This is a genomic window from Chloroflexota bacterium (assembly GCA_016235055.1).
Lineage (GTDB): Bacteria > Chloroflexota > Anaerolineae > JACRMK01 > JACRMK01 > JACRMK01.
This window is the reverse complement of sequence record JACRMK010000082.1, coordinates 1-46686: the sequence shown is the minus strand read 5'-3', so window position 1 is coordinate 46686 and position 46686 is coordinate 1. Positions and strand designations below refer to the sequence as shown.

Here is a 46686-nt window from a genome sequence, read left to right as displayed (position 1 = left end):
TAGCTTTGCCCCTTCTCCCCCGCGCGCGCGGGGGAGAAGGGGCAGGGGATGAGGGGGCATATTGGCAGCCGACTCCAAAATGAGAATTGCTGCAGCGGGGCGGTTCGCTTGCCGGGTGCTCACTCCGTTGCGTAGCGCGTGTTGGCGCAGGCGGCGCCGCACCGCCGTATCACCGCCAGCGCGGCGTCAATGCGCGGCTCGGTGGAGACCACCGTCCGGCCATCCTTCAGCCAGAGCGTTACCTCCAGCGCATGGGTCTGCATGATTTCGCTGGCCTGCCCGGCGAGGATCAGCGCCTCGGCGTCGCTCCATGCGACACGCGGGTGCGGCGTCGCCACCTGCGGCAGCGTCGAGACCGTGTTGTCCTGCGTCAACGTAAACGACGCCTCGACTGAGTTGGCGACGACCGTGTAGGTGCCCCTCGGCAGGCCCTGCATGCTCAACTCGACCACGTCCTCGAACGGCACGAGCGCCATGGTGCACATCGCATCGGCCGGGCGCTTTGTGTTGACCGTAATGATGAAGCGGTTGCCGTCGCGGCCTTGCACAATCCCGGCGATGCTCGTGCAGCCGTCCGGGAAGGCGCCGCGCACGACCGCTTGCACGCGCGTCGGAACGCCCTCAAGGATGCGGACCTGCACGCTCTCGATGCGTGCCAGCGTCATCAGCGGCGGCCGCAGCGTGGCCGCTCCCGGCGCGCCGCCGCTGGCGGGTGTGGCGGTCGGCGGGGTCGGGCGCGGCGTTGCCGATGCGATCGGCGTGGCGGTCGGTCGCCCGGCCTGCGCGGTCGGCCAGCCGGTCGGCGGCGGTGGGAAGTCATTGGGCGTAGGCACCGGGGCGCCGCACGCGGCGAGCGCGGCGACCAGCGCGAAGCTCGCTACCAGCGTAATTCGAATGTCCATGTGGGTCTCTTGCCTGACGGAAGAAAGTGTGCCGGGCCGATCGGCCCCGTCGGATACCGTCGGCTACTCGCTAGACGCTCGAATGACCGGGAAGGTTCCAGATTGCTCGGCTGTCGAGCAGATTCCGTCTGGTGCTCGCCTCGCACAATCCCCGGTCTGACTCGCTGGGAAAAAGTGGACGCTTCGAGCCGTGCGGTTCGAAGCGTCCAGGACTAACAAGGCGCTCTTCAGAATATCGTGATGCTGCTCTTACGGCAGCGATACTTTGGACAGACAGTGTACGGGACACGATAGCTACCCGACTTTCCATGTCGGCCATTATACCATTGGCACGACCGGCCGGGCCTGCCAAGCGCACGCCACGCCCTAGCGCCACGTTTGCGGCAGTCGGGGCATAGATGAACTGCCGCACGCCAAACGCGCGCCAGAGCGCACGCGGTGAAGCGTGGCGGGGCGTTGCGCGGGGGCGGCCGAAATATTAGCTTTTGTTAGCAGGCGCGAGGTAGCCACATGGCAAAGCGCATGACGTATGAGGACTTTACCGCCTGGCTGCGCCAGATGACGCCGGCACAGCGGCAGGCAACGGTACGGCTCGCCGAGACGCTCATACGCGAGTATCGGGCAACGCCGATAGCCGAGCGCCGGGACTTGCTCGCACGGTTCCGGGAACGGTTAAAGGTGCTGTGACACGTTGAAAGCAAACTCGCCCGCCTGGGGCCATCCTACGCACGATAGGGCAAAAAACATACCCAATTCCCCAATGAAAACAGGGGGTGAAAAATGGCGCATCACGTCCGGCAAATTGTCGGGGCAATTCCGCAGGCGGGCGGGCCTGCTGGTGGTATCGAATGTGCGCAATTGCGCACACGTGGCAATTCCGCAGGCGGGCGGGCCTGCTGGCAAAGGCTAGCATTTCTGACGCGAACCGCGCCAAAAAGCGCCTTGCTCGAAACGGGCAGGCCGCCGTTATTTGGGCTGAAAGTGGGGGTTATGTCCTATTTGGCGTGTTTTATTGCGCGACGGTTTGCGGGCCATATGCGGGAATGCCTGTGCCTATTGGCGTTTCTCATGCCCGAAAACTGTAAACCTAGCCGAGGCACGCACTATAGCTGTTATGTCAAACTGCATTATACAGAATTTGACATGTAAAGTAAACCGGGAGTATACTGTAGCCATGACGAAACGAAAGACACCCGCCAAGCCGACTACCCACACTATCGCCGCGCGCCTGCCGGCCGAACTCGCCGAGGCGCTAGACGCGCAGGCGGCGGCCGCCGGGCTGACTGTGACACAAGTTATCATCGGCCTGGTACGCGGCTATGTGGACGGGCGCTTTATCGTCGCCCTGCATGTCGGCGCGAGCGAACCGCCCGCAACGCGATAACGAAATAGAAACGCCGCACGGTGGGCTAACACCTGCGGCTATGGCCTAATGCGTGTACGCGCATCGGCAGGGAAATCATAGCACCTGCGCCCTTGCGTGTCCAATCACGCGAGGGCGTTTGTTTTGCGGGGGCAATATGGCAATCGTGCGCACGTTCAGGATAGAATCGACTCCAAAGGATTTTCAGGACTGGATTTTGAACACAAGCAGCCTATCCTGGCCGGGGAGGACAAGCTTCAAAACAGAAAGCGGCGAGATTAAGCTAGGTGGAATGCGCGCAGAGAGTGACAGGCATTGGTCAGTAATCGGGGGACATGTGACAGGCGGACAGGTCGAGATGTACGGTCCGTACATCGTGGTTGACGTGATTCCGATGAATAGCCGGGTAATCGAAGTGACTGCGCACCTAATGTACGACAGGCCAGACAGCCTGGTTCAATTCTTCAATCGGTGGCTATCTGAGATTTCGCGCGAATACGCCGATGCATCGAAGATAACCGGGCAGCAGCCGAGCGATGCAACCGGCGGGCCGCCCGCCACGCCAAGCGACGCCAAGCGCGGGCCGGGGCGCACGAAACTTGACCATACTGAGCTAATCTACCGGCTCGCGAAAGCACAAGAAGGTGAGGAACTAAGGGCGCGCGATGGGCGATACTGGAAAGAGATTGCTGAACAAATAGCCTGGAAACACGGTAAGGATAAAGCAGGTGTGAAGCTGCTAGAAGATGCACGACTTAGGCTTAAGCGCCATAAGGCCGACAAAGGGATAATGCGCGAGGTGAAAGCGCACAGGGAGAAGGAAAAGAAGAAAATACCCTAGCGGCTTTTTCCTTCCTTGCGGGCGTGCAATAATGGCTCATGTCAGTTAGATGACATGAGCCATTCGCATTTTACAGGGGGACACATGACGCGATTTCTAGTAACGTTTTCACGCGCGGAAGCCGAGGCATTAGCGCGCGTGTCATATTCGGAAATGCGCGACCCGCGCGAGCAAATCCGCTTTGTGATTCGCGGCGATTTGATGCGGCGCGGCTTACTGCCAGCCGAGGCCACGACGCCCGGCACGCAGGCCGCCGAGGGGGTGCGCGATGACGCCACAGCCTGATACCGGGGCGTGATGCCCCTAGGGGTTTGACCACTATCACGAACAGGGGGAATCATGGACGCCGAGTCGCTTGAATTCTTGATTGACTACCTGGCAACGGTGCTGCCAATCACAGATGACAACCCGATGGGGTGCGACTGTGAGGGCCGCTGCGACGCAGTGCGCCATACGCGCCGGTGGCTTGAAAAACACGATTTCGATGTGGATGTTTCAGTGCGGTGGCTTGAGCGGCACAATTGCATTTGCGACTGCATGATACGCCTAATGATGATTATTGATGTATATGCCGACTGACGCCGAGCGCGAGCAAGCGCGGCTACTAGCGCGCGCCTATTGGCTGATTCTCAATTGGCGGCCATCGGGGGCCGACGCTGCGCCGACTGCCAGCGCCGAACCGGCCGCCACAAGCACGCTGAGGCGCAGAGCGCCACGCGCCAAGCGGGGGCCGATATGCTGACAAAAGACAACCGCCCGGCGGGCAACCGGGCGGCCAATCCTGTGCGCGGGCGCGCATCACGTTCTAAGGCCGATGATAGCACCAACCGGCGCGCGGTGGTAATCCGAGTCGGGCGGGTGATAGTCGGGCATGTACGCGGCGATACCTTCTACAAAACGCTACGCGCCGGGCACTTCCTCACAAAGCCGCCGGCCATCGCATTCGACTTGAGCACGTTGCACGATGCCGAGCGCGCGGGCGCGCGGTGGGTGCATGTCACGGCCGCAGAGACCGGGCGCACTTACCGGGCGAGCATGGCTACGATTTGGACGCGCGGCTTTCGGGTAGCTCGCGGATTCGGTGAGCAATGGGCTTTGTCGCTCGCCGAGTGGGCGCACGACGGCGAGACAGTCGGCGCACAGTTGCCACTTTTCGATTGACCATGCGCCGCAACGTTGCCAGCGCCCGCGCGGTATATGTGGCGCTTGACTATGACCCTATTCCACTTGTGCCCGACGGCAAAGCGCCGCACGCATCGGATTGGCCGACAGTGCCGCCGGCAAAGCAATGGCGCGATGCGCCTGCCGACGCCAATATCGCGCTACGGTGCGGCGGCGGCTTGCGGCTGGCTGTATTGGACGCCGACGATGACGCCATGCCGGGCACCGCCGAGCGCATCGCACGCTACCTGGCGGGCATGGGCATAGACGCGGGGGACTGCCCGACGATTGCGACGCCGAGCGGCGGGCGACATTTCTACGTTCGCTTTACGCGCCCGCTATCCGGCAACGCGCGCAACCTGTCGCCCGACATGGGCAAAGGCGAACTGCGTTTCGGGTGCGGCGCGTATGTGGCCGCCCCGCCGTCCACCATCGGGCAGGCACGTTACCAATTGACCGCCGGCGATTGGCGGCAGTTGCCGCCGATTGACCCGCGCGACCTGTTGCCCATCGTGCCCACGCTCGAAACGTCGGCGCAAGTTTCCGCAGACACGCCCGCCCGCGCGCGCTTCTCCCGCCGAGCATGGGCGTTATTGAGCGGCGAGGGCATTGACCGTTACCCGTCACGCAGCGAAGCCGAGCAAGCCGTCATCACGTCGCTTATCAATTCGGGCTTTGACTTCCCCGGCATTCTGTCGCTGTTCATTCGCTACCCGGCCGGGGGCAAGTTTGCAGAACTCTACGCCGCGTCGCCCAAACGCGCCGAGGCTTACCTACGCCACTCATTCGGGGCGGCGGCACGCTACGCGAGCGCCCACACGTCCCCCGCGCGCCAGATGGCCGCGCAAGCTATCGCATGGGCAAGCGCGCGCGCATGGCCCGGACGCACCGGCGCAACCGATAGAGCTGTCTTTCTCGCCCATGCCAATATCGCACACACAGCCGGGGCCACGCTCTATGCCGCACCCTGCCGCACGCTGGCAGAACTCGCGCAAGTGGACAAGTTGACGGCTTCACGCGCCACGCATCGGCTAGTAACGGCTGGTATGCTGGCTGTCGAAAAACCCGCTACCGCCACGCTGTCAACCGTCTTTCGGCTTTCGCCCGCCCTTACAACTGCGTACACTTCCATACCCCTTCCTGTGAGGAAGTGTACGCATGTCGCATTTCGGGGCGACAAGACGGCCGGGCAAGTGTGGGGGGAACTGCAAAGCGGCGCGCTAAGCGTGGCCGAACTCGCCGAGCGTACCGGACGCGGCACAGCGACGATAGCGCGGGCGCTGGCACGCATGGCGCGCATTGTGGACGCCCGAACAGGTGAGGTATGGGCAATCGTCACGCGCGAGGGCGAGACGTGGCGCGCGTGTGAGGGTGCGGATTTGGAGGCCGTCGCGCGCGCGAATGGCGCGGCAGACGCCGCCGAGCGGCAACGTCAACGGCACGCCGAGGAACGGCGCGAGCGCAAAGAGATATTTGGGAGCCGCGCCGCGCCGCGCGAAGAGAAGCGAAACGCGAATTGAGGGGCTTGCTCAAGGTAAGCATACGGTATACCAATGGCATACCATTGGTTAACCCATGAGGGGCCTGTGAAAATCACGCTGACATGCCCTGTATGCGGCTACCAGTGGACGGTAACGGAATGGACGCCGCGAGCGGTGCGGTGTCCCAAGTGCGCCCGTTTAGACGGCGCAATATCGGAGGCAAGGCAAGATGACAGACTATCGAAACGCAGACGGCACATTCACGGCGGGCAATCCGGGCGGACCGGGCCGGCCGCCGAGAGCGACAGAGCGCGCGTACCTGGCGAGCATGGCCGACAGCATCACGCTTGACGATTGGCGGCAGATTGTGGCGCGCGCGGTGGCCGACGCCAAAGCGGGCGACAAGTCGGCGCGCGACTGGCTATCGCGCTACCTGTTGGGTGAGACGCCCATCACACTTACCGAACTCGCCACGCGCGAGGCAGCGGGCGTCACGCCCGAAGAGGAAATCGGGGCGCTTGCCAAAGATGACGCGACGCCCGGCTTTATGAAAATCGGCTCGCATACCCTGATTGAGTTGGCGCTTGACTACCGCAAGGAACAGGCCGCGCAGGACGCGGCGGCACTCGCCGCACAGGACGCCGAGCGCAAGCGGGAAGCACGCCGGGCGGCGCGGCTGGCAGCAACGGCCGGCGGCGAGTAGGGGCAAGCCGGGCGCACCTTCACAACCGCATAGCCACGGGGTATAATCGCGGTACACTGGAATTGGGGGCGATTATGGCGCAGGACTGGATTACCACACGCGCGGCCGCCGAGTTGAGCGGGTATCACCTTGACCACTTGCGGCGCATCATTCGCGCCGGCGAGGTTCAGGCGCAGAAGTTTGGGGAGACATGGCAGGTTAGCCGCAAGTCGCTACTAGCCTACCTGAAAGAGCAACGCGCCAAAGGCGAGCGGCGCGGGCGAAAGCGCAAGGTTTGACAAGCTATGGTATAATTGCCTTGAAGTAAGACAATTGAATCCGTAAGACGTGCCGCGCAAGTGTTGGACGCACTCCCACGGCACTAACCCAACCGCTACCAGAGATAGCGACAGGGCTGACTGCATTTTACTCGAATGCGGGCAACCTGCCTACCTATGGCGGGTTGCCCGCTTTTTGTTTGGGCGGCGAGGTTCGCATGAAACACACGGCAACACTAACCGCATGGCTGATACTCGCGCTGGCGCTTGTGGCCTGTGACGGCACAGACACGCCAGACCTGAGCGCCACGGCCGACGCGGCCGGCGCGCAGATGCAAGCGGCCCGGCGCGCACAGACAGCCACGGCGAGCGCACAGGCGGCGCGGGCAACCGCCGAGGCTCGCCAGACACGCCAAGCGCAGGACGCCGCGCAGGCGACGGCCGCCGCCGAGGCCAAAGCGACCGCACAGGCGCAAGCCGCTTACGCATTCCGCATGACCGCTACCGCCGACGCGCTGGCACTCGCCGAGCGGCAGTCACAGGCAACCGCAACCGCCGAGGCGCAGGCCATCACGCGCGCGCGGGCTATCGCCGAGGCGACGGCGAGCGCGGCCAATCTTGAGCGGGCGCAGCGGCAGGCGGCGCAGGATGCCGAACTCGCACGGCGCGCGGCTGACTTCTACGCGGTGCTGTGGCCTGTGGCGCTTATTGCAATTCTCGCCGGCATCGGTTGGGGTGCATGGCTTGCCTACCGGCAGACGTTGGAGGGGCGGCGGCTGCGCTATTCGATTCTGGAAAGCCGGGCCGGGACGGTTGTCTTTGTGCGGGACGGCAACACACACGCGGCGCAGCTACTTCTACCGCCCGGACTACCGGACGCGGGCGACTTTGACGCCAGTCAAGCGGCCACGATTGACGCCGAGGCCGACATGCTCACGGTACACACGGCGCAGGGCGTTACCGTGATGCCAAAGACAAACCCGCAGGACGGCGAGCGCGAGGCGGCCCGCCGGTTGACCATGCGACTACTACGCGCGGCAATCTCCAAAGCGGGGGCGTCGGCCAACCGCATACCGCCGGCGCGCGAGTTGGGATTGCCGCCGAGTCTGTGGGTGCGGGCGGTGGCGATGCTCAAGCCGCATGTCACGACGAAACAGGGCCGGGCGGGCGGCACATTCCTTGAGGCGCAGTACCCGACGCTGGCAAGTCTCTATGATGCTGTCGGCTCGCGGCGGCTGACTACCGCCCTTCCGCACGCAGGGGACACGGCAGGCAGCTAAACGTTACAGCGAATGAATCGAAGCGAACACGGCGAAACGAAAATCGAAACGGCGCGCGAGCGCCACACACACAAGGAGGCTACACACATGGCAACCATTCACGAACTGGCACGGCAGATAGCGGCCCGGACGGGCGACATGCGGGCCGCCGACGTGTTGCATTCGAGCGCACCGCAATTGCGTTATGACTTTATCGCCGGGCAAGTCTGCGCCGATTCCGCACTCGCATCGCAATTCACGGCCGCCGAACTGGCGGCCATCGTCGCGGCGATTGCCGATTCGGGCAAGCGCGCCAAAGCTGCGCGGGACGTGAGCGGGGCATGAGCGGGCTTGCCGTTTGGTTCGCGGGCGACATAGCTAACACGCTGCGCGCGATTGACGCGGCGCACACGGCCACGGCCTGCCGCATGGCGACTAACGCGCAGGACGCCGCATACCGCGAGGGCTACGCCGATGCCCTGCGGGCCGTGGCGCTGGCGTTCGGCATTGTCGGGGCGGGTAGTGAACCGCCCCGGCTCACGATTGACGCGGCATATCGGGGGCGACAATGAGCAAGCGGGCGATTCTCTATACGCGCGTGTCAACCGATGAACAGGCCGAAAAGGGCTACAGCCTGCCTACGCAGTTGGCGGCCTGCCAGAAGTATGCTGAGGCGCAAGGCTTTACGGTAGCAGCCACATTCGCGGATGACTATACCGGCAGCGTGCCGATAGAGTACCGGCCGGCGGGCAAGCAGGCTTACGAGATGCTCAAGAGCGGCGAGGCCAACGCCCTGATTTGCTATGCGGTTGACAGGCTAGTGCGGCCGCCCGAAGAGGGCGACGAATGGGACACGCCCATTCTGATACGCGGCCTTGCCAAGTTGGGCAAAGAATTGCACGTCTGTAACCGGGGCCGGTTGGGTACGAACTTTGGCGAGCTATTGCTTGCCTTGCTTGAGGCAAAGAGCGCCGGTGATGAACGGCGCAAGATTGTTGAGCGCACAGTGCGCGGCAAAGTTGCGAAAGCGCAGGCGGGCAAGTGGGTTGGGGGTGGGCGCGTGACTTATGGGTACTCCAAAGAGGGCGCGAAAAAGACGGCGCGACTTGTGATTGACCCGGACAAAGCCGAGGTCGTGCGGCGCATTTTCGATATGTACCTGGGGCGCAACGGGCATAAGAAAATGCCGCTGCGCCAGATAAGCGCGTCGCTTATGGCGAGCGGCGTGCAATCTCCGCTTAAGTCTAAGGGGTGGTATCCAAGCACGCTCAAGAAACTGCTTGTAAGCAAACTGTATATTGGCGTCGTGTCTTACATGGGCCACGAAACGCACTTCCCCGAACTGGCAATCATTGATGGCGCGACATTTGAGGCCGCGCAACGCCAACGCGAGCGCAACCGCCAGACTTATCACGGCCCGCGCAAACGCGACTATCTACTAACCGGGCATTTACGGTGCCGCTGTGGCCGACGCATGGCAGGGGCCAATGTCAACAAGTATGGCTACTACGTCTGCAATCGCCACACCGAAGGCGAGCACATGAAAAACGCGCTGTGCCATGAGCGTATGATTCGCTCGCCAGACGCCGACGCGGCGGTATGGGAGTGGGTGACTACCATTCTAGCCAACGCGCAACGGCTCGAAAGCGGGCTAAAGGAATTGGCAGCAACGCGCGCAGCCGAAACCGAAACGCAACGCGCCCGGCTCGCCGAGGCCGACGAATTGCTCGCGCATGTTGAGGGCAAGATACGCCGGCTCGCCGCGTCCATTGCTGAGACTGACAACGCGACGGCGCTTGAAGCATTGCGCGCCGAACTGGCAACGCAGGGCAAGCGCAAAGAGGAATTGAGCGCCAAGCGCGAGGCAATCGCCGCCGAGGTATCGCAGGGAGAGCTAACAAAGGCAGACCGCGAGCGTATCAAAGGCTTTGCGGCCCTGATACGCTCGCGGCTTAAGGATGCGCCGACTTTCGACGAAAAGCGCGAAATGCTAGAGCTACTTGACTTGCACGCAGAACCGCACGAAAGCACTCAAGGCCGCTGCCTGGCTGTCACCTGCGCGATTACACCGGGCGAGTCGGCTATACTCATGGCATACTCACCTTGGATACGTACGCGTCGCTGTTGCCGAACTGCGCCGGGCACACAAGGCCGGGCGCCGGCTTGATGGCTGGTGCGTTCGCGTAAGGATTCTGCCCCAGCCGGGTTGCCAGCCGGTCAGCCATATCGCCGCGAACGACGGAAGTGCCCGCGATCGCGGCCTGATACGCATCGACTGCCGGGCAGCCGACGCCGTTGCGGGTGTCCGTATAGATGAAGAACGCGGCGTTACTCGTAGACACCAGCGTATTGTAGTCGCCATAGAACTGCCGCGCCAGGTTGTTCTGGGCGCTCGCCGCCGGATCGGACGAGGCGTTGCTCACCTTGAGCGGCGCCGACCACGCGTTGCCGCCGTTGGCGCTGAACGTCACATACGAGTCGATCTGGGCGTTGCCGGTGCCGAACGTGCTCGCGTTCGTTGCCAGCAGCGCCTGGTAGCCGACGTCGACGCGGCCGTTGGGCGCAACGTCGAGGCCCTGGAAGAAGGCGTAGCCTTCGGCGGCCGTGCTGACCGTCGCCGGCGCGCTCCACGTCTGTCCGCGGTCGGCCGACTTGGCCACCACCACGCGGCCACCCGCCGTCGTGCGGTTGACCCACGCCGCGTACACCGTGGTGGTGCCCGCGCGCGGATCAGCCGCCAGGCTCAGGAACGAGTCGGTGCGGAAGTTCGCGCCCGGAATCGGATCAGTGATGTCGCTCACCGGCGCGATGGTTGCGGGCCGCGACCACGAGTTGCCGCCGTCGCGCGAGGTTGCGAGCACTTGCGCGGGGCCCTGCTCCCATGCGACGTACACGGCGCCGTCCGGACCGCTGCGCACCGCCGAACCCTGCCGACCGTTGCCCGTGCCGTTGTTGCCGGCCGGCGATAGTTGCTTTGGCGAAGACCACGACGCGCCGCCGTCAGCCGAGACGGCCACCGCGATCGGCTCATTGCCGTAGCCCGTGAACGTCGCGGAGCGGAACTGCGTCCACGTCACGTACGCGCGGCCGAAGTACGGGCTAGACGGCAGGCGATCGACCCAGATCGCTTCCTTGTCGTTGAAGTCGTTCGGGTTGTTTTTTGTGACGACGATGACCGGCGCGCTCCACGTGCTCCCGTTATCGTCCGACCATGAGACGGCGATCAGTTCCGGCGCTTTTTGCGGCGGGTACGGGCTGCGGCCGGACTTGTACGAGGCGAGCGTGGCGTAATAGGCGCGCGCGCCGTTGGCGTAGCTGAAACCGCCCTGGCCATCCGGCTGCGGGCCGAACACGATCACCGGGTCGCCGTCGGAAACGAGCGCGGACGCCTGCCATGCCGGCTGGTCGTCCAGCAGTCCGAGGTTGGCCCAGGTCTGGCCGCCGTCGGTCGAGCGGTAGATGCCCGACGTGCCCACGTCCGGGAAGAATGAACAATCACTCGGCGCGGCGTTCGGACCGCGCACGGAGCCGGGGCCGCAGGGCGGCTGGCGCTGCTCGTCGTTCGAACCGGCCAGCACAATGCGCTCATCGGCCGGGTTGACGGCGACGGTCGGTTCGTTCTGTTTGTTGGTGGGGAACCTGGCGGTCAGGTTGGAGTTTGCGACGCCCTGCACCTGCGGGTTGTTGGCCTGCCGATCGATGAACGACGCGGCGCTGGCGGCCGTGGCTGCGGCCAATGCCAGCACCAGTAGCCCCGTGAGGACTGCCCTTCGGTAATTGCGCATCTTTCCTCTCCTCTCCCTGTGTGCAAAACGGCCGCGCGTCTTCGCACCGCACCGGGCGCGCGGCCGGCGCCTGCGTGCGGAACGGTCTCGTATTCATTCTAACGTTGGCTGCGATGCCAAAGATACTACCACGTCATGGCGCGTTATCCAACCGGTACCGTCTCGCCGTCCGCGCTGCCGGCGGCCAGCGGCAGCCACACCGTGAACGTGGCGCCTTCACCCGGCGCGCTGCGCACGTCGATGTGCCCGCCGTGTTTCTGCGCGATATCGTCGCAGATGGCCAGGCCGAGTCCCATGCCCGACTCCTTGGTCGTAAAAAACGGCTCGAAGATGTGCGGCAGGTCGTTAGCCTTTATGCCGTGGCCGCTATCGGCGAACATGACCCCGGCCAACTGCCCGTCCGCCGAAACGCGGCTGTCGATCGTGAGCGCGCCGCCCTGCGGCTGCATCGCATCGGTCGCATTGAGGCAGATATTGATGAAAACCTGGCGCAGCTGGTCGGCGATGCCGACCACGTGCAGCGCTGTGCCGGCGTCTGCCGAGTGCCACGTCACGTGCTGGTCGCGCAGGTGCGCGCGCAGCAGTTGCTCCACCTCGTCCAGCAACGCCGCCACATCGATCGGCAGCCTGATGGCGGCCGCCGGCCGGTAGAGCGTGCGCAGGCGACTGACCAGCTCCACCAGGCGGCGCGACTCGTTCTGCGCGATGTCGACATACTCGCGGCCGGGGCCGCCCGGCGGAATATCCATGGCCGCCAGCGACTGCGCGGTCAGGATCGCCTGCAGCGGGTTGCTGAGCTCGTGGGCCACGGAAGCCACCATGCGCCCCATCACCGACATCTTGTCCGCCTGCACCAGTTGGGCGCGGGTGCGCTGCTCCTGTTCCAGCGCGCGCTGCAGGTCGCGGGTGGCGCGCGCGTTGGTGACGGCGCCGGCGGCCTGCGCGGCCAGCAGCATCATCAAGCGCTCATCGTCGTCGGTGTAGGTCCGGGTGCTGTCGCCGTATTCGCTGATGGCGATGAGGCCGACCAGCCGGCCGCCGTACAGCATCGGAATGCGCATAACCGCCGCGAGTTCGGCGGACGCGAAGCGCGCGTCGTAGTAGGGCGATGCGTTGTAGCGGTCGGCGCGCAGGGTATGGCGCAGTCGGGCGGCCATGCCGGTGATGCCCTCGCCCACGCGCAGGCGCGAGCCGAACGGGAAGGGCGAGCCGATGCCGGTCGTCAGTTCCAGCGTGTCCGTCGCCTCGTCATACAGGTGCACGTTGCACGTCTGCGCATGGATCAATTCCATCGCGCTGCGCGCAATGGTCAGAAGCAAGTCATTCAGGTCCGGAGCGCCCATCAACTCGCCGGCGATAGTGCTCAACGATTCAAACTGGCGGGCGCGCTGCGCCATGTCGCCGGCCATCTGCGCATTGGCGAGCGCGATCGCCGCCACGTCGCCCAGCATCTGCGCGCGCTGCGCGTGCAGCGCGCCGTATGCGCCGGGGCTGGCGCTCGACAGCGACAAGAAGCCGATCACGCCGCTGCGACCGGTCACCGGTACGGTGACATTGGAGCGGGTCCATTCCACACCGGGCGCGATCAACCAGTGCGGATCGGTCGTCGTATCGCTGACTACGTGTGGGCGGCCGGTGCGCATGGCTTCAGACATGCTGTGCCACCGATCCACCGGTACGCGCAGCGCCGCGCTGGCGGCCGGCAGTGTGTAGTTCGCCCGCACGCGATATTCCTGGACGCGCAGCCAGCCATTTTCAAGCGGAAAGAATGCGGCCAGTTCGTAGGGCACCACCCGCCCGACGCTGTCCAGCACGTGGCGGATGACTTCATCGAAGTCGAGCGTGCTGTTGATGGTCGTGGCAATTTCCAGCATCGCCTCGGCCAGCGTGCGCTGCTCGCGCTCGGACTGGTATAGCCGCGCATTGGTGATCGCCAGCGCCGCCTGCCCACCCAGGCGGGCCAGCAAGCGCTCGTCGTCGGGGCTGAATGCGTTCGGCATTTTGCTGCTGATGCTGATGGTGCCGAGCGGCCCGGCGCCGCTGCTGATCGGCGCCGCCATCAACGCGAACGGGACGCCGCCGGCGCGGTCTCTCACGAAGCGCGGGTCCGCGTTCGCGTTTCCGGCGTTGATGAGTTGGTTGGTCGCAAACGCGTGCCCGGCGATTCCCTCGCCCGGCTGCAGCACCGGCGCAGTCATCGCGCGGTTCGTGTCCGCCGACCGGGCGGCCGCCCGCAGTTGCGTGCCCTCGGCGTTGGAGAGATGGATCGTGCCGGTGCGGGCGTGCGGTATCAGTTGCCGCGCGTAATCGACGATCATCTGGAGCACGCGCTCGAGATCGAGTGTGCCGGCCAGCGCGTTGCTGATCTGCACCATGGCGTCGCGCTCGTGCAGGCGCAGTTCCAGCGCACGGTGCTGGCGGGCCGTCACGGCGGCCAGCGCCGCCCGGTCGGCGATGCCCTGCAGCAGGTCGACGTCCGCCTGGTGGAACGGCGTGACCGAATCGGCGCGTATGGCCAGCAAGCCGCCGACCGTATCGCCGCGCGCGCGCATTGACGCGCCGACGATGCTCCGGAAGTCTACCCGGTCGAGCAGGGCGTGCACCGAAGCCGGCGTCGCGCCTTTCAGCATGGCCGAACTGACCACCGGCATGAAAATCGGCTTCCCGCTTCGAAGCTGGTAACCCAGCGAGTCGTCGGCCAGCGACAGCGAAGCGCCGGTCAGGTCGATGCCGCATTTGAGTGTGGATGGCTCAACACTGTGCATCGCGACAATCTCGTCGTCCTGCGCGTGCTCGCCAAAGATGATGAGCAGGCAGGTGGCGTCGAGCATCTCCGCCGTGCGGCGCGCGACCAGCGGCAGCACCCGGTCGATGTCGAGCGTGGCGTGCGCCAGGGCATCGCCCACCTCGGCCAGCGCCATGCGCCGCGCGGCGGCTTGCCGCTCATGCTCCGCCATGTCGTCGCGCTGGCCGACATCGATCACCACGTTGAAGATGCCCTGGATGCGGCCCTGTGCGTCGCAGATGGTCGTGATGCGCCATTCGCAGCGCAGCGTGCGCCCGTCTTTGGCCGTGCAGGCCTCGACGCTGGCGACGGTCAAGCCGCCGGCCTGCACACGCGACAGCACGCGCTGCATGCGCGGGCGCGCCTCCGGGAACATGATCAGCTCGTACGGGGTGCGCCCGTGCGCTTCGGCGGCTGCGTAACCGAACAGCCGCTCGGCGGCTCGGTTCCAGTGCGTGATGCGGAAATCCGGGCTGGTGATGATCAGCCCGGCCGGCATGCGGTCGAGGAGCGCGCCGGCGTGATCGATCCAGCGCGCATCGGCATCCGTGCTCAGCCGTGCATGCGACACCAGGTACAGGTTCTGGTCGAGACGGTTCAGGCGCGCGACTTGCATGAGAAACCAGACCGTCTGGCCGCCGATCGAGTGCGCATAGGGCGTCTCGAACAGTGCCTGGCGATCGAAGCGCACGGCGCGCCAGCCGGCGAGGAATTCGCGCGCGGCCACCTCGCTCAACACGTCCGCCGACTGGCACGCGTCGACATAGTCGGCGCCCGGGCCGGCGTTGTGCGGCGGGTCGCTGAACAGCATGCCGAACGCGCGCCATGCATCGTTCGCATACAGGATGCGCCCGTCGCCGTCCAGCACGGCCATGCGCGCGGGCAGCGCATCGTACGCCGCGAATGGGCGTGCTTCCGCGTCGGGTCCAGGAACAGGCGGTGACGTCTCTGAGGCGGTTGAATCCAAGCGAGTCTCCACACAGCGCGGATATGCGTGGGGCGCAATGATGCATGTAGTGTACCATAAGGCAGAGCGGACTGCATACGCGAGGCATAGGTCCGTCGGGGCGCGTGCAACGCGCCCCGAATATCGCGTCCGCCTCCCACGGGGCACATGCAATGTGCCCCTGCACACGGCGCATTTGCGCGTCCGCCTCCCAGGGCACATGCAATGTGCCCCTGCGCACGGCACCTTTGCGCGTCCGCCTCCCAGGGCACATGCAATGTGCCCCTACGTGAGGCGTATTTGCGCGCGCCCACACACGGCGCATTTGCGCGCGAGGCGGCTGGCCGCGTATACTGTGCGCATGGCCGCGCTGCCGCCCGGCTTCTGGTGGAGCGTCTAACGCGGCACAGGCAGGCACGAGGAGCGATTCCATGAAGCAGTTTCACGGCAGGGTGGCGGTCATCACCGGCGCGGCCAGCGGCATCGGCCGGGGCCTGGCGGAGCAGTGCGCCGCCGAAGGCATGCGCATCGTGCTGGCGGACATAGAGGAAGCGGCGCTGGCGCAAGTCGCCGCCGAGTTGCGTGCGGAGGGCGCGCAGACGATCACCGTCCAGTGCGACGTGGCGAAACCGGATGATACAGAGATGCTGGCGCAGCGGGCCTACGATCTGTTTGGCGCGGTTCACCTGCTGTTCAACAACGCCGGAGTCGGCGGCGGCTCGACCATCTGGGAGAGCACGCCGGCCGACTGGGAATGGGTGATGGGCGTCAACTTGTACGGCGTGGTGAACAGCCTGCGCGCTTTCGTGCCGCGACTACTGGCGCAGCCCGACGAGTCGCACATCGTCAACACCGCCTCGATCTACGGCCTGATCAACGGCCCGGGTTCCGGCATCTACAAGGCATCCAAGTTCGCCGCCGTCGCCGTATCCGAGACGCTGTATCACGAACTGGCGCAGCGCACAACCAAGGTGCGTGTGTCGGTCTTGTGCCCCGGCTTCGTCGCCACGCGCATACAGGATGCCGACCGCAATCGCCCGCCCGCGCTGCAGAATGCCGCGCCGCGCCGCGCGCCGACGGCGCAGGAGTCGGCCTGGTCGCAAATGACGGGGCGGCGCATCGGCCTCGGCCAGACACCGCGCGCGCATGCCGAAGCGGTGTTCGAGGCGATCCGCGCCGACCGCTTCTACATCCTGCCGCATCCGGAATGGCTGCCGGCGCTGCGCGCGCGCATGGAGCGCATGCTCGACGAGGCGCTGCCGGCCAACCTGCTGGACAGCCTGCCGCCGGAATAAACACAAAAACCCTTCGGGGTTTCAAAACCCGAAGGGTCTGCGTTGATGCGAATGAAAGGTTCTGTGTCCGGCTCAGGAGTAATACTGTTTTGTGATGAGTATGTCCCCAAACGATTGTTGTATGCGTCAACACTATATGGCAATCACCTCCCCTATCCCCTTCTCCCCGCGCGCGGGGGAGAAGGAGCCAGGGGATGAGGGGGCGACAACGGCCTTGCCACCAGCCATGGGGACATGATCAAACTGAAACAGTATTAGCCGTTGCGCGTCTTCAGAAACGCGCGCAGGTAGTCCGGCACCGACGTGCCGGACTTCAGGTTCGGCGCGTCAACCGGCTCCGCGTACACCGTGCGCACCGGAATTACGCCGGCCCAGTGCGGCAGTTCCAGGTCTTCCTCATCGTCGCCCGGCGGGCCGCTGCGCATCTTCGCCGACGCCAGATCGATCGGCACGCGCACGACACTGGTCGCCTTCAACTCCTGCGTGTTCGGCTCGCGCGCATCGTACCAGCGGCCGGGGATGAGCCGCTCGGTGAACAGCTCCAGCGCGCGATTCTTCGCCTCGTCGCCCTCGACCAATTGGCCGCGCCCAAACAGCACCGCCGAGCGATAGCTGATTGAATGATGGAATACCGAACGCGCCAGCACAATCGCATCGACATGCGTGACCGCTACGCATAGCGGGTTGCCGGCCGCAGCATGTTTGATCAGTCGGCTGGTGGTCGCGCCATGCAGCAGCAGGCTATCGCCGTCGCGGGCGTGCAATGTCGGGATCACGTACGGCTGGCCGTCAACCGCAAATGCGACATGGCAGATGAGCGCCTCGTCGATGATTGGATAGATGACGTCTTTGTCGTACTGGCCGCGCTCCGGCACGCGTACCACCCGGTTGCGGTCTTCTTTGGGGAAGTTCGTCACTACGCCTCGCTCAGTGAATGGTTGCGCCCGCCGATCAGACACTCGGACCGTATGGCGCCCTTGCCGTCCTCGAACACCGCGAACCGGTGGATTTTAGATTCCTCATAGGTTGCCGACACCTCTTCCTCCGGCAGCGCGAAGCGCCGAGCCGTTTCGGATGTCCACGTGCCGAGGGCGCTTTGTGCGTCCTGTCAGGCACGCACCTGCTCCACGAAATAGCGGTGGAAGCGGTCGTCGCTCGTAAGTTCCGGGTGAAAACTGGTGGCCAGCAGATTGCGCTGCCGCGCCGCCACCATCGTGCCGTCGGGCAGGCTCGCCAGCACCTGCACGCCCGGCCCGGCCGCTTCAATCAACGGTGCGCGGATGAAGATGGCGTGGTACGGCTCGCCGTGGCCGTTGACGGCCGGCACCGGCAAATCGACCTCGAATGACTCGGTCTGCCGCCCGAACGCGTTGCGCCGGACACGCACGTCCAGCACGCCGACATGCGGCGGCTCCGGCCCGATATCGGCGGCCAGCAAGATCATGCCGGCGCAGGTACCCCAGACCGGCTTGCCCGCCTGCGCCATCGCCCGGATCGGCTCAATCAGGCCGTAGGCGCGCGCCAGCTTACCGATCGTCGTGCTCTCGCCGCCGGGGATGATCAATCCGTCCACGGCGGCCAGGTCGTCCGGCAGGCGCACCTCGACAGCCGGCACGCCCATGCGCCGCAGCATCTGCACATGCTCGCGGAAGGCGCCCTGTAGTGCCAGTACCCCGATGGTCATCGTGCGCTCCGCGGCGACTACCAGCCGCGCGTGGCCAGTTGTTCGCCCTGCGCGATACTGCGCACGGCGATGCCCGCCATCGGCTCACCAAGCCCGCGTGAGACTTCGGCGACGATGCCGGCGTTATTGTAGTGCGTGGTCGCCATGACGATCGCCTTCGCGCGCTTGGCCGGATCGCCGGACTTGAAGATGCCCGAGCCGACGAACACGCCGTCCACGCCGAGCTGCATCATCAGCGCGGCGTCGGCCGGCGTGGCGATGCCGCCCGCCGCGAAGTTGACGACCGGCAGCGTGCCCGTCTCGGCGACCTGTTTGACCAGCTCGTACGGCGCGCCCATGTCCTTGGCGGTGCGCATCAACTCTTCCGGCCGCAGCCCCTGCAGGCGGCGAATCTCGCCAATCACGGCGCGCGCGTGGCGTACCGCCTCCACGACATCGCCGGTGCCCGCTTCGCCCTTCGTGCGGATCATCGCCGCGCCCTCACCGATGCGCCGCAGCGCCTCGCCCAGGTTGCGCGCGCCGCACACGAACGGCACCTTGAAACCCGACTTGAGGACGTGATGCTCCTCATCGGCAGGCGTCAGCACCTCGGACTCGTCGATGTAGTCGACGCCGAGCGCTTCGAGCACCTGCGCCTCGACGAAGTGCCCGATGCGGCACTTCGCCATCACCGGAATGCTGACCGTCTCCATGATTTCGATGATCTTGGTCGGGTCGGACATGCGCGCGACGCCGCCGTCGCGCCGGATGTCGGACGGCACGCGCTCCAGCGCCATCACGGCGCATGCGCCGGCGTCTTCCGCGATGCGCGCCTGCGTGGCGTCGGTCACGTCCATGATGACGCCGCCCTTCAGCATCTGCGCCAGCCCGGCCTTGACCGTCCATGAGCCGGTCTGCGCCGCGCCGTGCTGCGGGCCGTGCCCGTTGCCGCCCGCTCCGTTAGCCTGTGTCATAGTTCCATGCTCTCCTTGTGTGTTGGACTGACGACCAGATGACAAGATGACCGGGTGACATGGTGACAAGATGAATGGGCGACTTGGCAAAGTGGGGGTACCAGGGCACCCTGTCACTGTTTCATCTTGTCATCCAGTCATCGCTTCGGTGCATCATGCATCGACAGTCACCATTCTAGCGAAAATTGGAGTGGACACAAGAGCCAATTCATGTTAAGTTGATAGGGCCAATATATGGGTGGGCCAGGTGCCAATTTGTGCTCGCTCGATAGGGCCAATTCACGTTTGGGAGCTGCCACATGCCGCGCCAGACCTCGTTCATTTCGCTGGCCGCGCTCGACCTCGACGCGGCGGCCGGCGCACCGCTGTACCGCCAGTTGTATGATCAGTTGCGCGGCGCCATCCTCGCCGGGCGACTGCGCGCGGGCGTCCGGCTGCCGCCCAGCCGCGCGCTGGCGGCGGAACTGGCCGTCTCGCGCAATACCGTGGTCAACGCGTTCGACCAGCTCGCCGCGGAGGGTTACATCGTGCGCCGTGTCGGCTCGGGCGCGTACGTGGCCGCCGACCTGCCGGACGAGGCGGCCAGCGCGCGCCCGAGCCGACCGCGCGCGCCGCGCCCGCGACCGCTCGACGGCTTGCTCTCGCGGCGTGGCGTGACCGTCGCCGCGACGACGGTTGAAGCCGCACCGGAGTCGGCCAAGCCGCGCCCGTTCCGCCCCGGCACGCCGGCGCTTGACCTGTTCCCGGTGCGCACCTGGGCGCGGTTGACGATGCGCCTCTGGCGGCATGCGCGCGCGGACCTGCTCGGCTACGGTGACGCGGCCGGCTACCTGCCGCTGCGCGAGGCGATCGCGGAGTACTTGGGCGCGTCGCGCGGCGTCGTATGCGCGCCGGAGCAGGTGATCATGGTCGGCGGCTCGCAGCAGGCGATTGACCTGGCCGTGCGGTTGCTGGCGGATCCCGGCGATGCGGCCTGGCTGGAAGACCCCGGCTATCTCGGCGCGCGCAACATCTTGAATGGCGCCGGCACGCGCATCTGCCCGGTGCCGGTGGATGCGGAGGGGCTTGACGTGCGCGCCGGCATCGCGCGCGCGCCCGATGCGCGCATCGTGTACGTCTCGCCGTCGCACCAGTTCCCGCTGGGCGTCACGATGAGCCTGCCGCGCCGTCTCGCGCTGCTGGAATGGGCGGCGCGCGCAGGCGCCTGGGTGCTGGAGGACGACTACGACAGCGAGTACCGCTACACCGGGCGGCCGCTGGCCGCGCTGCAGGGGCTGGATCGCGCCGGGCGTGTGATCTACATCGGGACCTTCAGTAAGATGCTTTTTCCCTCGCTGCGGCTCGGCTACCTCGTCGCGCCGCCCGACCTGGCGGCCACCTTCCGCACGGCGCGCGCGTTGGCCGACCGCCAGTCGCCGCTGGTGGACCAGGCCGTACTGACGGCGTTCATGCGCGAGGGGCACTTTGCGCGCCATATTCGCAAGATGCGCACGCTCTACGCGCAGAACCAGGCCGCGCTGGTGGACTCGGTCGCGCGCGAGCTCGAGGGGCGGCTGTCAATCACCGGCGCGGCGGCGGGCATGCATGTGCTGGCCTGGCTGCCGCCCGGCGCGGACGACCGCGCCGTGTCCAGCCGCCTGCTCGACGCCGGCATTGAAGCGCCGCCGCTGTCGCAGTATGCGCTGGGGCCGCTGACGCGCGGCGGGCTGGTGCTCGGCTACGCCGGATTGACGCCCCGGCAAATCCGCGACGGCGTGCGCCGCATGCGCGTCGTGCTGGCGGCGCATTGAGCGCCGCGGCGAGCACCGGACCGCAACAGCAATTCGCATTTTGAAGTCTGGCCCCAGGTTGCCCCCTCATCCCCTGGCCCCTTCGCCCCCGCGCGCGGGGGCGAAGGGGAAAAACTAACGGGGAGGTGCGCGGCGGCGCCGCCGCCGCGCACCTCCCCATCGAATCGCTCCCCCTCCCAACGAAGTTGGGAGGGGGTCGGGGGGAGGGAAGCACTCATTACTCGTCGAATTGGCTTGCGTGATAAGCACCTGAACACCAGCGCATGACAAGCCGACATTGGAACGTACCCGCCCAAAGCCAAATTGAGAATTGCTGGGACCGCGGCACCCTGCTTGAAATCGCGGCCGTGCAGGCTATAATCAACTTACACCGTCCAGCGATACCGTCTGGAACAAGCTATGCTGGCCCTACTACGTCGCTACTTTCTGCTGCCGTCGTTCCGCACCGACGATCCCGATAGCTGGCGCCCGTACTATCTGCGCCGTATCGCCGTCGCCGACTTGCTCGCCACCGTCGCGGTGCTCCCGCTGGTTGCGTTGACCCTGCCGCGCCCGCTGCCGATGTCCGGCGTCGTGCTGTTTTTCTCTCTCGCGTATCTATTCAGTTTCTGGGTTTCGAGCCGCCTGCCGCTGCGCATATCCGCGCGCATTCATATTGTCATCAACTTGCTGTTCATCACGCCGGCCATCGTCCTGTCGGGCGGGGTGCAAAGCCCGTTGGTGATCGGCCTGTTTGTGGTGCTGTTGACGGCCGGACTGCTGGTGAGCCGCCCGGCCATGATTCGCGTGGCCCTGTTCCTGACGGCATTACTGACGCTGACTCTGGTGGCCGATCTGGGGCGCTGGCTGCCCGCTTCCATGATCGACAATGAGGCGCCCTGGTTTGCCTGGCTCGCCGAGGCGGCGATGCTGGTTCTGGCCGGGCAGCGCCTGTTTCTGTACACGTGGTTGATAGACAACGCCCTGCACGGCGCGGCGAGCGAACTGGCCGAGCGGCGTCACGCCGACGCGTCGCTGCGCGCCAGCGAGGAGCGCCAGCGCCGCCTGTTTGATACGATGCCAGGCAGCTACATCGCGTCGACTATCGATGGCCGCATCCTGCTGTGCAACCCGGCCGCCGCGCGCATCTTTGGCTATCCGCTCGACGAGTTCATGCAGTTGAACGCGCGCGACCTGTACCCCGACCCGGCCGATCGCGCCGCGATGGTCGCGCAGGTGGTCGCGGATGGGGAGGTGCGGAACCACGAAGTGCGTATGCGCCGCAAAGACGGGTCGCTACTTGACATCGAAGCGACGCTGAGCCTGGTGCGCGATGGGCAGGGCCGCCCGGCCGGCGTCGAAGGCACGCTGTACGACGTTACGCCACTGAAGCAGGCGCAGGCAGCATCGCGCGAAAGCGAGGCGAGCTTCCAGCGGCTGTTTGAGGAGCTGCCGGCCAGCTTCATACGCGCCGGGCTCGACGGGCGCATTCTGCTGGCTAACCGCGCCGCGGCGCACCTGTTCGGCTACTCGCTCGCCGAGCTGCATGGCATGAGCGTGGTCGATCTGTATGCCGACGAAGCCGACCGCGCGGTGGTCGTGCAGACCGTGCTGTCTGGCGGCGCGGTGCAGGCACGCGAGAGTCGCATGCGCCGCAAAGACGGCGCCATCATCATTACCGCGTTGACCGTCAACCTGGTGTGCGACGCGCAGGGCGCACCGATCGCCGTTGAAGGCACGCAGTACGACATTACGCCGATGAAGCAGGTGGAGGACGCGCTGCGGCAGAACCAGCAACTGCTTGAACTGGCGCAGGAGGTCGGCAACGTCGGGCATTTTTCGCTCGATAACCGCTCTCACCAGACCACGTGGTCGCCGCAGATATACCGCATGCTGGGCGTGTCGCCCGCGGAGTTCACGCCCAAGACCGATAGCTGGATGACGTTTGTGCCGGCGGACGAGCAGGCCGTAGTGCGCGATGCGATGCGCGCGGCGCGCGAGAACGGCCAGGCGCAGGTTGCGTGCCGGCTTATTCGCCGGGATGGCGTGGAACGGCAAGTGCTGCTCGCCCTGCGCCTGGTGCGCGATGCCGCGGGCCGGCCGGCCGGCGCGCTGGGCACGCTGCTGGATATTACCGCGCTCAAAGCGGCCGAGGCGGCCGCGCAGGTGCAGGCCGAACGCATGAGCGTTTATAATGAGATCGGGCGCAGCGTGGCGACCCTGCGCGGGCTCGACGCCGTGTTCGAGTCGATCTATGCGCACGTGCATCGCCTGGTGACGCTCGACGTGTTCCTGGTCGGCCTCTATGACCCGGACACACACCTGGTGTCGTGGCCGGTCATCTATGACGGCGGGCGGCGCTATGCGGGCGCGGAGTCCGTGGCGCCGGAGGCCGCTTCGCCGATCACGCGGCGCGTGATCGAGTCGGTCACGCCGGCCCTGATCAACCGAACGTCCGCCGAGATCGCTCAGGCTGCGCTTGGCCGCGTCGACCGGGAGTCGCGCGCTGCGGCGTCGCTCATCTATGTGCCGCTCGTGGCCGAGCGCGGTTGCATCGGCTACCTCTCCGTGCAATCGTACAGTTTGAATGCCTATGATGCGGGACACGTCGAGCTGTTGGTGGGCGTGGCCAACCAGACGGCGACGGCAATCCGCAACGCGCAGTTGTTCGAGGCGGCCGCGCACGAATTGGCGGAGCGGCGGCAAGCGGAAGAGCGCCTGAGCGTACTGCTGGAACTGGCGCGCGCAGTGTCTACCCGGCTCAGCCTGGACGAGGTGCTGTCCGCCGTCCATGCGCGGGTGGTGCAGTTGATGGCGGCGGATGCGTTCTTTGCGGCGCTCCATGACGCCGCGAGCGGCCAGGTTACCTTTCCGTACCTGAGCGACGGCGGCATACGGTATACGCACGAACCGGCCCGGCTGAGCAGCCGCTCCAATCTGGCACAGGCGATTCGCACCGGCTGGCCCGTGCTGGTCAACCGCACGGTGGCCGATGTCGAACAGGGGCAGCCGCTCGGCGACCCGACGCGCCTGTCGGCGTCGCTGATCTGCGTGCCGCTGGTGGTCGAAGGGCGAACGATCGGTGCGCTCTCGGCGCAATCGTACGAATACGACCGGTACACGCCGGCGCACGTGGACCTGCTGATGGGCATCGCCTACCAGGCGGCGGTGGCGATCCGCAACGCGCAACTGTTCGAGGCGGTGGAACACGAACTGTCCGAGCGGCGGCAAGCGGAAGAGCGCCTGCGCAGCCTGGCCGAGATCGGGCGTCAAGTCTCATCCATGCGCAACCTGGACGAGATGGTGGAGATGTTATATGTGCAGGTGCAGAAGCTCCTGCCGCTCGATATCTTCCTCGTCGGGCTGGCCGATGAGACGCAGTCGGAACTGCGGGTGCCGGTCGTCTTCGACGCCGGCCGCCGCTATCCGGCCGCGCGCGTGCCGCTGGACGGCCGCAGCAACATGGCGCAGACGTACGCGACGGGCACGCCCTACGCGCTCAATCGCACGCCCGAGGATGTGGCGCGAGCGGTCATCCGCACCATGGGCGACACCTCGCGCATGACCGCCTCGGTGATGCACGCGCCGCTGGCGACCGATGTCGGCATCATCGGCCTCGTCTCGGTCCAGTCGTACGACACGCATGTCCGATACGGTGAGCCGGAATTGGATCTGCTGGGCAGCATCGCCAACCAGATCGCCTCTGCGCTGCGCAGCGCGCAGTTGTTCGACGCGGCCCAGGCGGAACTGGCCGAGCGGCGGCAGGCCGAGGCCCGCCTGCGGGCGCTGTCCGAAATCGGCCGCGAAGTATCGTCCATGCGCAGTCTCGATGGCGTACTGGAGGCGATCTACGCGCAGGTCAAACAGTTGATGCCCGTCGACATTTTCGTCGCCGCGCTCTACAATCCGGAGCGGGAAACATTCAGATTCCCGTTAGTGTACGACGACGACCAGCGCTACCAATCACGGGAGGTGTCGAAGGCGGATTTGGGCGCGGCCGCCCCCGCCGTGCTGTCGGGGCAGCCCACGCTTGTGCTGCGGACGCCCGCCGAAGTCTTGCGCGTACCGCCGCGCGTGGTCGGCAACCTCGGCCGCCAACCGGCGTCGGTGATGGATGTGCCGATCATGAGCGAGCACGGCGTTATCGGCCTGCTGGGCGCGCACTCGTATCGTTTCAATGCATTCACCAACGCGCATCTGGATTGGCTGACCGGGATCGCCAACCAGACGGCCGTGGCGATCCGCAATGCGCAGCTATTCGAGTCGGCCGAGAAAGAGTTGATCGAGCGCCGCCAGGCCGAGGAGCGTTTGAGTGTGCTGGCCGAAATCAGCCGCGAAGTTTCGTCGATTCACACGCTCGATACCGTGCTGGAGGCGATCTATACGCAGGTCAAGCGGTTGATGCCCGCCGACATCTTTGCGGTCAGCCTGTTTGACGCAACGCGCAGCGTACTGCGCTACCCATTGTTCTATGACGGCGACCGGCGCTATGAAACGCCTGATTTGCCGTTGGATCGGTTGAGTGCGGCGATGCACGCGGTGGTGGCATCGCGCCAGCCCATGCGCATACTGCGGACGCCCGACGAGGTCCGGAATGCGCCGCCGCGCATAACGGGCGATCTCAACCGGCAACCCGCCTCGCTGTTGTACGCGCCACTGCCGGGCGAGCCCGATACGATTGGCATGCTGGGTGTGCATTCATACAGCTGCAACGCGTTCACGGCAACCCACCTCGAGTTGCTGACCGGCATCGCCAACCAGACGGCCGTGGCCATTCGCAACGCGCAACTATTCGAGTCGGCCGAGAAAGAGTTGATCGAGCGCCGCCAGGCCGAGGAGCGCCTGAGTGTGGTGGCCGAGATCAGCCGCGAAGTCTCGTCGATTCACAATCTGGACACGGCGCTGGAAGCGATCTACCACCGCGTCCGCCGCGTGCTGCCGGCGGACGTGTTCCTGATCGGCTTTGACGACGCGGCAACTCATGAAATTGAATGGACGACTATCTATGATGGCGGTGTGCGTTATCCCCCGTTGCGCATGCCGAAGAGCACGATGCCGCTCGCGACGCGTGCCATGCAGTCGGGTGAACCGGTGTTTCTGCATCGCACGCCGGCCGAGATTGCGGCCGCGCACCCGCGGGTGATCGGCGACCCGCACCATAAGCCGGCATCGCTGTTATTTGCGCCGCTGATCACCGACCGCAGTACGATCGGCGTCATGTCGGTGCAGTCGTATGCGCCGGACGCCTACAGCCCGGCGCGCGCCGAATTGTTGGGCGGCATCGCCAACCAGGCGGCGGCCGCGCTGCGCAGTGCGCAACTGTTCGACTCGGCCGCGCACGAACTGGCCGAGCGGCGGCAAGCGGAAGAGCGTCTCAGCGCCCTGCTCGAGTTGTCGCGCGCGGTCTCGACCCGCCGCAGTCTCGAAGAGGTGATGGTCGCCGTGCACGCGCAGATTCAGCAACTGATGCCGGTCGATGCGCTGTTTGTCGCCCTGTATGATGCGGTGCGCGATCAAGTCACGTTCCCCTACCTGAGTGACGGCGGGCAGCGCTACCAGCGCGCGCCCGACCCGCTGGACAATAGCACATTGCTCGCGCAGACGATCCGCAGCGGCCAGCCGATGCTGCTCAAGCGCACGCCCGCCGAGGTCGCGCAGGCGGTCTCTCGGCGGATGGGCGATCGGGCGCGCGCCTCGGCATCGCTGATCTACCTGCCGCTGGTGGTCGAGGGGCACACGATCGGCGCGCTGTCCGTGCAATCGTACGAATACGACCGCTACACCGCCTCGCACGTCGACTTGCTGATGGGCATCGCCTACCAGTCGGCGGTGGCGATCCGCAACGCGGAGTTGTTTGAATCGGCGCAGCAGGAGTTGGCCGAACGGCGGCAGGCCGAGGAGCGTCTGAGCAACCTGCTCGAGCTGAGCCGCGAGGTGTCGATGCACCGCAAGCTGGACGACGTGCTGGAAGCGGCGCGCGTCCAGCTCACGCGTCTGATTCCGCACGATGTGTTCTTCGTATCGCTGTACGACCCGCAGAAGGCTGAATTCAGCTTCCCGGTGGTCATCGATCGTGGGGTACGCTACGCGACGCCATCGCGTCTGCTCGATCGCAACTCGCTGTCCGCCCGCGTCGTTGCAAGCCGGGCGCCGATATTCTTCAGTGACGGCGTGCCCACCGGTCCCGACACACCACCGGCGATGCGCCTTGGCGATCTGACACACGTGGCCCAGTCGATCATCGTCGCGCCGCTGGCGCTCGAGTCGCGGGTGTTCGGCGTGATCTCCGTGCAGTCATACGAGCCGAAGCGGTACACCGTGGCCGATGTCAGCCTGTTGGTTGGCGTGGCCTATCAGGTCGCCATCGCCATCGAAAGCGCGCGGCTGTTCGAGGCGCTGGAGGCGGAACTGGCCGAGCGCCGCCGCGCCGCCGCCGAGCGCGAAACGCTGATCAGCCAACTGGAAGACCGCAACAGCGAACTGGAGCGCTTCACGTACACCGTCTCGCACGATCTCAAAAGCCCGCTGATCACCATGCGCGGCTTCCTGGGCTACGTGGAGCAGGACGCGCGCGCCGGGCAGTGGGAGCGCTTGCAGCAGGACATGCGGCGCATCAACGATGCCACCGGCAAGATGCAGCGCCTGCTCGACGAGTTGCTGGAGATGTCGCGCGTCGGGCGCCAGATGAACGCACCGGAAGATGTGCCGTTCGAGACGGTGGCGCGCGAGGCGGTGGCGCTGGTCGGCGGCCGCCTGGCCGAGCGGAACGTCGTCGTCCAGATCGCCCCGGACCTGCCGGTCGTGCATGGCGACCGGCTGCGATTGGTCGAGGTCGTGCAGAACCTGGTGGATAACGCCGCCAAGTTCATGGGCAGCCAGGCGGCCCCGCGCATCGAGATCGGCGCCCGCATGACGGACGCGGGCCGGCCGGTCTTCACGGTGCGGGACAACGGCATCGGCATCGACCCGCGATACCAGGCGCGCGTGTTTGGTCTGTTCGACAAGCTCGATGCGCGCAGCGAAGGCACCGGCGTCGGGCTGGCGCTGGTGAAGCGCATTATCGAAGTGCACGGCGGGCGCATCTGGGTGGAGTCGGAAGGGCCCGGCCACGGCTCGACGTTCTGCTTTACATTGCCGGCGCCGCCCGCGTCAACCGAAAGGGAGGACTAACGATTGCAGCCATGAACCTGCCTGTGGACATCCTGAACATGCTCTACGCCATTGGCGCGGCGATCATCCTGGTCGCCGTGCGTCGCCGGTTACCGGCGGCCGGCTCGCGCTGGTTCTATATTGGTTTTGGCGTGTTGCTGCTGGGCTACGTGTCCTGCGTGGCCGAAGACCTGCTGTGGGCGACGGAGCACAGCGTGATCAAGTTCGCCTGCATTGCGACGGCCGGCATCTGCTTCCTGGCCGGTGTGCGCGAACTCGGCGAGGATCGCGCATGAGCATTGACCTGCTGCTGACTGGACTGTCGGCTATCGCGATCGTCTCGTTCGGGCTGGCGGCGGTGCGGGCGGCGCGCCTGCCGCGCGCGCGGCTGGGATTCGCGCCGCAGATATTTTTGATGGTGTGCCTGTGGGCATACGCGTTTGTCGCCACGGCGCACCTGCTTGAGTTGACGACCGCTTACCGGCAGTGGGACAGCTTCGACGAGTATATCGAGTTGCTATTCATCCCGCTCTTTCTGTTCTTCCTGTTTGCGCGTCACATGGAAATGCAGGTGGAGCGCTTACGCCGCGCGCAGGCGGCCCAGCGCGAGGCGGAAAGCTATTACCGCGCCATCGTGGAAAGCACGCCGGACCTGATCTGCCGCTACCGGGCCGACACGACGCTCGTGTTTGCGAACGAGGCGTTTTGTCGCTACTTTAACCGGGTGCGCGCCGACGTGCTTGACCGGTCGTTTCTCGACTTCGCGGCGCGCGACGAGCGCCCGCCGGTGGGTGAACGCACCCGCGCGCGCTTCGACACCGGCGAAGCCCGCTCGCTCGAGTATGCAACGGTCCGCGCCGACGGCGAAACACGCTGGCATGCCTGGTATACGCAGCCGCTGCCGGACGCGGCCGGGCGGGTCACCGCAGTGCAGGCGATGGGGCGCGATATCACCGACACGCGGCGCGCGGCCGCCGAGCGCGAGACGCTCATCGGCGAATTGGAAGCGCGCAACACCGAACTGGAGCGCTTTGCGTATACCGTCTCGCACGACCTCAAGACCCCGCTGATCACGATCCGCGGTTTCCTCGGCTACATCGATGAAGATGCGCGCAGCGGCGACCTGGAGCGCATGGCGAAAGACATGCAGCGCGTTGTGGATGCCACGAGCAAGATGCAGCGCATGCTCGACGAGCTGCTCATGCTCTCGCGCACGGGGCGGCAGGCGGCGGCCTCCGTCGAGCTGCCGTTCGATGTCATCGCGCAGGAAGCGGTATCGCTGGTGGCCGGGCGGCTGACGGCCCGCAACATCCGGGTGGAGATTGAGCCGAATTTGCCGGCGGTGTGCGGCGACCGCATCCGGCTGATGCAGGTCGTCGAGAACCTGGTGGACAACGCCGCCAAATTCATGGGCGACCAGCCCGCCCCCTGCATCCGCATCGGCGCGCGCCGGGGCGGCCCGCGGCCCCCAGTGTTCACCGTGAGCGACAACGGCATCGGCATCGATCCGCGCTACCAGGCGCGCGTGTTCGGGCTGTTCGACAAGCTCGACCCGCGCTCGGAAGGCACCGGCATCGGGCTGGCGCTGGTCAAGCGCATCGTCGAAGCACATGGCGGCCGCATCTGGGTTGAATCCGAGGGCGCCGGCAAAGGCTCGACATTCTGCCTAACGCTCGGTCAGCCGCCCGCGAGTTAGTGTGCTATACTTGCCGTACCTGTACATGATGGCTGGCATTCAACATGCGGCGCGACGGCCCGATGTACTCACCGGGCGCGCCGCTGCCCGTCCGACTATCCGCTCATGAGCCAAGATCACGCCGCGCACGAAAGCGCCAAGCCGGCCACGCCGCAGTCGCCGGACCCGACCGAACAATCGTCCGGGCCGGCCGCAGTCGGCCTCGGGTTTGACCCGCGCGCCGATGTGCCGCGCAGCGTCCAGCGTTCGCGGTTGATTGCCATGCAGGGCGTGGTGGGCAACCGCGCCGTGCAGCGTCTGGTGCAATCGCGCACGCCGATCGCGGTGCAGCGCGATGGCGGCACGCCGCCGGCAAGCGGCACCCCGGCCCCGGCAGGCGGCGCCCCGGCCCCGGCAGGCGGTTCACCGTCCCCGACCCCGGCCACTGGGCTGGATGCCAGCATGCTTACCTTCACCGGCGGCGACCTGAAGCTGGCCGGCAACGTTAGCGCGGCGCCGCAGGGCGACAAGGTGCGCGTCACGGCGCCGGATGTCAACTTCAGCGCGCACGTGACGCTCAACAAAGATGTCACGCTGGGCGATAACCAAAATATCGAAACCGGCCCGATTCAAGCATTAATGGGCGCCGACCGCATCGGCGTGTATCGCAAGGGCGGCGACCCGACCGGCGAAGTCCTCGAAGAGAAGCACATCTCCGCCGACAAGACGCGCGATGCGGCCGGCGAGTATGATCCAAGAAAGGGCACTGTCAGCGGCGCGACCTACGCGCCCTGGTTCTCCCAGCCCAAGTTCCTGGGCGACGGCAACCGCGAAGCCGATGTCAGTTTCACCGACCGCCCGGGTTTCTCGCTCGACGTCAAATCGGGCGAAGGATCGTTGACCGAGGTGAAGGGGCAGGACCGCTTTTCGTTGTCGCTGGCAGCCAAGCGCGCCGCAGCGATTATCCACCTCAAGTCGACCAATTGGGAAGTGCCGTGGCACACGGCGATCAGCCCGACGCTGACCGGCACCGGCGGCAGCGCGACTTCTTCGGTCGCGACGGAACCGCCGCCCGTCTTCGACGCCAATCAGCCGATCGCCATCCTGAGCGCCCAGCAGTGGTCGGCGTTCGACACGGTGGAGAAAGCGATGGCGGCGCCGGTAAGCACGCTCCTGCGCAGCCTGCCGGCGGCCAAGGGCCAGTCGCCGGACGCGCATAAGAACATCGTCGACGCGCTGCAGCGCAAGAACCCCACGCTGACGATCACCGTGACGGTGCAGAGCACGAACTCGATCGCCTTCGACGACCGTATCAGCGTGCAGGTCAAGGGTACGAAGACGGCGAAGAAAGGCTCGGTGGTCATCGGGGACGGCGGGTCCGGTACATTCGCCTTCGGGCTCACCGAGGTGCTCGACCCGGCGTCGATCGACGCGGGAACCACACTGAGCATCGAAATCCTTGAGGGCATGGTGTGGGACAGTTCGGAGGCGACCGGCACGCTGCCGTTCCCATTCGCGGGAGATATCGGACTGCGCAAGAAAGGCAGTGCGAAATACGGGGCGTCGGCGTCGATCTAGCCAACCGATGGCCGCATAGCGACATTCTTCTGAGGAGCCTACGGCATGGAAACTCGTCCATTCGGTAAGACCGGCCAGTCGTTCCCGATTCTCTCGTTCGGCGGCCAGCGCATCGTCGATGCGCACAAGTGCACGGAGGAGCAAGCGGTTCAGATCGTCAACACGGCGATTGACCGCGGCATTCGCTACTGCGACACGGCGTATGTGTATTCCGACGGCCAGGCCGAGACGCGGCTGGGCCTGGTGGCAAAGCATCGCCGCAAAGAGATGTGGATTGCCACGAAGACGTACGACACCACCGCCGACGGTTCGCGCCGCCAACTGGAGACGAGCCTGAAGCGCCTGCAGACCGACTATGTTGACGAATGGCGCTTCCACAATATCTGGGACTTCGCGCGTCTGAACGCCTTCCTCGGAAAGGGCGGGGCGATTGAGACGGCGCTGAAAGCGCGCGACGAGGGCTTGATTCGGAACATCAGCATTTCGTGCCATACCGACCCGCAGATTCTGGTCGAGGCGATCAAGCGCTTCCCGTTCGACAGCACGCTGATCGCGCTGTCGGCGCTCGACCACTTCATCCTCTCGTTCGCGGAGGAGTTTCTGCCGCTGGCCAATGCGAAGGGCGTCGCGACTATCGCCATGAAGGTGATGGGGCTCGGCAGCCTGACGCACGAGCCGGTGCGCGCCCTGCGCTACGCCTTCAGTCTGCCGGTCAGCACGGTTATCGTCGGCATGGAGAGCATGGCGCAGTTGGAGCAGAACCTCGACACGGCCGAACAGTATAAAGGCATGGACGACGCCGAGCGGCTGGCATTCTTCAAGGAGATCATTCCGCTGGTGCGCCCGGAGAAGATGCCGTGGAAAGCGGCGGAGTGGAACAACCCGACGGCCTGGGTGCCGCGGCGGCGCGGGCTCTAGCCGCGCCGGGCTTGCGCTGGACGGCATGAACGGCGATCTGCTGCTCACCAATATCCGGCTGCCGGACGGCACGCCGTCCGACCTGCTGGTGCGCGGCGGCGTCATCCGCGAGCTGCGCCCCGGCCTCGCGGCCGCCGACCTGACGGCGATCGACGGCGGCAACCAGTTGGTGCTGCCGGGACTGGTCAACGCGCACGCGCACATCGACAAGAACCTGCTGGGGCGGCCGTGGCTGCCGAACCAGGTGCCGCTGACGCGCACGATCGTGGACTACTCGTCCACCGAGCGGCGGCTGCGCCGCGAGCTGAACCTCGATGCGCGCGAGCAGGCGGCGCAGTTCTTGCGCGCCGCGCTGGAAACCGGCACGACGCACGTGCGCACGCATGTGGATATCGACACCGACGCGGGTCTGAAGCACTGGGAGGCTGTGCTCGCCGCGCGCGACGCCTTCCGCGATGTGATGACCGTGCAGACGGTTGCCTTTCCGCAGTCGGGCATGCTGGTGCGCCCCGGCACGGTCGAGTTGCTGGAAGCGGCGGTGCGCAGCGGCGCCGATGCCATCGGCGGGCTGGATCCGTCCACGGTCGATCGCGACCCGGTGCGGCACCTTGACACCGTGTTTGGCATCGCGAACCGCTTTGGGGTCGAGGCCGACATTCACGTGCACGAGCCGGGCATGCTCGGGGCGTTCGCGGTCGAATTGATCGTCGAGCGCACCAAGGCGCTGGGCATGCAGGGCCGGGTGACGCTCAGTCACGGCTTTTGCCTGGGACAGATCGACGAGGCGTACCTGTTGCGCCTGATCGACATGCTGCTTGAGGCGCGCATCACGGTGATGTCGCTTGGCTCCGGGCCGTCGGCGTTTCCGCCGCTGCTGCGACTGCATGCGGCGGGTGTGCCGCTCTGCACCGGCACCGACGGCGTGCGCGACAGCTGGGGACCGAACAATAAGGTCGATATACTCAATCGGCTGCATCTGTTGAGCTGGCGTATCAACGCGCGGCGCGATGAGGAGATCGAGACGCTGCTGGACATCGCGACCTATGGCGGCGCGGCGCGCATGAGCGACAGCGATTACGGCCTGGCCGCGGGCCGGCAGGCCGACTTCATCGTCGTGCCGGGCGATACGCCGGCGCAGGTAGTAGTGGACCAGCCGCCGCGCGCGTTGGTGGTGAAACGCGGCCGGATCGTTGCGCGCGATGGGCGGCTTACGCTGCCCGCCGGTTTCGGTTCGGAGTAGGGGCGAAGCATCGGCGCGAACGCGAGGGCTGGCACAGAACCATGCGCCGATGCTTCGCCCCTACCGTGTAATTCGCCACGCTAATGGTTTCGGTCGCAGCCATATTTGTGCAATTGCTCGACCGCCGGGCCGGACCCCAACCCGCGCCTCACCCGTCATTTCTGAAAATATCGTAATTGACGAGCGTGCCACTTCCTGCTATACTTAACTTCGTAATTTCGGCTGACGTCACCTTTTCGCCCCCATCATTTTCGTTTTCGAACTTTTAGCCTCCTTTTGTAGCTGGTAGTACCCTATTGGACCATGCTGTGTTGGCGCGCTCTGGTGCGCGGATTGCTAGTGCATTTGTTGCTTACCCCAGATGGCCAGTGAGCCATTGAGTGACCCCATCTCGGCGTGTCGGATGCTGCGTCCGCAAGGCCGCTAGTCCGGCGATCACGCCAGGAGGATTTCCATCGCTACGCAAACTGAAGAATCAAGCCTCGCCAGTCTGAACCTTAACATTAACGAACTTGAGGAGAAGACGCTGAGCGAGTTGCAGGACATGGCCCGTGCGGCGGGCATCGCCGGTTACAGCCGCCTCAAGAAGACCGACCTGATCTACCGCCTGCTGCGCGCCAAGGCCGAACTGCAGGGCCTGATCTTCGGCGGCGGCGTGCTCGAAACGGTGCAGGACGGCATTGGCTTCCTGCGCTCCGACCACCTGCTGCCCGGCCCCGAGGACGTGTATATCTCCTCGTCGCAGATCCGCCGCTTCGGCCTGCGCACGGGCGACATGGTCATCGGGCAGGTGCGGCCCCCCAAAGACACGGAAAAATACTTTGGCCTGTTGCGCGTGGAGACGGTCAACGCTCAGGACCCCGAGACAGCGAAGAACCGGCCGAACTTCGAGAACCTGACGCCGATCTTCCCCAACCAGCAGTACAAGTTGGAGACCAAGCCGAGCCTGCTGACGACGCGCCTGCTCGATCTGATCGCGCCGGTCGGACGCGGCCAGCGCGGCCTGATCGTCTCGCCGCCCAAAGCCGGCAAGACGACCGTCCTCAAGCACATCGCCAACGCCATTTCCGCGAACTACCCCGAAGTGCACCTGATGATCGCGCTGATCGGCGAGCGCCCGGAAGAGGTGACCGACATGGATCGCTCGGTCGAGGCCGAGGTGATCTCCTCGACGTTCGACGATCCGGTGACCGATCATGTGCGCGTGGCCGAAATGGCGATCGAGCGCGCCAAGCGCCTCGTCGAATCGGGACGGCACGTTGTGGTCATGCTCGACTCGATCACGCGCCTGACCCGCGCGTACAACCTGACGGTGCCGGCCTCCGGCCGCATGCTGTCCGGCGGCGTGGACCCGGCGGCGCTCTACCCGCCGAAGCGCTTCTTCGGCGCGGCGCGCAACATCGAAGAGGGCGGCAGCCTGACGATCATCGCGACCTGCCTGGTCGACACCGGCAGCCGCATGGACGACCTGATCTACGAGGAGTTCAAGGGCACCGGCAACATGGAGTTGCACCTGAGCCGCCGGCTGGCCGAGCGCCGCGTCTTCCCGGCCTTTGAGGTCGAGCGCTCGGGCACGCGTCGCGAGGACCTGATCCTGGATCCGGATGTCCTGCCGAAGGCGTGGACACTGCGCCGCATGGTCGAGGCGATCGGCGGCAGCGATTCGCTGGAACTGGTGCTGACGCGCATGCAGAAGACCAAAAGTAACAAGGAATTCGTCGACAACCTGGGCAAGGACAACGCGCGATGACGCGACGGGCGCCCGCGTTGGCTGCGCCGGTGTTCGCGCTGTTTTTGTTGCTGGCCCTGCTCGGCGGCCGCGCCTCGGCTCCGGCCGTCACGCAGGCGGCGCCGCCGGCCGACCCGACGACCGTGCCCACGGCGACGGCTGCGCCGATCCCGGTCAGCGCGCCGGGCTCGAGTAGCTCATGGCCGCCTGACCTGCGCGAGATTCCGCCCACCTACCTGGTCAAGCTGCCGCTGATGCACACCGACAGCTCGAAGCAGCCGCGGCTCGACCTGATCACCTATCGCGTCATCGGCGGCGATACGATTGTCGGCATCGCCCGGCGGTTCGGCATCAGCCCCGAGTCGATCCTGTGGGCGAACGATCGGGTCGAGTTGAATCCGGAGTTTCTGCGCATCGGACAAGAACTGGTCGTACCGCCGACGACCGGCGTGCTGCACACGGTGGCGTCCGGCGACACGGTGCAGGCGATCGCCACGAAGTACAAAGTGGACGCATCGGCCATTACCGGTCTGGACTTCAACGCGCTGACGCCGCCGTTCGCGCTGATGGCGGGGCAGAAGCTCATGGTGCCGGGCGGCGAGAAGCCGTATCAGCCGAAGGTGGTCTACGCCTACAGCGGCTCGGTGCCGGAAAACGCGACGAAGGGCAGCGGCAATTTCGGATGGCCGATCGGCGGCGTGCTGACCCAGCAGTTCTGGACCGGTCACCGCGCAATCGACATTGGCACCCGACAGGGCACGTCGGTGCTGGCGTCCGACAGCGGCTATGTGGTGCTGGTCGCCAATGACGATGCCGGCTACGGCAAGCACGTGATGGTGAACCACGGCAATGGCTTCGAGACGCTCTATGCGCACCTGAGCCTGATTCTTGTTACGCCGGGCCAGACGGTGCGGAAGGGGCAGTCGGTCGGGTTGTCGGGCAACACCGGCCGTTCCACCGGCCCGCACCTGCATTTCGAGATCCGTTACTTCGGGCAGCAGCGCAACCCGCTGAATTATCTGCCGTAACGCGGCCGTCGCTGCGCTTCGCGCGTAACTTGAGCCTTTCGCGGCCGTGCCCTGAGCTTGTCGAAGGGCATTGGCGGGCTTTCAGGCTTCGACAGGTTCAGCCTGCGTTGTGGCCGGCTCAGGGTCTGTTCAAAGTCGACCAGCCCCCACCCTGGCCCTCCCCCGCGACGCAAAATCAGCGTTGCAAGGGAGGGAATTGGCTCCTTCTCCTGTTCGCGGTGTTTGCGAACGGGGCAAGGTTGGGAGGGGGGCAGACACAGCACGGACTTTGAAAAGGCCGTGGTGGCCGGATAGCCGGATTGGACAAAGCAGCGAAAAAACGGTATGATTGCCTTCGCTTTACGCATGGGCGTCATTGGATTTCATGGAGGATGTGTGGCTAATACGAAGTCGGCAATCAAGCGAATCCGCTCGTCGGCGCGCAAGCGCGTGCGCAATACGCTGGTGCGCTCCAGCGTGCGGACGGCGGTGAAGAAGGCGAACGTGGCGGTGCTGGAGCCGGCCGGGGGCGGCGCTGAGGCCATCAAGCGCGCCGTCAGCGAGCTCGACCGGGCCGTCGCGAAGGGCGTCATTCACAAGAATAACGCGGCCCGCCGCAAATCCCGCTTGATGAAGAAATTCAACAGCGCAGCGAAGTAGCCTGTTGGCTCGCTGTTCCCGCGAGGAGAAGACACAGAGCGAGGCCCGCCGGGGCCTCGCTCTTGGCTTTTCGGAACGTGCGACGCGTCAGGCGTCCAACCGGTAGCCCTGGCCGCGCACGGTGACGAGCAACTGCGGCTCGCTCGGGTCATCCTCGATCCGCTCGCGCACCCAGCGCACGTGCACGTCGAGCGTGCGCGTGTCCCCGGTAAAATCGGTATCCCACACGGCTTTCATCAGTTCCGCGCGCGTGATCAACTCGCCGGGGCGGCGCATGAACGTGCGCAGCAGGCGCGCCTCCATCGGGCGCAGTTTGCGCGCCCGCCCGCCGCGCGCCACGGTGCGCTTCTTCAGGTCGAGCACCAGCTCGCCCTGGCGCATGATCCACGGCTGCTTGATTTTCAGGATACGCCGGATCGCCGCCGACAGTTTGCGCATGCTGATCGGGATGCTCACGTTCGCATCGGCCTGCTCCAACTCAGGGCCTTTGCGTCCGACGACGGCGATGATCGGCACGTCGAAACGCTGGTAGAGCGTGGCGCACAGCCGGCGCCCGTTGAACCGGGTGGCGGTCGTGTCGAGGATGATCAGGTCCGGCCGGTCGTCGCGGATGCGCTCCAGCGCCTGCTTGCTGGAGTGCGCCGTACCGAGCGTGTACCCCTTGGCCTGCAGGGCGCCGGCAAGCTCGTCGCCGCCGGTGCGGACGCCTTCGATCAACAGGATTTTTTCTGGCATACGCTTATGTGTGTGAGCATTGTGACCGCAGTCTGACGCTATTATAACGCATCGGTCGCGTCCGCGCTAATACGCCGCGCCGATTTCGCGCAGCAATTCTCAATTTGGCTTTGTACGGGTACTTTCCAATGCCGCTTGCGATGCGCTGGCTCCCCGGCGCTTGTCACGCAAGCTGGCCCGCCGAAAAAGTGGCGCTGCCCTCCCCGTTAGCTTTTCCCCTGCTCCTCCGCGCGCGCGGGGGAGCAGGGGCAGGGGATGAGGGGGCATATTGGCAGCCGACTCCAAAATGAGAATTGCTGGATTTCGCGCCGCATATTCGCCGTTTGCGGTTGGCCGGTGTATAATGGCGCGGAACTCTGCGCAGGCATGGGCCGGACCGCCGCGCGCGTTTTAAGGTTCGCTTATTGATGAAAACCGTCGTGGTCATACCCACCTACAACGAGGCCAGCAACATCGAGAAGATCGGCGCGGCGCTGCTGGCGCTCGACCAGCCGGACTTAAGTGTGCTGATCGTGGACGATAACTCGCCGGACGGCACCGGCCGCATTGCCAACGAACTGCAGGCGCACAGCGGCGGCCGCGTGTCCGTGCTGCACCGCGCCGGCAAGGGCGGTCTGGGGGCGGCGTACGTGGCCGGCTTCGGGCAGGCGCTGGCGGATGGCGCCGACCTGATCATCCAGATGGACGCCGATTTCAGCCACTCCCCGGCGTATGTGCCGCAATTGATCGCGAAGATCGCGGACTGCGACGTCGTGGTCGGCTCCCGCTACGTCGCGGGCGGCAGCGTTGACCAGCGCTGGAGCGCCTGGCGCAACTTCCTGAGCCGCTGGGCCAACCGCGTGTGGGTGGGGATGTTCCTCGGACTCAAGGTGCGCGACGCCACCGCCGGCTTCAAGTGCTGGCGCCGCTCGGCGCTGGAACGGATCGACCTCTCGCATATCAAGTCGAGCGGTTACGGCTTCCAGGTCGAGATGGCGTTCCTGTGCGAGCGGCTGTGCTTCCGCGTCTGCGAGACGCCGATTCACTTCGAGGACCGCCGCATTGGACAGAGCAAGATGGACATGGGCGTCAAGCTCGAGGGCGCGTTCCGCGTGCTCGAGATCCGCTGGCGTTACCGCTTCGGGCGCACCGTCGCCGGTGGGTGAGGGGCGTGAAACGGTCCGACCGCCTGGTCCTGCCGGTCTTCTTCCTTCTCGCAATCGCATACCTCTGGCCTGTTACGTTGGGCGGGCGCACACTCGTGCCGGCCGACAACCTCTTTGCGTTCCCGCCATGGAGCGCCTACGCCGCGCAGGTCGGCGTGACCGTCCCGCATAACGATCTGCTGTCCGACCTGCTGCTGGAGAACTACGCCTGGAAGCAGTTCATCGTAAATACCGTGCGGCAGGGCGAACTGCCGCTCTGGAACCCCAACCTCTTCACCGGTCTGCCGTTTCTGGCGGCGGGCCAGCAGTCTGCGCTGTATCCGTTCTTCGCGCTCTTTTTCGTGATGCCGGTCGAACTGGCGTTTGGCTGGTTCGTCGCGCTGCAACTGGGCATCGCGGGTGCGGCTATGTACCTCTTCGCGCGCGCACATCGCCTGGATACCGTGCCGGCGCTGATCGCCGCGCTGGCGTACCAGTTCAGCGCGTTCCTCCTCGTCTCGGTCGTCTTCCCGATGGTCATCAGCGCGGCGTGCTGGCTGCCGCTGCTGCTGCTCGTCGTGGAGAAGCTGGTCGTGGCGCAGTACCACGGGGCGCGGGGCGGCGTGGTGGCTGGCTGGATCGCGGCCGGCGCGCTGCTGCTCGGCGTTTCGTACCTGGCCGGGCACGTCGAGGTCAGCTACTACAATCTGCTCGTGATGGCGTTCTACGGCGCGTGGCGCGGTCTCGCTTCGGGTGCGAACGCCGGGGCTTGGCGCGCGCGCGCGGCGTGGCTGCTGCGCGCGGGGCTGCCGCTGATCGCGCTCGTCGCACTAGGCACGGCGCTGGCGGCGTTGCAGATCGTTCCGCTCTTTGAACTGGTCTCGCACTCGGCGCGCGAGGGCTCCCAGCCGTACACCACGATTGCCGGGTATGCGTATCCGGTGCGCCAGATCGCCACCTTCTTCATCCCCGACTTCTACGGCAACCCGTCGCATCATGGCTTTGTGGACTGGTGGACGCGCGAGGTGCAGCCGTTCACGCAGGATGCGAACGGCCAGCCGGCCAGCACGGTCTTCTGGGGCATCAAGAACTATGTCGAGGCCGGCGCGTACATCGGCATCCTGCCGCTGCTGCTGGCGCTGATCGCGGTTGCCGCGCGCCTACACAACCGAAAACCCGATGCGCCGTACCTCGCGCCGGTGCTGCCGCTGGCGGTGCTGGCGGCGCTCTCGCTGGCGTTCGTGTTCGGCACGCCGCTGTACGCGCTGCTGTTCTACACGCTGCCCGGCTTCAGCCAACTGCACAGCCCGTTCCGCTGGGTCTACCCGTTCACGCTGAGCGTCGCCCTGCTGGCCGGCGTCGGGGCGCAGTGGCTGCTCGACCGCCAGCGGGTACACCGGCTGTGGGGCTGGCTGCCATTTGGTGCGGGCGGTGCGCTGCTGCTGGTGCTCGGGGCGAGCCAGTTTGTGCCGGGACCGTTCCTGGCCGTGGCCGAGCGCGTCCTGCGCGGCTCCGATCTGGCGCAGCGCGCCTACCCCGACGCGCGCGCGTTCTTCTCGTACGAAGCGATCAACCTGCTCAAGCTCGCGCTGCTGCTGATGGCGTCGGGCGGGATCGTCCTGCTGGCGCGGCGCGCGACGCGCGGCTGGCCGCTGGCGGCAGCCGCGCTGGTCGTGGCCGACCTGTTCATCGCGGGCAACGGGTTCTATACCGCCGCCGATCCCGCGCTGCTGAAGTTCACGCCGCCGGCCGTGCAGTTCCTCCAGCAGGACAAATCGCTGTTCCGCATCGCGACGCTGGACAAGCCGGGCGAGAAGGTGTTCAACGCCAACGTCGGCATGTTCTACGGCCTGCAGGATATTCGCGGCTACGACTCGATCATCCCGAAGCAGTACTATGACTGGATCAGCCTCGTCGAGACGCAGGGCGAGCTGATCTACAACCGTATCGCGCCGTTCTACTGGCGCGGCTCGCTCGAATCGGCGTTGGTCGATCTGGCGAACGTGAAGTACGTGCTGACGACGCAGGACCTGTCCGGCCTGCCGAAGTTCACGCGCGTCTACACCGGCGAACTGAACATCTATCAGAATGAGCAGGTCATGCCGCGCGCGTTCGTTATCCCAAGCACTAATTCATACCGTCTGCAGTCACTTGATCAATTGAAGAGCCTTGATCCGCGTCTCAATATCCTACTTCCGTTTGAAGGTAGAGCCGAGAACCTGGGATGGGGGTCGTGCTCACCTCTGCCTGCGCCCGAGATCCGAAAATACACAGCAACCGAGGTGGTGATCGACGTTTACGTTACATGCTCGGAATGGCTCGTGCTGTCCGATGCAAATTTCGATGGCTGGCAGGTGTTTGTCTCGTCAGAATACAATAGCGAACTGGAACGTTCGATCGTCACGGCCAATGGCAACTTCCGGGCTGTTGAACTTGCGCCGGGACCTAACTGGCAGACGGTGCGCTTCCGCTACAATCCGCTCTCGTTCCGGCTCGGCGGTGCGATCTCGTTCTTTGCGCTGATGGCGCTGCTGCTGACGAGCGGCTACGCGCTCTGGTCGCTTCGCAAGCCGGTGGCGCATGCCGAGCATGACCGCTCGGCGTCGCGCGTGCTGAAGAACTCGGCGTTCCCGATGCTGGCGCAGTTGCTGAACAAAGGCATCGACACGGTCTTCACGCTCTACATGCTGCGCGTGCTCGGCGTCGAGAACGCCGGCAAGCTGGCGGCAGCGACGCTGATCATCGGCTACTGCGACATCGTCGTCAACTTCGGCCTGAGCACGCTCGTCACGCGCGACGTGTCGCGCGAGCGCGGGCTGGCCAACCGCTACCTGTCGAACACCGGCATCATGCGCTTCATGCTGATCGCCGCGCTCGTGCCGCTGCTGGCCGCATACCTGTGGGCGTCGGGGCAGTCGGCCGACACGGCGCTGGCGATCTGGCTGCTGTTCATCGGTCTGGTGCCGTCGAGCATGGCGGCCTCGCTCAGCGCCATCTTCTACGCCAGCGAGCAGATGGAATACCCGGCGGTCGTGACGGTGATCACGACGCTGATGAAGGTCACGGTCGGCACGCTCGTGCTGCTGGCCGGGTACGGGTTCGTCGGGCTGGCGGGCGCGAATATCGCGACGAACGTGGCGACCCTGGCGATCCTGCTGGCGATCTTCGCGCGGCGGCAGTTCGTGCCGCGCCCGGAGTTCTCGGCGCAGTTCTCCGGCGACCTGGTGCGCAGTTCGTACCCGCTCATGCTGAACGACATGCTTTCGCGGCTGTTCAACCGCGTAGACGTGCTGATCCTCCAGCAGATGAAGGGCAACGTGCCGGTCGGAATGTATTCGACGACGTACAAGTACCTCGAAGGGATCAACATCCTGCCATCGACGTTCACGATTGCGCTGTTCCCGGTGCTGTCGCGCTACGCGGCGGGCGCGCCGGACGCGCTGATGCGGGCGTACCTGAAATCACTGAAGTACCTGCTGGTCATCGCGATGCCGATCATGGTCTTCTCGTTCGCCTGGTCTGACTTCATCATGTTCGTCTTCGGCGGCGAGAAGTTCCTGCCCGACTCGGCGATCGCCCTGCGGCTGATTATCGGCTTCCTGCCGTTCTCGTTCATCAACAACATCACCCACTACGTCCTGATCGCGGTCAACCAGCAGAAGTTCCTGACCTGGACGTTTGTCATCGGCGCGATCTTCAACATCGGCGCGAACCTGCTGTTGATCCCAATCTTCAGCTACCAGGCCTCGGCCGTCATCACGATCGGCTCGGAGTTGGTCTTGCTGGCGCTGTTCTACCGGGGCGTGCGCAACCACGTCGGGCACGTGAACTGGCTCGACGTGCTCTGGCGGCCGGCGCTCGGCGCGGCGGCAATGGGCGGCGTGCTGGCCGGCTGGGGTGCGATGTGGGGGCTGGGTGACTGGGCGTTCCTCGGCGCGATGCCGCTGGCGCTGTTGGAGTATGCCGCTGTGCTGCTCGGCACGCGCACGTTTAGCGCGGAGGACCGCGACACGCTGCGCCTGCTGCTGCCGGCGCGCTTCCGCCGAAAGGCACCGGCCGCATGAGCGAGTCGCCTCGCCGTGTTTCGTCGCTGGATGCGCTCAATCGCCGCATTGTGGCGTGCACGCTCTGCCCGCGCCTCGTTGCACACCGCGAGCGGATGGCCCGCGAGAAGCGCGCGGCGTTCCGCGACTGGGAGTACTGGGGCAAGCCGGTGCCCGCCTGCGGCGATCCGCAGGCGCGCGTGCTGATGGTCGGGCTGGCGCCCGGCGCGCACGGCTCCAACCGCACGGGCCGCATGTTCACCGGCGACGGCTCCGGCGACTTCCTGACGCCCGCCCTGCATCGCGCCGGCTTCGCCAGCCAGCCGCACTCGACGCACCGCGACGATGGCCTGACGCTGCGCGATCTGTATATCGTGGCGGTGGCGCACTGCGCGCCGCCGGACAACAAGCCGACGCCGGGCGAGATCGCGCACTGCCGCCCGTACCTGATCGATCACCTGCGTCTACTGGAGCGTTTGCAGGTCATCATCGCGCTCGGCAAGATCGGCTTTGACGGCCTGCTGGTCGCGCTGGCCGAGTCGGGCGTCGAACTGCCGTCGCCGCGCCCGCGCTTCGCACACGGCGCGGAGTACGTCATCGGACCGTACACGCTCATCGCCACCTATCATCCGAGCCGCCAGAACACGCAGACCAAACGCCTGACCGCGCCGATGTTCGACGCGATCTTCGCGCGGGCGCGCGAACGGTTGCGGTGAGCCATGAACATCTCAGAGGTATCGGAAGTCCGTGATGCGCGCGGCCATACCGCAAAACTGTCGTAACCGTCTAATGTCGGAGTCAGCGTAGGGACGGCTCGCGACACCCCAAAGAGTGCGATGCTCGGCCGCCTGGCTCGTGGGCGCATCACGATGCGCCCCTACACTGTATGTCCGGCTGGTGCGCTCCGGCAGCTTGCCGCTATTCACGGAGCGTTTGGAGAGTGGCCGCGACGCGCATGAATACGGTATAATCGACGTGACAACGGACACTGCACAGATATTGTCCTCTGCCGTTTATGTGGCAGGGCGCCGGTAGTTTTGATTCGTGTCGATTCGCGTTATTCGCGGATTGTTTTCGTCATTTCATCGCAGGAGACACCTATGACTGACCAGGTACACATCAAGAATATCGCCAACCACGTCGGGCAGACGGTCACACTGGACGGCTGGCTGGCGGACAAGACCGACAAGGGCCGCCTGCAGTTCCTGAAGGTGCGCGACGGCACCGGGCTGATTCAGGCCACCGTGTTCGAGAAAGCCGTCACGCCGGAGGTGTTCGCCGCCGCGAAAGCGGCCAGCCAGGAGTCGTCGCTCAGCGTGACCGGCGAAGTGCGTGCCGACCCGCGCGCACCCGGCGGCTACGAGTTGAGTGTGAGCGGGCTGAACATCGTCCAATTGGCGAAGGACTACCCGATCGGCCCGAAGGAGCACGGCATCGAGTTCCTGATGGCGAACCGTCACCTGTGGGTGCGGCACGCGCGCCCAGCCGCGATCCTGAAGATTCGCGCCACGGTGATCAAGGCGATCCGCGACTTCCTTGACTCCAACGGTTTTATCAACGTCGACACGCCGATCTTCACGCCGAATGCGGTTGAAGGCACCAGCACGCTGTTCGCCGTGGACTACTTCGGCGAGCCGGCGTACCTGACGCAGTCGGGCCAGCTATACAACGAGGCGAACGCCGCCGCGCTCGGCAAGGTCTACTGCTTCGGCCCGACGTTCCGCGCGGAGAAGTCCAAGACGCGCCGGCACCTGACCGAGTTCTGGATGGTCGAGCCGGAGTGGTGCTACGCGCACCTCGACGACCTGCTGGCGCTGGAGGAGCAGTTCATCGCGTACATCGTCGCGCGGGTGCTGGAGACGCGGCAGGAAGAACTGAAGGTGCTCGAACGCGACACGAAGAAGCTGGAGTCGATCCTGCCGCCATTCCCGCGCCTGCATTACGACGATGCGGTGACGTGGCTGAACGCGCAGGAGGACGCCTCCGTGCACATGATCCCTGGCGACGACCTCGGCTCACCGCAGGAGACGGCGCTCTCGCTGCGCTACGACCGGCCGGTGTTCGTGCACCACTACCCGGCGGCAGTCAAAGCGTTCTACATGGAAGTGGATCCCAACGAGCCGGACAAGGCGCTCAGCGCCGACTTGCTCGCCTCCGAGGGTTACGGCGAGATCATCGGCGGCGGCGAGCGCACGGCGAGCCTCGAACTGCTGGAGCAGCGCATCAAGGAGCACAACCTGCCGCGCGAGCCGTACCAGTGGTACCTCGATCTGCGACGCTTCGGCAGCGTGCCGCACGTCGGCTTCGGACTCGGCGTCGAACGCACGGTGACCTGGATCACCGACATTCACCACCTGCGCGAGGCAATCGCATATCCCCGGATGTTGGAGAAGATGTATCCATAGACGCGGCGGCTTCCCGCTCAATTGACGGCGCGGTCGGTTACGGCACGCGACGCTGCCCGCTAACTCGCGATAGCGAGGTCGCCCGGCACGGCATTATTCTGTTTGATCGGCGCTTGCGCAATAACGGAAGGTCCTGCGATCCGCCCACAATGGACTAAACAAGGCGCTCCTGCAAGCCTATGGTAATATCAAACCGTACTCGTACGGGGCCGGAAAGGAGCGTGACTCGATATAGGCCCGCCGCACAGATGATGCCCGCCTTAGCCCGCAACCAGAAGGCCTAAGTGGTCCGGCCCCATACGGAATAACATCCCGTAGAGTTGGCCGGATGAGAACGGCACGTGACATATGTCCAGTACCGGATCGTTGTCAACCACTTTAACAGGAGGGTCTGTCAATGGCACGTACTCGAAGCACTACGTCGTCCAGGGCTGCGGCATCGAAAAAGGGTCAGAAGCCGTTTTGCCGGATGTTGCCGCGGACGGCGCCTCAACTTCCCGCGTCTGTAACCGCCGACCCGCGCCGAGCTGCAGCGATCATCCTTTCGCGAGCCAAATGGATGAACGGGACGGTGCTGCACTATGGCTTCTTCCGCTCGGGGCACTTCGCCGTTCCGAAGGCGCAGGCGGATGCGGTTCGTGACGCGTTCAACAAGTGGAAAGCCGTTGGAATCGGTCTTAAGTTTCAGGAGGTCGATCAACTGAGTGAGGCCGAAGTACGCATCGGCTATTCGACGGCCGACGGCAGCTCGGCCTCGGCGGTCGGGCGGGAGGTGTTGAACGTGCCCCTGAATGAGCCGACCACGGTGTACGGCTGGAATCTCACTACGCCGTACGGCCGTGGCACCGCGCTCCACGAACTCGGGCACGTGCTCGGCATGGAGCACGAACATCAAAACCCATTCGCGGGGATCAAATGGCATGAGCAGGCTGTTTACGACTCCCTCGCCAAGCCGCCCAACGGCTGGGACCAGGCCACAACATTTCACAATAGACTCTATTCAAAATAAGGTATCCTACTATGCATGTTGAGTTACGAGACGCTCAAAAGGAACCCTAAAGATTTTCTGACACTGACCGGGCTAACGCGTCGCGAGTTTGATGAACTCGTGGTGGTTTTTGCGTTGTGTTTGCCGAAGTCGCGCCGGCGTCGGCAGCGTCGACAGCGAGCCCCCGGTGCTGGCCGACATCCCGCACTCTCAACCGCCGCCGACAAGCTCTTGTTCATTCTGGTCTATAC

The 46686-nt window shown here is 65.5% G+C and carries 36 protein-coding genes; 29 read left to right on the top strand and 7 right to left on the bottom strand.

The annotated features are described in order from the left end of the window. Window positions 1–119: 119 nt before the first annotated feature. Window positions 120–902, bottom strand: coding sequence for a hypothetical protein (locus tag HZB53_20080; protein ID MBI5879953.1), 783 nt, complete (start codon window positions 900–902; stop codon window positions 120–122). Between the two features lie 510 nt (window positions 903–1412). On the opposite strand from HZB53_20080, the gene HZB53_20075 reads away from it, so the two are divergent. The 13 genes from HZB53_20075 to HZB53_20015 all read left to right on the top strand — a co-directional run bounded on the left by HZB53_20075 (window position 1413) and on the right by HZB53_20015 (window position 10134). Then, the gene (locus tag HZB53_20075) at window positions 1413–1589 is read left to right on the top strand and encodes a hypothetical protein (protein MBI5879952.1); all 177 of its coding nucleotides are present in this window, start codon (window positions 1413–1415) and stop codon (window positions 1587–1589) included. Between the two features lie 487 nt (window positions 1590–2076). Beyond that, complete coding sequence (locus tag HZB53_20070) at window positions 2077–2286, top strand: hypothetical protein (GenBank protein MBI5879951.1); 210 nt, start codon at window positions 2077–2079, stop codon at window positions 2284–2286. Window positions 2287–2422: 136 nt separating this feature from the next. Continuing rightward, window positions 2423–3106 carry a hypothetical protein gene (locus tag HZB53_20065; protein ID MBI5879950.1) on the top strand — a complete coding sequence of 228 codons (684 nt, stop codon included), beginning with the start codon at window positions 2423–2425 and terminating at the stop codon, window positions 3104–3106. 84 nt (window positions 3107–3190) lie between these two features. Beyond that, entirely contained in the window at window positions 3191–3391 is a 201-nt protein-coding gene (locus HZB53_20060) for a hypothetical protein (protein MBI5879949.1), read from the top strand. Window positions 3392–3445: 54 nt separating this feature from the next. Next, window positions 3446–3685 carry a hypothetical protein gene (locus HZB53_20055; protein MBI5879948.1) on the top strand — a complete coding sequence of 80 codons (240 nt, stop codon included), beginning with the start codon at window positions 3446–3448 and terminating at the stop codon, window positions 3683–3685. 156 nt (window positions 3686–3841) lie between these two features. Then, window positions 3842–4267, top strand: a complete 426-nt coding sequence (locus HZB53_20050; protein MBI5879947.1) for a hypothetical protein — start codon at window positions 3842–3844, stop codon at window positions 4265–4267. Window positions 4268–4269: 2 nt separating this feature from the next. Further along, window positions 4270–5787, top strand: a complete 1518-nt coding sequence (locus tag HZB53_20045) for a bifunctional DNA primase/polymerase (GenBank protein ID MBI5879946.1) — start codon at window positions 4270–4272, stop codon at window positions 5785–5787. A 190-nt stretch (window positions 5788–5977) separates the two neighbouring features. Further along, window positions 5978–6451 (top strand): hypothetical protein, encoded by a 474-nt coding sequence (locus HZB53_20040; GenBank protein MBI5879945.1) that lies wholly within the window; start codon window positions 5978–5980, stop codon window positions 6449–6451. Window positions 6452–6525: 74 nt separating this feature from the next. Further along, window positions 6526–6729, top strand: a complete 204-nt coding sequence (locus HZB53_20035) for a helix-turn-helix domain-containing protein (protein ID MBI5879944.1) — start codon at window positions 6526–6528, stop codon at window positions 6727–6729. A gap of 197 nt (window positions 6730–6926) precedes the next feature. Continuing rightward, window positions 6927–7988, top strand: coding sequence for a hypothetical protein (locus HZB53_20030; GenBank protein ID MBI5879943.1), 1062 nt, complete (start codon window positions 6927–6929; stop codon window positions 7986–7988). An 87-nt stretch (window positions 7989–8075) separates the two neighbouring features. Continuing rightward, window positions 8076–8312 carry a hypothetical protein gene (locus HZB53_20025; protein ID MBI5879942.1) on the top strand — a complete coding sequence of 79 codons (237 nt, stop codon included), beginning with the start codon at window positions 8076–8078 and terminating at the stop codon, window positions 8310–8312. After that, on the top strand, window positions 8309–8539 hold the full coding sequence (locus HZB53_20020; GenBank protein MBI5879941.1) for a hypothetical protein: 231 nt from the start codon (window positions 8309–8311) through the stop codon (window positions 8537–8539). Before HZB53_20025 ends, HZB53_20020 begins: the two co-directional genes overlap by 4 nt. Next, the gene (locus tag HZB53_20015; GenBank protein ID MBI5879940.1) at window positions 8536–10134 is read left to right on the top strand and encodes a recombinase family protein; all 1599 of its coding nucleotides are present in this window, start codon (window positions 8536–8538) and stop codon (window positions 10132–10134) included. The genes HZB53_20020 and HZB53_20015 overlap by 4 nt, the downstream gene beginning before the upstream one ends. Here the strand turns inward: HZB53_20015 and HZB53_20010 are convergent. Next, the gene (locus tag HZB53_20010) at window positions 10055–11752 is read right to left on the bottom strand and encodes an exo-alpha-sialidase (protein ID MBI5879939.1); all 1698 of its coding nucleotides are present in this window, start codon (window positions 11750–11752) and stop codon (window positions 10055–10057) included. The two genes, HZB53_20015 and HZB53_20010, sit on opposite strands and share 80 nt — an antisense overlap. Window positions 11753–11895: 143 nt before the next feature. Then, window positions 11896–15504, bottom strand: coding sequence for a GAF domain-containing protein (locus tag HZB53_20005; GenBank protein MBI5879938.1), 3609 nt, complete (start codon window positions 15502–15504; stop codon window positions 11896–11898). Between the two features lie 410 nt (window positions 15505–15914). Between HZB53_20005 and HZB53_20000 the strand changes: the two genes are divergently transcribed. Continuing rightward, a complete protein-coding gene (locus HZB53_20000; GenBank protein MBI5879937.1) occupies window positions 15915–16778 on the top strand; it encodes an SDR family NAD(P)-dependent oxidoreductase in 864 nt (287 codons plus the stop codon). 254 nt (window positions 16779–17032) lie between these two features. Here HZB53_20000 and HZB53_19995 read toward each other — a convergent pair whose 3' ends face one another. The 3 genes from HZB53_19995 to pdxS form a co-directional block, all read right to left on the bottom strand. Then, window positions 17033–17695 carry a pyridoxamine 5'-phosphate oxidase family protein gene (locus tag HZB53_19995; GenBank protein ID MBI5879936.1) on the bottom strand — a complete coding sequence of 221 codons (663 nt, stop codon included), beginning with the start codon at window positions 17693–17695 and terminating at the stop codon, window positions 17033–17035. 191 nt (window positions 17696–17886) lie between these two features. Beyond that, on the bottom strand, window positions 17887–18462 hold the full coding sequence (gene pdxT, locus HZB53_19990; GenBank protein MBI5879935.1) for a pyridoxal 5'-phosphate synthase glutaminase subunit PdxT: 576 nt from the start codon (window positions 18460–18462) through the stop codon (window positions 17887–17889). A gap of 17 nt (window positions 18463–18479) precedes the next feature. Next, the gene (gene pdxS / locus HZB53_19985; protein MBI5879934.1) at window positions 18480–19415 is read right to left on the bottom strand and encodes a pyridoxal 5'-phosphate synthase lyase subunit PdxS; all 936 of its coding nucleotides are present in this window, start codon (window positions 19413–19415) and stop codon (window positions 18480–18482) included. Between the two features lie 299 nt (window positions 19416–19714). On the opposite strand from pdxS, the gene HZB53_19980 reads away from it, so the two are divergent. The 10 genes from HZB53_19980 (at window position 19715) to HZB53_19935 (ending at window position 37140) form a co-directional block, all read left to right on the top strand. After that, window positions 19715–21205, top strand: a complete 1491-nt coding sequence (locus tag HZB53_19980; protein ID MBI5879933.1) for a PLP-dependent aminotransferase family protein — start codon at window positions 19715–19717, stop codon at window positions 21203–21205. Window positions 21206–21604: 399 nt separating this feature from the next. Next, window positions 21605–28354 carry a GAF domain-containing protein gene (locus tag HZB53_19975; protein ID MBI5879932.1) on the top strand — a complete coding sequence of 2250 codons (6750 nt, stop codon included), beginning with the start codon at window positions 21605–21607 and terminating at the stop codon, window positions 28352–28354. 11 nt (window positions 28355–28365) lie between these two features. Beyond that, complete coding sequence (locus HZB53_19970) at window positions 28366–28629, top strand: hypothetical protein (protein MBI5879931.1); 264 nt, start codon at window positions 28366–28368, stop codon at window positions 28627–28629. Beyond that, window positions 28626–30029, top strand: a complete 1404-nt coding sequence (locus tag HZB53_19965; GenBank protein MBI5879930.1) for a PAS domain-containing sensor histidine kinase — start codon at window positions 28626–28628, stop codon at window positions 30027–30029. The genes HZB53_19970 and HZB53_19965 overlap by 4 nt, the downstream gene beginning before the upstream one ends. 105 nt (window positions 30030–30134) lie before the next feature. Continuing rightward, window positions 30135–31586: a hypothetical protein gene (locus HZB53_19960; GenBank protein ID MBI5879929.1), complete on the top strand. Its 1452-nt coding sequence runs from the start codon at window positions 30135–30137 to the stop codon at window positions 31584–31586. A gap of 45 nt (window positions 31587–31631) precedes the next feature. After that, window positions 31632–32504: an aldo/keto reductase gene (locus HZB53_19955; protein MBI5879928.1), complete on the top strand. Its 873-nt coding sequence runs from the start codon at window positions 31632–31634 to the stop codon at window positions 32502–32504. Window positions 32505–32529: 25 nt separating this feature from the next. Next, window positions 32530–33744 carry an amidohydrolase family protein gene (locus HZB53_19950; GenBank protein ID MBI5879927.1) on the top strand — a complete coding sequence of 405 codons (1215 nt, stop codon included), beginning with the start codon at window positions 32530–32532 and terminating at the stop codon, window positions 33742–33744. A 454-nt stretch (window positions 33745–34198) separates the two neighbouring features. Continuing rightward, complete coding sequence (rho, locus tag HZB53_19945; protein MBI5879926.1) at window positions 34199–35494, top strand: transcription termination factor Rho; 1296 nt, start codon at window positions 34199–34201, stop codon at window positions 35492–35494. Continuing rightward, a complete protein-coding gene (locus HZB53_19940) occupies window positions 35491–36501 on the top strand; it encodes a peptidoglycan DD-metalloendopeptidase family protein (GenBank protein MBI5879925.1) in 1011 nt (336 codons plus the stop codon). The genes rho and HZB53_19940 overlap by 4 nt, the downstream gene beginning before the upstream one ends. Before the next feature lie 375 nt (window positions 36502–36876). Continuing rightward, window positions 36877–37140, top strand: a complete 264-nt coding sequence (locus HZB53_19935; GenBank protein MBI5879924.1) for a 30S ribosomal protein S20 — start codon at window positions 36877–36879, stop codon at window positions 37138–37140. An 87-nt stretch (window positions 37141–37227) separates the two neighbouring features. Here HZB53_19935 and HZB53_19930 read toward each other — a convergent pair whose 3' ends face one another. Further along, complete coding sequence (locus HZB53_19930; GenBank protein MBI5879923.1) at window positions 37228–37875, bottom strand: response regulator transcription factor; 648 nt, start codon at window positions 37873–37875, stop codon at window positions 37228–37230. A 407-nt stretch (window positions 37876–38282) separates the two neighbouring features. Here HZB53_19930 and HZB53_19925 point away from each other — a divergent pair, with 407 nt between their 5' ends. From HZB53_19925 to HZB53_19905, 5 genes are all read left to right on the top strand, one after another. After that, window positions 38283–39020 (top strand): polyprenol monophosphomannose synthase, encoded by a 738-nt coding sequence (locus HZB53_19925; protein MBI5879922.1) that lies wholly within the window; start codon window positions 38283–38285, stop codon window positions 39018–39020. A gap of 5 nt (window positions 39021–39025) precedes the next feature. Next, the gene (locus tag HZB53_19920; GenBank protein ID MBI5879921.1) at window positions 39026–43063 is read left to right on the top strand and encodes a flippase; all 4038 of its coding nucleotides are present in this window, start codon (window positions 39026–39028) and stop codon (window positions 43061–43063) included. Continuing rightward, window positions 43060–43758 (top strand): uracil-DNA glycosylase, encoded by a 699-nt coding sequence (locus tag HZB53_19915; GenBank protein MBI5879920.1) that lies wholly within the window; start codon window positions 43060–43062, stop codon window positions 43756–43758. Before HZB53_19920 ends, HZB53_19915 begins: the two co-directional genes overlap by 4 nt. A gap of 384 nt (window positions 43759–44142) precedes the next feature. Next, window positions 44143–45447 (top strand): asparagine--tRNA ligase, encoded by a 1305-nt coding sequence (gene asnS / locus HZB53_19910; GenBank protein ID MBI5879919.1) that lies wholly within the window; start codon window positions 44143–44145, stop codon window positions 45445–45447. A gap of 559 nt (window positions 45448–46006) precedes the next feature. Continuing rightward, the gene (locus HZB53_19905; protein MBI5879918.1) at window positions 46007–46456 is read left to right on the top strand and encodes a hypothetical protein; all 450 of its coding nucleotides are present in this window, start codon (window positions 46007–46009) and stop codon (window positions 46454–46456) included. Window positions 46457–46686: the final 230 nt, after the last annotated feature.

Bases quoted from the DNA above. Each gene is read 5' to 3' on its own strand.
- HZB53_20080 (MBI5879953.1), bottom strand. From the start codon at position 902: ATGGACATTCGAATTACGCTGGTAGCGAGCTTCGCGCTGGTCGCCGCG.
- HZB53_20075 (MBI5879952.1), top strand. From the start codon at position 1,413: ATGGCAAAGCGCATGACGTATGAGGACTTTACCGCCTGGCTGCGCCAG.
- HZB53_20070 (MBI5879951.1), top strand. From the start codon at position 2,077: ATGACGAAACGAAAGACACCCGCCAAGCCGACTACCCACACTATCGCC.
- HZB53_20065 (MBI5879950.1), top strand. From the start codon at position 2,423: ATGGCAATCGTGCGCACGTTCAGGATAGAATCGACTCCAAAGGATTTT.
- HZB53_20060 (MBI5879949.1), top strand. From the start codon at position 3,191: ATGACGCGATTTCTAGTAACGTTTTCACGCGCGGAAGCCGAGGCATTA.
- HZB53_20055 (MBI5879948.1), top strand. From the start codon at position 3,446: ATGGACGCCGAGTCGCTTGAATTCTTGATTGACTACCTGGCAACGGTG.
- HZB53_20050 (MBI5879947.1), top strand. From the start codon at position 3,842: ATGCTGACAAAAGACAACCGCCCGGCGGGCAACCGGGCGGCCAATCCT.
- HZB53_20045 (MBI5879946.1), top strand. From the start codon at position 4,270: ATGCGCCGCAACGTTGCCAGCGCCCGCGCGGTATATGTGGCGCTTGAC.
- HZB53_20040 (MBI5879945.1), top strand. From the start codon at position 5,978: ATGACAGACTATCGAAACGCAGACGGCACATTCACGGCGGGCAATCCG.
- HZB53_20035 (MBI5879944.1), top strand. From the start codon at position 6,526: ATGGCGCAGGACTGGATTACCACACGCGCGGCCGCCGAGTTGAGCGGG.
- HZB53_20030 (MBI5879943.1), top strand. From the start codon at position 6,927: ATGAAACACACGGCAACACTAACCGCATGGCTGATACTCGCGCTGGCG.
- HZB53_20025 (MBI5879942.1), top strand. From the start codon at position 8,076: ATGGCAACCATTCACGAACTGGCACGGCAGATAGCGGCCCGGACGGGC.
- HZB53_20020 (MBI5879941.1), top strand. From the start codon at position 8,309: ATGAGCGGGCTTGCCGTTTGGTTCGCGGGCGACATAGCTAACACGCTG.
- HZB53_20015 (MBI5879940.1), top strand. From the start codon at position 8,536: ATGAGCAAGCGGGCGATTCTCTATACGCGCGTGTCAACCGATGAACAG.
- HZB53_20010 (MBI5879939.1), bottom strand. From the start codon at position 11,752: ATGCGCAATTACCGAAGGGCAGTCCTCACGGGGCTACTGGTGCTGGCA.
- HZB53_20000 (MBI5879937.1), top strand. From the start codon at position 15,915: ATGAAGCAGTTTCACGGCAGGGTGGCGGTCATCACCGGCGCGGCCAGC.
- pdxT (MBI5879935.1), bottom strand. From the start codon at position 18,462: ATGACCATCGGGGTACTGGCACTACAGGGCGCCTTCCGCGAGCATGTG.
- pdxS (MBI5879934.1), bottom strand. From the start codon at position 19,415: ATGACACAGGCTAACGGAGCGGGCGGCAACGGGCACGGCCCGCAGCAC.
- HZB53_19980 (MBI5879933.1), top strand. From the start codon at position 19,715: ATGCCGCGCCAGACCTCGTTCATTTCGCTGGCCGCGCTCGACCTCGAC.
- HZB53_19975 (MBI5879932.1), top strand. From the start codon at position 21,605: ATGCTGGCCCTACTACGTCGCTACTTTCTGCTGCCGTCGTTCCGCACC.
- HZB53_19970 (MBI5879931.1), top strand. From the start codon at position 28,366: ATGAACCTGCCTGTGGACATCCTGAACATGCTCTACGCCATTGGCGCG.
- HZB53_19965 (MBI5879930.1), top strand. From the start codon at position 28,626: ATGAGCATTGACCTGCTGCTGACTGGACTGTCGGCTATCGCGATCGTC.
- HZB53_19960 (MBI5879929.1), top strand. From the start codon at position 30,135: ATGAGCCAAGATCACGCCGCGCACGAAAGCGCCAAGCCGGCCACGCCG.
- HZB53_19955 (MBI5879928.1), top strand. From the start codon at position 31,632: ATGGAAACTCGTCCATTCGGTAAGACCGGCCAGTCGTTCCCGATTCTC.
- HZB53_19950 (MBI5879927.1), top strand. From the start codon at position 32,530: ATGAACGGCGATCTGCTGCTCACCAATATCCGGCTGCCGGACGGCACG.
- HZB53_19940 (MBI5879925.1), top strand. From the start codon at position 35,491: ATGACGCGACGGGCGCCCGCGTTGGCTGCGCCGGTGTTCGCGCTGTTT.
- HZB53_19930 (MBI5879923.1), bottom strand. From the start codon at position 37,875: ATGCCAGAAAAAATCCTGTTGATCGAAGGCGTCCGCACCGGCGGCGAC.
- HZB53_19925 (MBI5879922.1), top strand. From the start codon at position 38,283: ATGAAAACCGTCGTGGTCATACCCACCTACAACGAGGCCAGCAACATC.
- HZB53_19915 (MBI5879920.1), top strand. From the start codon at position 43,060: ATGAGCGAGTCGCCTCGCCGTGTTTCGTCGCTGGATGCGCTCAATCGC.
- asnS (MBI5879919.1), top strand. From the start codon at position 44,143: ATGACTGACCAGGTACACATCAAGAATATCGCCAACCACGTCGGGCAG.
- HZB53_19905 (MBI5879918.1), top strand. From the start codon at position 46,007: ATGAACGGGACGGTGCTGCACTATGGCTTCTTCCGCTCGGGGCACTTC.